This window comes from Streptomyces sp. NPDC048275, from assembly GCF_040652275.1.
Lineage (GTDB): Bacteria > Actinomycetota > Actinomycetes > Streptomycetales > Streptomycetaceae > Streptomyces.
The window spans coordinates 1-55142 of record NZ_JBEZLR010000039.1 but is presented as its reverse complement, the minus strand read 5'-3'; the positions used below and the strand labels follow the sequence as shown (position 1 = coordinate 55142).

55 protein-coding genes, 3 tRNA genes and 5 pseudogenes (1 of these 63 running past the window's edge) are annotated in these 55142 nt (G+C 67.8%); 31 read left to right on the top strand and 32 right to left on the bottom strand.

Annotated elements, in window-relative coordinates:
• The 6 genes from ehuB to AB0D57_RS23265 all read left to right on the top strand — a co-directional run.
• Nucleotides 1–643 carry the 3' portion of an ectoine/hydroxyectoine ABC transporter substrate-binding protein EhuB gene (ehuB, locus tag AB0D57_RS23290; protein ID WP_362076043.1) on the top strand. The gene continues 305 nt to the left of window position 1, outside the view, so 643 of the gene's 948 nt are visible here — the last part of the coding sequence; the start codon falls outside the window, past its left edge; its stop codon occupies nt 641–643.
• Nucleotides 640–1368 (top strand): ectoine/hydroxyectoine ABC transporter permease subunit EhuC, encoded by a 729-nt coding sequence (gene ehuC / locus AB0D57_RS23285; RefSeq protein WP_362076040.1) that lies wholly within the window; start codon nt 640–642, stop codon nt 1366–1368. Before ehuB ends, ehuC begins: the two co-directional genes overlap by 4 nt.
• Nucleotides 1365–2015: an ectoine/hydroxyectoine ABC transporter permease subunit EhuD gene (gene ehuD / locus AB0D57_RS23280; protein WP_362076037.1), complete on the top strand. Its 651-nt coding sequence runs from the start codon at nt 1365–1367 to the stop codon at nt 2013–2015. The genes ehuC and ehuD overlap by 4 nt, the downstream gene beginning before the upstream one ends.
• Before the next feature lie 10 nt (nt 2016–2025).
• Nucleotides 2026–2802 carry an ectoine/hydroxyectoine ABC transporter ATP-binding protein EhuA gene (gene ehuA / locus AB0D57_RS23275; RefSeq protein ID WP_362076034.1) on the top strand — a complete coding sequence of 259 codons (777 nt, stop codon included), beginning with the start codon at nt 2026–2028 and terminating at the stop codon, nt 2800–2802.
• Nucleotides 2803–3040: 238 nt separating this feature from the next.
• Nucleotides 3041–3799 (top strand): IclR family transcriptional regulator C-terminal domain-containing protein, encoded by a 759-nt coding sequence (locus AB0D57_RS23270; RefSeq protein ID WP_362076031.1) that lies wholly within the window; start codon nt 3041–3043, stop codon nt 3797–3799.
• 115 nt (nt 3800–3914) lie between these two features.
• Nucleotides 3915–3988, top strand: a tRNA-Lys gene (locus tag AB0D57_RS23265).
• A 53-nt stretch (nt 3989–4041) separates the two neighbouring features.
• Here AB0D57_RS23265 and AB0D57_RS23260 read toward each other — a convergent pair.
• The 5 genes and pseudogenes from AB0D57_RS23260 to AB0D57_RS23240 all read right to left on the bottom strand — a co-directional run.
• Nucleotides 4042–4308 (bottom strand): annotated as a pseudogene (locus AB0D57_RS23260) (M18 family aminopeptidase); the annotation flags it as partial.
• A 113-nt stretch (nt 4309–4421) separates the two neighbouring features.
• On the bottom strand, nt 4422–6080 hold the full coding sequence (locus AB0D57_RS23255) for an AMP-binding protein (RefSeq protein ID WP_362076028.1): 1659 nt from the start codon (nt 6078–6080) through the stop codon (nt 4422–4424).
• 114 nt (nt 6081–6194) lie between these two features.
• The gene (locus AB0D57_RS23250; RefSeq protein ID WP_362076025.1) at nt 6195–6809 is read right to left on the bottom strand and encodes a lytic polysaccharide monooxygenase auxiliary activity family 9 protein; all 615 of its coding nucleotides are present in this window, start codon (nt 6807–6809) and stop codon (nt 6195–6197) included.
• 186 nt (nt 6810–6995) lie between these two features.
• The gene (locus tag AB0D57_RS23245) at nt 6996–8183 is read right to left on the bottom strand and encodes an SPFH domain-containing protein (protein WP_362076022.1); all 1188 of its coding nucleotides are present in this window, start codon (nt 8181–8183) and stop codon (nt 6996–6998) included.
• Nucleotides 8184–8421: 238 nt separating this feature from the next.
• A pseudogene (locus tag AB0D57_RS23240) lies at nt 8422–9024 on the bottom strand (hypothetical protein); the annotation flags it as partial.
• A gap of 197 nt (nt 9025–9221) precedes the next feature.
• Here AB0D57_RS23240 and AB0D57_RS23235 point away from each other — a divergent pair.
• The 3 genes from AB0D57_RS23235 (at nt 9222) to AB0D57_RS23225 (ending at nt 13776) form a co-directional block, all read left to right on the top strand.
• A tRNA-Lys gene (locus tag AB0D57_RS23235) sits at nt 9222–9295 on the top strand.
• Nucleotides 9296–9844: 549 nt separating this feature from the next.
• Entirely contained in the window at nt 9845–11842 is a 1998-nt protein-coding gene (locus AB0D57_RS23230; protein ID WP_362076019.1) for a glycosyltransferase family 2 protein, read from the top strand.
• Entirely contained in the window at nt 11839–13776 is a 1938-nt protein-coding gene (locus tag AB0D57_RS23225) for a kelch motif-containing protein (protein ID WP_362076016.1), read from the top strand. The genes AB0D57_RS23230 and AB0D57_RS23225 overlap by 4 nt, the downstream gene beginning before the upstream one ends.
• A 57-nt stretch (nt 13777–13833) precedes the next feature.
• Here AB0D57_RS23225 and AB0D57_RS23220 read toward each other — a convergent pair whose 3' ends face one another.
• From AB0D57_RS23220 to AB0D57_RS23195, 6 genes are all read right to left on the bottom strand, one after another.
• Nucleotides 13834–14871 carry a glycoside hydrolase family 6 protein gene (locus tag AB0D57_RS23220; RefSeq protein ID WP_362076013.1) on the bottom strand — a complete coding sequence of 346 codons (1038 nt, stop codon included), beginning with the start codon at nt 14869–14871 and terminating at the stop codon, nt 13834–13836.
• Between the two features lie 501 nt (nt 14872–15372).
• Nucleotides 15373–16038 (bottom strand): class F sortase, encoded by a 666-nt coding sequence (locus AB0D57_RS23215; protein WP_362076010.1) that lies wholly within the window; start codon nt 16036–16038, stop codon nt 15373–15375.
• Between the two features lies 1 nt (nt 16039).
• Nucleotides 16040–16627 carry a hypothetical protein gene (locus tag AB0D57_RS23210; protein WP_362076007.1) on the bottom strand — a complete coding sequence of 196 codons (588 nt, stop codon included), beginning with the start codon at nt 16625–16627 and terminating at the stop codon, nt 16040–16042.
• Nucleotides 16628–16777: 150 nt separating this feature from the next.
• The gene (locus AB0D57_RS23205) at nt 16778–17557 is read right to left on the bottom strand and encodes an HAD-IIA family hydrolase (RefSeq protein ID WP_362076004.1); all 780 of its coding nucleotides are present in this window, start codon (nt 17555–17557) and stop codon (nt 16778–16780) included.
• 136 nt (nt 17558–17693) lie between these two features.
• Nucleotides 17694–18581, bottom strand: coding sequence for a hypothetical protein (locus AB0D57_RS23200; protein ID WP_362076001.1), 888 nt, complete (start codon nt 18579–18581; stop codon nt 17694–17696).
• A 179-nt stretch (nt 18582–18760) separates the two neighbouring features.
• Nucleotides 18761–19942 (bottom strand): ROK family transcriptional regulator, encoded by a 1182-nt coding sequence (locus AB0D57_RS23195; RefSeq protein WP_362075998.1) that lies wholly within the window; start codon nt 19940–19942, stop codon nt 18761–18763.
• A 59-nt stretch (nt 19943–20001) separates the two neighbouring features.
• On the opposite strand from AB0D57_RS23195, the gene AB0D57_RS23190 reads away from it, so the two are divergent.
• Entirely contained in the window at nt 20002–21096 is a 1095-nt protein-coding gene (locus AB0D57_RS23190; protein WP_362075995.1) for a Gfo/Idh/MocA family oxidoreductase, read from the top strand.
• A complete protein-coding gene (locus AB0D57_RS23185; protein WP_362075992.1) occupies nt 21093–21557 on the top strand; it encodes a heme-degrading domain-containing protein in 465 nt (154 codons plus the stop codon). The genes AB0D57_RS23190 and AB0D57_RS23185 overlap by 4 nt, the downstream gene beginning before the upstream one ends.
• A gap of 164 nt (nt 21558–21721) precedes the next feature.
• On the opposite strand, the gene AB0D57_RS23180 is transcribed toward AB0D57_RS23185, so the two are convergent.
• Nucleotides 21722–22597 carry a fumarylacetoacetate hydrolase family protein gene (locus AB0D57_RS23180; RefSeq protein WP_362075989.1) on the bottom strand — a complete coding sequence of 292 codons (876 nt, stop codon included), beginning with the start codon at nt 22595–22597 and terminating at the stop codon, nt 21722–21724.
• A gap of 297 nt (nt 22598–22894) precedes the next feature.
• Between AB0D57_RS23180 and AB0D57_RS23175 the strand changes: the two genes are divergently transcribed.
• Complete coding sequence (locus tag AB0D57_RS23175) at nt 22895–23254, top strand: hypothetical protein (RefSeq protein WP_362075986.1); 360 nt, start codon at nt 22895–22897, stop codon at nt 23252–23254.
• A gap of 110 nt (nt 23255–23364) precedes the next feature.
• Here AB0D57_RS23175 and AB0D57_RS23170 read toward each other — a convergent pair whose 3' ends face one another.
• From AB0D57_RS23170 to AB0D57_RS23135, 8 genes and pseudogenes are all read right to left on the bottom strand, one after another.
• Nucleotides 23365–23676: an SCO5918 family protein gene (locus tag AB0D57_RS23170; protein WP_362075983.1), complete on the bottom strand. Its 312-nt coding sequence runs from the start codon at nt 23674–23676 to the stop codon at nt 23365–23367.
• Between the two features lie 49 nt (nt 23677–23725).
• Nucleotides 23726–24130: a CBS domain-containing protein gene (locus AB0D57_RS23165; RefSeq protein ID WP_362075980.1), complete on the bottom strand. Its 405-nt coding sequence runs from the start codon at nt 24128–24130 to the stop codon at nt 23726–23728.
• 46 nt (nt 24131–24176) lie between these two features.
• A complete protein-coding gene (locus AB0D57_RS23160) occupies nt 24177–25691 on the bottom strand; it encodes a DEAD/DEAH box helicase (RefSeq protein WP_362075977.1) in 1515 nt (504 codons plus the stop codon).
• A gap of 322 nt (nt 25692–26013) precedes the next feature.
• Entirely contained in the window at nt 26014–26217 is a 204-nt protein-coding gene (locus AB0D57_RS23155) for a cold-shock protein (RefSeq protein WP_362075974.1), read from the bottom strand.
• A gap of 628 nt (nt 26218–26845) precedes the next feature.
• Nucleotides 26846–27184 carry a MerR family transcriptional regulator gene (locus tag AB0D57_RS23150; protein ID WP_362075971.1) on the bottom strand — a complete coding sequence of 113 codons (339 nt, stop codon included), beginning with the start codon at nt 27182–27184 and terminating at the stop codon, nt 26846–26848.
• Nucleotides 27185–27981: 797 nt separating this feature from the next.
• A pseudogene (locus tag AB0D57_RS23145) lies at nt 27982–28690 on the bottom strand (YidC/Oxa1 family membrane protein insertase).
• Between the two features lie 141 nt (nt 28691–28831).
• A complete protein-coding gene (locus AB0D57_RS23140; protein WP_362075968.1) occupies nt 28832–29149 on the bottom strand; it encodes a DUF6412 domain-containing protein in 318 nt (105 codons plus the stop codon).
• A 26-nt stretch (nt 29150–29175) separates the two neighbouring features.
• Nucleotides 29176–29703: a helix-turn-helix domain-containing protein gene (locus tag AB0D57_RS23135; protein WP_362075965.1), complete on the bottom strand. Its 528-nt coding sequence runs from the start codon at nt 29701–29703 to the stop codon at nt 29176–29178.
• A gap of 121 nt (nt 29704–29824) precedes the next feature.
• Between AB0D57_RS23135 and AB0D57_RS23130 the strand changes: the two genes are divergently transcribed.
• Nucleotides 29825–31231 (top strand): MFS transporter, encoded by a 1407-nt coding sequence (locus tag AB0D57_RS23130; RefSeq protein WP_362075962.1) that lies wholly within the window; start codon nt 29825–29827, stop codon nt 31229–31231.
• Nucleotides 31232–31267: 36 nt separating this feature from the next.
• On the opposite strand, the gene AB0D57_RS23125 is transcribed toward AB0D57_RS23130, so the two are convergent.
• Complete coding sequence (locus tag AB0D57_RS23125) at nt 31268–32080, bottom strand: class E sortase (protein ID WP_362076102.1); 813 nt, start codon at nt 32078–32080, stop codon at nt 31268–31270.
• 256 nt (nt 32081–32336) lie between these two features.
• Between AB0D57_RS23125 and AB0D57_RS23120 the strand changes: the two genes are divergently transcribed.
• From AB0D57_RS23120 to AB0D57_RS23110, 3 genes are all read left to right on the top strand, one after another.
• Nucleotides 32337–33353: an SEC-C domain-containing protein gene (locus AB0D57_RS23120; RefSeq protein WP_362075959.1), complete on the top strand. Its 1017-nt coding sequence runs from the start codon at nt 32337–32339 to the stop codon at nt 33351–33353.
• Nucleotides 33354–33393: 40 nt separating this feature from the next.
• Nucleotides 33394–33813, top strand: a complete 420-nt coding sequence (locus AB0D57_RS23115; RefSeq protein WP_362075956.1) for a DUF3592 domain-containing protein — start codon at nt 33394–33396, stop codon at nt 33811–33813.
• 659 nt (nt 33814–34472) lie between these two features.
• The gene (locus AB0D57_RS23110) at nt 34473–35138 is read left to right on the top strand and encodes a hypothetical protein (protein ID WP_362075953.1); all 666 of its coding nucleotides are present in this window, start codon (nt 34473–34475) and stop codon (nt 35136–35138) included.
• Between the two features lie 333 nt (nt 35139–35471).
• Here AB0D57_RS23110 and AB0D57_RS23105 read toward each other — a convergent pair.
• Nucleotides 35472–35544, bottom strand: a tRNA-Gln gene (locus tag AB0D57_RS23105).
• Nucleotides 35545–35621: 77 nt separating this feature from the next.
• Complete coding sequence (locus tag AB0D57_RS23100) at nt 35622–36995, bottom strand: hypothetical protein (protein WP_362075950.1); 1374 nt, start codon at nt 36993–36995, stop codon at nt 35622–35624.
• Nucleotides 36996–37099: 104 nt separating this feature from the next.
• On the opposite strand from AB0D57_RS23100, the gene AB0D57_RS23095 reads away from it, so the two are divergent.
• The 5 genes and pseudogenes from AB0D57_RS23095 (at nt 37100) to AB0D57_RS23075 (ending at nt 38616) form a co-directional block, all read left to right on the top strand.
• Nucleotides 37100–37504 (top strand): hypothetical protein, encoded by a 405-nt coding sequence (locus tag AB0D57_RS23095; protein ID WP_362075948.1) that lies wholly within the window; start codon nt 37100–37102, stop codon nt 37502–37504.
• Nucleotides 37505–37558: 54 nt separating this feature from the next.
• Nucleotides 37559–37837: pseudogene (locus tag AB0D57_RS23090) on the top strand (very short patch repair endonuclease); the annotation flags it as partial.
• A complete protein-coding gene (locus AB0D57_RS23085) occupies nt 37833–38255 on the top strand; it encodes a DUF3592 domain-containing protein (protein WP_362076099.1) in 423 nt (140 codons plus the stop codon). The pseudogene AB0D57_RS23090 and the gene AB0D57_RS23085, both read left to right, overlap by 5 nt.
• Nucleotides 38252–38401 (top strand): annotated as a pseudogene (locus tag AB0D57_RS23080) (very short patch repair endonuclease); the annotation flags it as partial. The gene AB0D57_RS23085 and the pseudogene AB0D57_RS23080, both read left to right, overlap by 4 nt.
• Before the next feature lie 35 nt (nt 38402–38436).
• Nucleotides 38437–38616, top strand: a complete 180-nt coding sequence (locus AB0D57_RS23075) for a hypothetical protein (protein WP_362076114.1) — start codon at nt 38437–38439, stop codon at nt 38614–38616.
• An 11-nt stretch (nt 38617–38627) separates the two neighbouring features.
• Here AB0D57_RS23075 and AB0D57_RS23070 read toward each other — a convergent pair whose 3' ends face one another.
• The 3 genes from AB0D57_RS23070 to AB0D57_RS23060 all read right to left on the bottom strand — a co-directional run bounded on the left by AB0D57_RS23070 (nt 38628) and on the right by AB0D57_RS23060 (nt 40901).
• Complete coding sequence (locus AB0D57_RS23070) at nt 38628–39599, bottom strand: DUF262 domain-containing protein (RefSeq protein ID WP_362075945.1); 972 nt, start codon at nt 39597–39599, stop codon at nt 38628–38630.
• A 35-nt stretch (nt 39600–39634) separates the two neighbouring features.
• Nucleotides 39635–40243 carry a hypothetical protein gene (locus AB0D57_RS23065; protein WP_362075942.1) on the bottom strand — a complete coding sequence of 203 codons (609 nt, stop codon included), beginning with the start codon at nt 40241–40243 and terminating at the stop codon, nt 39635–39637.
• Nucleotides 40244–40388: 145 nt separating this feature from the next.
• Nucleotides 40389–40901 (bottom strand): YDG/SRA domain-containing protein, encoded by a 513-nt coding sequence (locus AB0D57_RS23060; protein WP_362075939.1) that lies wholly within the window; start codon nt 40899–40901, stop codon nt 40389–40391.
• A gap of 158 nt (nt 40902–41059) precedes the next feature.
• Between AB0D57_RS23060 and AB0D57_RS23055 the strand changes: the two genes are divergently transcribed.
• The gene (locus AB0D57_RS23055; RefSeq protein ID WP_362075936.1) at nt 41060–44221 is read left to right on the top strand and encodes a DUF3427 domain-containing protein; all 3162 of its coding nucleotides are present in this window, start codon (nt 41060–41062) and stop codon (nt 44219–44221) included.
• Between the two features lie 3 nt (nt 44222–44224).
• Here AB0D57_RS23055 and AB0D57_RS23050 read toward each other — a convergent pair whose 3' ends face one another.
• On the bottom strand, nt 44225–44887 hold the full coding sequence (locus AB0D57_RS23050; RefSeq protein WP_362075933.1) for an ATP-binding protein: 663 nt from the start codon (nt 44885–44887) through the stop codon (nt 44225–44227).
• Between the two features lie 213 nt (nt 44888–45100).
• On the opposite strand from AB0D57_RS23050, the gene AB0D57_RS23045 reads away from it, so the two are divergent.
• The 5 genes from AB0D57_RS23045 to AB0D57_RS23025 all read left to right on the top strand — a co-directional run bounded on the left by AB0D57_RS23045 (nt 45101) and on the right by AB0D57_RS23025 (nt 48042).
• Nucleotides 45101–45946 (top strand): helix-turn-helix transcriptional regulator, encoded by an 846-nt coding sequence (locus AB0D57_RS23045; RefSeq protein WP_362075930.1) that lies wholly within the window; start codon nt 45101–45103, stop codon nt 45944–45946.
• Nucleotides 45946–46158 (top strand): DUF397 domain-containing protein, encoded by a 213-nt coding sequence (locus AB0D57_RS23040; RefSeq protein ID WP_362075927.1) that lies wholly within the window; start codon nt 45946–45948, stop codon nt 46156–46158. Before AB0D57_RS23045 ends, AB0D57_RS23040 begins: the two co-directional genes overlap by 1 nt.
• A gap of 317 nt (nt 46159–46475) precedes the next feature.
• Nucleotides 46476–47078 carry a sugar O-acetyltransferase gene (locus tag AB0D57_RS23035; RefSeq protein ID WP_362075924.1) on the top strand — a complete coding sequence of 201 codons (603 nt, stop codon included), beginning with the start codon at nt 46476–46478 and terminating at the stop codon, nt 47076–47078.
• 346 nt (nt 47079–47424) lie between these two features.
• Nucleotides 47425–47769, top strand: coding sequence for a hypothetical protein (locus tag AB0D57_RS23030; protein WP_362075921.1), 345 nt, complete (start codon nt 47425–47427; stop codon nt 47767–47769).
• A gap of 75 nt (nt 47770–47844) precedes the next feature.
• Nucleotides 47845–48042 carry a hypothetical protein gene (locus AB0D57_RS23025; RefSeq protein WP_362075918.1) on the top strand — a complete coding sequence of 66 codons (198 nt, stop codon included), beginning with the start codon at nt 47845–47847 and terminating at the stop codon, nt 48040–48042.
• A gap of 51 nt (nt 48043–48093) precedes the next feature.
• On the opposite strand, the gene AB0D57_RS23020 is transcribed toward AB0D57_RS23025, so the two are convergent.
• Genes AB0D57_RS23020 through AB0D57_RS23005 form a run of 4 tightly spaced genes read right to left on the bottom strand, consistent with a single transcriptional unit; the run spans nt 48094 to nt 50773 of the window.
• Nucleotides 48094–48513, bottom strand: a complete 420-nt coding sequence (locus AB0D57_RS23020; RefSeq protein ID WP_362075915.1) for a lasso peptide biosynthesis B2 protein — start codon at nt 48511–48513, stop codon at nt 48094–48096.
• Nucleotides 48510–48767, bottom strand: a complete 258-nt coding sequence (locus tag AB0D57_RS23015) for a lasso peptide biosynthesis PqqD family chaperone (RefSeq protein WP_362075912.1) — start codon at nt 48765–48767, stop codon at nt 48510–48512. Before AB0D57_RS23015 ends, AB0D57_RS23020 begins: the two co-directional genes overlap by 4 nt.
• A complete protein-coding gene (locus AB0D57_RS23010) occupies nt 48764–50629 on the bottom strand; it encodes an asparagine synthase-related protein (RefSeq protein WP_362075909.1) in 1866 nt (621 codons plus the stop codon). The genes AB0D57_RS23015 and AB0D57_RS23010 overlap by 4 nt, the downstream gene beginning before the upstream one ends.
• A 15-nt stretch (nt 50630–50644) precedes the next feature.
• Nucleotides 50645–50773, bottom strand: coding sequence for a lasso RiPP family leader peptide-containing protein (locus AB0D57_RS23005; protein ID WP_362075906.1), 129 nt, complete (start codon nt 50771–50773; stop codon nt 50645–50647).
• A 269-nt stretch (nt 50774–51042) separates the two neighbouring features.
• Between AB0D57_RS23005 and AB0D57_RS23000 the strand changes: the two genes are divergently transcribed.
• From AB0D57_RS23000 to AB0D57_RS22990, 3 genes are all read left to right on the top strand, one after another.
• Entirely contained in the window at nt 51043–51996 is a 954-nt protein-coding gene (locus AB0D57_RS23000) for a hypothetical protein (RefSeq protein WP_362075903.1), read from the top strand.
• Nucleotides 51926–52222 (top strand): cytochrome P450, encoded by a 297-nt coding sequence (locus AB0D57_RS22995; RefSeq protein ID WP_362075900.1) that lies wholly within the window; start codon nt 51926–51928, stop codon nt 52220–52222. The genes AB0D57_RS23000 and AB0D57_RS22995 overlap by 71 nt, the downstream gene beginning before the upstream one ends.
• Before the next feature lie 209 nt (nt 52223–52431).
• Nucleotides 52432–52995: a hypothetical protein gene (locus AB0D57_RS22990; RefSeq protein WP_362075897.1), complete on the top strand. Its 564-nt coding sequence runs from the start codon at nt 52432–52434 to the stop codon at nt 52993–52995.
• 43 nt (nt 52996–53038) lie between these two features.
• Here the strand turns inward: AB0D57_RS22990 and AB0D57_RS22985 are convergent, their stop codons facing one another.
• The gene (locus AB0D57_RS22985; protein WP_362075894.1) at nt 53039–54622 is read right to left on the bottom strand and encodes an alpha/beta hydrolase; all 1584 of its coding nucleotides are present in this window, start codon (nt 54620–54622) and stop codon (nt 53039–53041) included.
• A 374-nt stretch (nt 54623–54996) separates the two neighbouring features.
• Between AB0D57_RS22985 and AB0D57_RS22980 the strand changes: the two genes are divergently transcribed.
• Nucleotides 54997–55142, top strand: a 146-nt coding sequence (locus AB0D57_RS22980; RefSeq protein ID WP_362076096.1) for an FAD-dependent oxidoreductase, incomplete at its 3' end; no start/stop codon positions are given.

Below are 55142 nucleotides of genomic sequence, written 5' to 3'. Positions count from 1 at the left end.
GTTCAAACGGCTGGGGGTCGATCGCGTCCAGCCGGTCCCGACCGAGTTCGGCTCGCTCATTCCCGGGCTCAACGCGCAGCAGTTCGATGTCGTGTCCGCCGGGATGTACATCAACCCGGAGCGCTGTGAGCAGGTGGTCTTCGCGGATCCGGACTACCAGATGCTTGACGCGTTCATCGTGCGCAAGGGCAATCCGAAGGGCCTGCACGACTACCAGGACGTCGTCGCGAAGAAGGCCAAGTTCGCGACGGGCACGGGTTATGCGGAGATCCAGTACGCGGTCGAGGCCGGGTACAAGGAGAGCGACATCCTGATCGTGCCGGATCAGGTGGCCGGGCTGAACGCCGTCGAGGCCGGACGCGCCGACGTCTTCGCCGGGACCGCGCTGACGACGCGCGAGGTCGTCAGGAAGTCCCGCAAGGCAGAGAGTACGAAGCCCTTCGCGCCCTTGGTCAAGGGCAAGCCGCACGTCGACGGTGGCGGCTTCGCGTTCCGCTCGACGGAGACGAAGCTGCGGGACGCCTTCAACGTGGAACTCAGGAAGATGAAGGCCGACGGAGAGCTGTTCCGCATTCTCGAGCCGTTCGGTTTCACCAAGGCCGAGATGACCGACATGACCGCGAAGGAGCTGTGCCGCGGATGACCTCGGGACTCTGGGACCTCGTACTCAAGGGGATATGGACCACCGTCCAGCTGCTGGTCTTCAGCGCGCTGCTGGCCACGGCCGTGTCCTTCGTCGTCGGTGTCGCGCGCACCCACCGGCTGTGGATCATCCGCTTCCTCGCGGGTTTCTACACCGAGGTGTTCCGCGGCACCTCCGCGCTGATCATGATCTTCTGGGTGTACTTCGTGCTGCCGCTCGCCTTCGGCTGGCAGCTCGTCCCGATGTGGGCGGGCACGCTCGCGCTCGGACTGACCTACGGGGCGTACGGCGCCGAGATCGTGCGCGGCGCCCTGAACGCGGTCGACCCCGCGCAGCGCGAGGGCGGCATCGCGCTCAGCTTCACGCCCTGGCAGCGGATGCGGCTGATCCTGCTGCCGCAGGCGGTACCCGAGATGATCCCCTCGTTCTGCAACCTGCTGATCGAGCTGCTCAAGGGCACGGCTCTGGTCTCCGTCATGGGGATGGGCGATCTGGCGTTCAGCGGCAGTCTGGTGCGGCTCGCGCTGCAGGAGAGCGCGGAGATCTACACGTACGTCCTGCTGATCTACTTCGTGATCGCCTTCCTGCTCACCCGGCTGATGCGGGGGCTGGAGAAGCGGCTGAGGGCCGGGGTCGGCAAGGACCCCGGGACGGAGTCCGCGGCCCGTGAACGCAAGCGCGGGCAAACGACCGGCGTGGGAGCCGCGAGCGGAGGTGCCGCATGACGTGGGACTGGAGCGCGGTCGGAGACTTCATGCCGCACTTCTGGGACGGGCTGCTGGTCACCCTGCAGGCGCTGGCCCTCGGTTCGCTGATCTCGTTCGCCCTCGGACTGGTGTGGGCGTTGCTGATGCGGACGCCGACGCGATGGGTGCGCTGGCCGGTCGGGGCCGTCACCGAGTTCATCAGGAACACCCCGCTCCTGGTGCAGCTGTTCTTCCTCTTCTACGTGCTGCCCGAGTGGAACATCACGTTCTCCGCGCTGACCACCGGTGTCGTCGCGATCGGCCTGCACTACTCGACGTACACGATGCAGGTCTACCGGGCCGGCATCGAGGGCGTGCCCGTCGGCCAGTGGGAGGCGGCCACGGCGCTCAGCCTGCCCCTGCGGCGCACCTGGACCGCGGTGATCCTGCCGCAGGCGATCCGCCGGGTGGTGCCCGCGCTGGGCAACTACGTCATCTCGATGCTCAAGGACACCCCGATGCTGATGGTGATCACCGTGCTGGACATGCTCGGCGAGGCGCGGCTGTTTTCTCAGCAGCATTTCCAGTTCATCGAGCCGCTCACGATCGTCGGCGTGGCCTTCATCCTCATTTCCTGTCCGGCTTCCCTTCTTCTGCGAGCCCTGGAGCGACGTCTTGTCCGCTGACACCTCTGTGATGAAAGAACCCGACGCGCACGCCAATCCCCCGGTGGACGGCGCCGAGCTGATCCGTTTCGACAAGGTCACCAAGCGCTTCGGGGACAACACCGTCCTCGACGGGCTGGACTTCCGCGTCGACTCCGGCAAGCACGTCACGCTGATCGGCCCGTCCGGCTCCGGCAAGACGACGATCCTGCGGCTGCTGATGACGCTGGTCAAGCCGGACGAGGGCACGATCACGGTCGCCGGGGAGCGGCTCTTCCCGGCGGACGAGAAGCAGATCCGCGAGGTCCGCAAGAAGATCGGGATGGTGTTCCAGCAGTTCAACCTGTTCCCGAACATGAGCGTGCTCAGGAACATCACCGAGGCGCCCGTCACCGTCCTGGGCCTGCCCAAGGACGAGGCGGAGGCACGGGCCCGCGAGCTGCTCGACCTGGTGGGCCTCGCGGACAAGTGCGACGAGCGTCCGACCCGGCTGTCCGGCGGCCAGCAGCAGCGGGTCGCGATCGCGCGGGCACTGGCGATGCGGCCGCAGGTGCTGCTCCTCGACGAGGTGACGTCCGCGCTCGACCCCGAACTGGTCGCGGGTGTCCTCGATGTCCTCCGTGACATCGCCCGCACCACGGACATCACCATGCTCTGCGTGACCCATGAGATGAATTTCGCCCGGGACATATCGGATCAAGTACTGATGTTTGATTCCGGCCGGGTCATCGAATCCGGTCCGCCGGAGCAGATCTTCGGCGATCCGGCACACGAACGAACGCGGGAATTCCTCAGCGCGGTCCTGTGACTACAAGGAGTGAACGAGGAGTGAACGAGGCAAGGTGCGAGGTCCGGCTCGTGGGGCATGCCCTCTGATCCGTGACTCTGGCATATGCCAGAGTGCCGCGCTCCTGCTGAGAGCTCCGGAACACACAGACGAACTCGTCAACATCCCCTCCCCGTAAGCCTCTTGGCGGCTATCGTGGAGAGGCCCAGCTGTCCGGGCCGCGCCTTTCGGGCGTGGCCAAGAAGCTCAGGGGGAAACTGTGGCGTTGATGAACGAGCCGACCGCGCCGTACCACTCGGCCCAGGACGCGCTCCGCGTCCTGGAGCTGGTGGCACGGCAATCCACTGGCGTCACCGACGCCGAGCTCGCCCGCCAGACCGGCCTCGGCGCGGAGCGTCTGACCGCGCTGCTGCGGATGCTGCGCCGGGAGGGGTACGTCGAGCAGGTCACCGACGGCGCGTACGTCGCCGGCGCCGCCCTCGCCAGGCTGGGCTCCGCCCGCGGCCGCGACCAGGCGCTGCGCGAGAAGCTCCAGCAGACCATCGACCGGCTGCGGGACTCGGTCGGCGCCGCGATCTACCTCAGCCGGTATGTCGACGGCGAGATCCACATCAGCCAGTACGCCGACGGCCCGGCGACCCCCGCGGTCAACGAGTGGGTCGACTTCCGCTCCGCGGCCCACGCCAGCGCGATCGGCAAGAGCCTTCTCGGCCAGCTCGACCTGAACGCCCGCCGCGACCATCTCTCCCGCCACAGGATGGCCCGACTGACCTCGCGCACCATCACCAACGAGCGGCTGCTGATGTCCCGGCTCGACGCCCAGCCGCCCACGGTGCCGGTGCTCGACCTCCAGGAGTACGCGGTCGGCACGGTCTGCGCGGCCGTCCCCATCACGGCCGGCTCCTCCGTCGGCTGTCTCGCCCTGTCCCTCCCGGTCGAGCACGCGCACCGGCTCCGGCAGGCCGCGGACACGCTGAACCGGGGAGCGACCCCGGTCCTGCTGTCCCTCGCCCTGTAGCGCCGCCCCTCGGCGTTCCAGGGCCGTCCCTCGCTGTTTCGTGGTCGGAAGCACGCCGCCGGACCAGGTAGTATTTCTTTTGTCGCCGACCGCGAGAGCGGGAGGCGAGGGTCATGCGCCGCTAGCTCAGTTGGTTAGAGCAGCTGACTCTTAATCAGCGGGTCCGGGGTTCGAGTCCCTGGCGGCGCACAATCGAGAAGGCCCTCCACATCAGTGGGGGGCCTTTTCGCGTCCCTCCGCACTCACTCGCGGCTGACGAACTCGCTGAGCACCCGGGCCAGCAGACCCGGGTCCCTCGCCCCGCACAGCTCCCGCGCCGAGTGCATGGACAGACCCGGTACACCCACGTCGACCGTGGCGACCCCCAGCCGTGCCGCCGTGATCGGGCCGATCGACGTACCGCACGGCATCGCGTTGTGGGAGACGAACGGCTGCCACGGCACCTCGGCGCGCTCGCAGGCCGCGGCGAAGGCGGCGACTCCGGTGCCGTCGGTGGCGTACCGCTGGTCCCCGGGAAAGTGAAGGGGATTCCTCCGGTCCCCGATACGTCCCCGGACGCCTCCCCGCCCGCCTCCCCCGCTCTACGCCCTCGCCCTACCTGCCTCGCCCTACCTCCCTCTCCCTACCGCGCCAGCAACTCCTCGCGCCCCCGCGCCCGGTACTCGGCCAGCAGCCCCTCCACGTCCGCCGCGCTCAGCCCGCGGTACGCCGACTCCCCCGGCGGCCGCCACCACACCGGGTCCGCGCACCGGAACCCCTCGCGCCTGAGTCCCACCCGATGGATCTTGTTGGTCGCGGTGACCGGCATCCGCTCCACGACCCGGACGTACCGGGGTGCCATCTTGGTCCCCAAGTCGGGTTGCGACCGCAGGAATTCGGCGAAGACGTACGGGGCGAAGGAGGTCCCCTCCTTGAGTCCGATGGCCGCCATCACCTGGTCCCCGGCGACCGCGTCCGGCACCGCGTACACCGCCACGGCGGCGGCGTCCTCGTACCGGGCGAGGATGTTCTCGATCACCGCGGCGGCGAGGTTCTCACTGTCGACGCGCAGCCGGTCGTCGGTGCGGCCGGCGAAGTAGAGAAAGCCGTCGGTGTCGCGGTAGAAGAGGTCGCCGGTCCAGTACCCGCTGTCGCGCCTGCGGGCCGCGTCCGCCGCCGCGTTGCGCCAGTACCCCTCGAAGGGGCTGGGCCCGCGGTTCACCAACTCCCCTATCGCCGCCGCCCCGTTGCGAAGTCGCCCATCGGCGGAGAAGACGGCCGGCGGACACTCGGCACCCGTCTCCGGATCGACCACGACGAGGTCGTCCCCGGGCGCCGCCCGTCCGACCGCTCCCACGGGGGTACCGGGTGTCCAGCGGATGGCGGCGCCGCCCTCCGACGAGCCGTACCCCTCCACCAGCCGCACACCGAACCGCCGCTCGAAGGCGGCCGCGTCGACCGCGCCCGCCTCCGTCCCGAAGCCCGCCCGCAGCGGGTTGTCACGGTCGTCGGGGCGGGCGGGCGTGGCCAGCAGGTACTGCACGGCACGGCCCACATAGGTGAAGTACGTCGCCCCGCACGCCCGTACGTCGGCGAGGAACCCCGACGCCGAGAAGCGCCGTCTGAGCGCGATCCCCGCGCCCGCCGCCAGCGCGGGTGCCCAGTCGGCGATCACCGCGTTGCCGTGGAACATCGGCATGCAGATGTAGTGCGTGTCGTCGGGGCGCACCTCGAACTGGTCGGCCAGCGAACGTCCGGCGGCGGCCAGCCGGCCCTGGGTGCAGATCGCGGCCTTGGGGGCGCCGGTCGAGCCGGACGTGAAGTACAGGAGGAGGTGGTCGTCCGCCGACGCGGAGGAGGCGTCCGGCTTCGCGCCCTCGTACGACGCGAGGAGGTCGGCGTACTCCTCGGTGTCGGTCACCAGGACGCGTACGCCGGGCAGTTCGAGGCCGTCGAGCAGGGGCAGGTGGGCCCGCTCGGTGACCAGGACGCGGCACTCGGTGTGCAGGATGTCGCGGGCCAGCTCGGGGCCGCGCCGGGTCGGGTTGACGCCCGCGACGGCGGCACCGGCGAGGGCTGCCGCGCTCAGCCACAGCGGATATTCCGGGGTGTTGTCGAGCAGTACGCCGAGGTGCGGCGCGGCGCCCGGTGGCAGCAGCTCGGCGAGCAGCGCCGCCCGCTCCGCCGCGCCCGCCGCCACCCGATGGTGGCTCAGCACGCGCCCCTCGAACCACAGCCCCGGCCGGTGATCGCCCCACCGCTCCTGTACGAGCTCCGCGACGGTACTCCTCTTGGACCCCATGGAGGCGCACGATAATTGACGCACCGTCAGATAGGGAGACCCTTCGCCCCACCGGAAACCGCGTGCGTCGTGACCGGATCGGTCACGACGCACGCGGACCCTACCCGCGGGGGGTCAGAACGTGACGTCCGAGCAGGCGTAGAACGCGTTCGTCGTATCCGCGATCGTCCAGACCGCGACGATGACGTGATGTCCGCTCCTTCCGCTCGGCAGGGTGCCGGAGTGGGAGAGCGTCGCGGGCGGCTGCCCGCTGTAGGGGACCGTGAGGAACGGGGTGGTGTCGAGGTCCGATCGGGCCAGGGCGTGGTTCTGGTTCCAGCCGGTCTTGGTGAGGAAGTACCGGAAGTCGGTGGTGGAGTGCCGCGCGGTGAACTGCCAGCGGAAGGTGTAGCTCTGCCCGCCGGTGACCTTGGTCGTCGGCCAGGCCCCGCCCGAGGGAGTGGTCGGCTTGTCCAGCGCGCCGAAGTTGGTGTGGTTGCCGGAACAGATCTGGCCGTCCGCGGGACCGGCCGCCGGGAAGCCCTTGGGCGCCTCGACGCTCTGGGGCTCCCACTGGATGTCACCGCAGCCGGTGACCGTGCCGTTGGCGCAGAGCTTCTGCCTGCTGATGGGGAGGTCGGTGTAGCCGTGACCGCTGGCACCGCCCGCGGAGAGCGCGAAGGCTCCCGCGGTGGTGAGACCCAGCACGGCCGCGTACCACTTCGCTTTCCTGGTCGTCCGTATGCGCATGCTGACGCTCCTGGAGGACGTGGGGGAGGCTCTCGTGAGCCGTGAGCCGTGAGCCGCGCGCGCGAATTCCAGGTCTAGACCAAGTCCCAGATTATGGGCAGTTGTTGAGCATGTCCAGACCAATCACGAACCTGTCCGGGACGCTCTCGAGCCCGTCCGTCGCCCTCACGCACATGTCCACCCCGCTCACGACGAGTCCTCCCTGCGCCCGGTGCAGAACGCCACCGTCAGGTCCTTCACCAACGCCTTGCGTTCGTAGTCGTCCAGTTCGACCAGCCCGCGCATGGTCAGCCGGGTCACCGTGTCCTCGACCGAGTCGACGACGGAGGTGAGCACGGAGTCGCGGCACTGGGCGTCCAGGGCCGCGATCCGGCGGCGCTGCATCACGGCCGTGATCTCGGGGGCGTACTCGATCCGGGTCGGCTGCACCGAGAACACCTCAAGGCCGACCGGCGCCGTGTCCGCGGCGACCAGCCGGGTCAGCGCCTCGCCGACCGCGTCCGTGTTGCGCAGCGTCGCCGTGTCCTTGATGACGGCGGGCGGCGCCTCGGCCGGAAGCCGCGAGAGCACCCGTGACAGCGCCGCCTCCACGCACTCGCGCAGATACGTCAGATGGTCCTCGACGCCGAGCGTGGCGCGCGCGGTGTCCCGCACCCGCCACACGACGAGCACGACCACCCGCAGCGCGACCCCGTTCGCGTCGACGACCGACATCGGCTCACTGCGCCAGTGCCGCAGCCGTACGTCGACCCGGCGGCGCCGCACCAGCGGGTTGACCCACAGCAGCCCGGTACGCCGGACCGTGCCGCAGTACCCCCCGAACAGGCCGAGCACCCAGGCCCGTCCGGTCCGGCCGCGGGCGAGACCGCCGAAGCCGAGCAGGCCGAGCGCGCCCGCCCCGGCGTACCCGGCCCACTGCGCGGGCCCGAGCCCGGCGCCCGGCGACCAGGGCAGCGCGAGCGCCCGCACCGCGGCCGGCGGCAGCACACCGGCCCACCATGACGTGAGTACACATCCAGCCAGACCGCAGGCCCCGGCCAGCACACCCGCCACTCCGGACGACACCCGTGCGGGGCGCTCCACGAGTTCGGGGTCGACCTCCGGCACCGGGCGCGGTGCGCTGCCCGGCGCGGGCCGCCGGATCCGGGGCTGTTCTCCGGTCCCGCGCCGGCGCCCCACGACCGCGGGCCCGAGCGGCGCGGACACCGGCTCGGGGTCGTCCCGGAAAAGAAGGTGGACAGGGATCTCGGTGGTCGACTCGTTCTGGATGAGCCGGGCGGACCGGGGGCCGCCGCCCTCGGACGGCCCCTTGGACCCGGGGGGCCGGGAGGGCGCCCCTTCGGAGTCCGGGGTGTGGGGAGTAGTCGTCGTCATACGTGTCTCCATGCCTCCATGCCTCCGCGCGTGGAAGTGTGATCCCGACCGTGTTGCGATCCCGAGGCGCTGTGACCTCGATGTGCCGCGATCCCCAGCTGCCGTGACGTCGACGTGCGGCGATCCCGAGCTGCCGTGACCTCGACCGGCTCGTGGTCCCGGTCCTGTCGTGGCCCCGGCTCTACCGCGGTCCCGACCCTGTCTCGGTTCCGGCCCTGTCGCGGTTCCGCCCGCGTCAGGAGAAGAGCCGGCGCCACGTTTCCGTCCCCGGGTAACCGTCCGCCGCGCCGCCCCACCGGCCCTGCGCCCGCTGGAACGCCTGGGTGGCCCGCCTGCGGGCGTGCCGGCGGGTCTGTTCATAGGCGATGTCATACGTGTGGGTGTAATCCGTCCAGCCGCCGAAGAGGACGACGTGCGAGCATTTCTCGGGATCCGCCGGATTCCGGAAGAGAAGAATGTCGCCGGGCTGCGGCCGATCGTGGGAAATGCGTACGCCGAACGTGCCGAGGCCGCCCGTCCACTCGTTCCCCGGCAGGTTCCAGGCCATCGAGACACAGCCCGAGCAGTCCTGCCGGTATCCGTCCGGCCAGTACGTGTACATGCCGTACGACACCCGCGCGGCGACCCACTTCTTGGCCCGGTTGATGATCTCCGCCCGTGTGGTCATGGGCACCTTGACCCCGCCTCCCGGCTTGTCGCCCGGGCCGGAAGACAAGGAAGAAGAGGGAGAAGAAGGAGAAGAGGAAGAAGAGAAACAGGGCAGGGCGCACCGCCAGTGCACGCATCCGGGGCAATCGCAGCCGCTCGCGGAATCGAATTCCTCGAATACCGGAGCAGCCATGCGATTCCCCTCACACTCCAGATGGAAATCTCCGCACTTCTGCACACGCGCCAGTTTCGCAACTGTTCTCCGGTGCCGCACGTTGACGGTCCGAATGATGTACCCGGCCCGGTCGCGCCGCATGTGGAGAGGGCCGGACCCCGGGTCCGCGGTGCGGGAGCACCCTTCCCGGTCGGGTAGAGTTCTCGGGTCAGCGCGCGCCGCTAGCTCAGTTGGTTAGAGCAGCTGACTCTTAATCAGCGGGTCCGGGGTTCGAGTCCCTGGCGGCGCACCGACCGAAGGGCCCCTCACCACGGTGAGGGGCCCTTCGCCGTGCGGGGAGGGGAGGCGCGCAGGGGAGGCGTGCGCCCGGGGGCGTACGGAGAGACGTACGCCCGAGGACGTACGAGCGAGAGCGTACGAACCGTACGCACGAGGCACACGGGCGGGACACGAGAGGCGCGGCATATGCATGCGGCGTATGGGACAGTGACCCCATCCTCGTACACGCGTCCCAATTAGCGCGTATGACCGGTTAACACCGCGTTTCGCATCTTGCGATCATGATGAACCCCGTAGAACCCTGGGCTTCAAGGGACTGTCGATACCTGACAGTTGGGGGCTCGGACCGGTTGCGCGCAGGGGGGTTGGGGGCCCCGTTCGCGAACAGATGCCGAGGGGGGCATCATGCAACCGGAAGGCCGTCGTTCCATGTCCATAGAGTGTGGATGACGTGGAGACGCCGGCCAGCCAGCGATGCGTCCGGAACGGTCGAGGGGGACCCAACGGGCGCCAAGAACCGACGAACACGCACTCCATCGTGCGTGCGGGGGGATGACTCATGACGTCGACGCCGACGGGCGCCCGGCAGAACTTCGACCCGTCAGAAACGACACAGCTCCGGATGCCGGGACACCGGACCGGAGGATTCCGCAGGATCAAGAACACCCTGCCGAGATATGACTACGAGCATTACAGTCGGCTCGCTGGACCCCTCACACAGCCCGATCCGACCAAGCCCTACAAGGTGCAGTACCGCACGCTGCTGTCCCAGGAGCCGCACCGCATACGGGCCGCCCTGATGCTGGGAGCGGCGCCGCTGCTCTCGCTGATCCTGCTCGGCTGGCTGCTCCAGCCCGACCACTGGACCGAACGCGACTACCCCGCCTACGACTTCCTGCCGACGCTCGACATCGTGATGCTGGTCTCGATCGGCCTGATCGAGTTCTTCCGCTGCATGAACGTGCTGTCGAACGCGCACGCGACCCTGGTCGCCCGCGACCCCATCCCCGTGGTGCCCGAGACCGGCACCAGAGTCGCCTTCCTCACCTCCTTCGTGCCCGGCAAGGAGCCCCTCGCCATGGTGACGAAGACCCTGGAGGCGGCCGTCAAGCTGCGCCACCGGGGTCTTCTGCACATCTGGCTCCTCGACGAGGGCGACGACCCCGAGGTGAAGGCGGTCTGCGAGCGCCTGGGCGTGCACCACTTCTCCCGCAAGGGCGTCGCGAAGTGGAACCAGGCCAAGGGCCCGCACCGCGCCAAGACCAAGCACGGCAACTACAACGCCTGGCTCGAGGCCCACGGCGACGCGTACGACTTCTTCGCCTCGGTCGACACCGACCACGTACCGCTGCCCAACTACCTGGAGCGGATGCTCGGCTTCTTCCGCGACCCGGACGTCGGCTTCGTCATCGGCCCGCAGGTGTACGGCAACTACGACAACCCCATCACCAAGGCCGCCGAGTCCCAGCAGTTCCTCTTCCACGCGCTGATCCAGCGCGCCGGCAACGCCTACGGCGCGCCGATGTTCGTGGGCACCTCCAACGCCGTACGGATCAAGGCACTGAAGCAGATCGGCGGTCTGTACGACTCGATCACCGAGGACATGGCGACCGGCTTCGAGATCCACCGCCACCGCAACCCCGCCACCGGCAAGAAGTGGCGCTCGGTCTACACGCCCGACGTGCTCGCGGTCGGCGAGGGCCCGAACGCCTGGACGGACTTCTTCACCCAGCAGCTGCGCTGGTCGCGAGGGACGTACGAGACGATCCTCAAGCAGTACTGGAAGGGCTGGTACTCGCTGCCGCCGAGCAAGCTCTTCAACTACACCATGATGATCATCTTCTACCCGATGTCGGCCCTCAACTGGATCCTCGCGGCACTGAGTTGCGCACTGTTCCTGGGCCTGGGCGCCTCGGGCGTGGACATCGACCCGACAGTCTGGCTGATGCTGTACGGCAACGCGTCCGCGCTGCAGATCGGCCTGTACGTCTGGAACCGCCGGCACAATGTCTCGCCGCACGAGCCCGAGGGCTCCGGCGGCGTCGCGGGCATGATGATGTCGGCGCTCTCGGCGCCGATCTACGCCCGCTCGCTGATGGACGCCGTGCTGCGCCGCAAGAGCAAGTTCGTGGTGACCCCCAAGGGTGATTCGGCCAGCCCGGACACGCTGTTCGGGACCTTCCGGATCCACTTGTTCTTCATTCTGGTCTTCGCCGGCTCGATCGTCGCCGGATTCCTGCTCGGGCACTCCCACCCCGCGATGATCATCTGGGCCTGCTTCGCCCTGCTGATCACCGCGTCGCCGATCTTCGCCTGGCGCTGGACCCTGCGCCAGGCGAAGAAGAAGCCCCCGGTGTCGGCCGCGTCCGAGGAGTCCGCGGTCCTGCCCGCGGGGCCCTCCGTGGCCCAGCCGTCCGGGGCCCCTTCGTCCGTGCCCCAGCAGGAGCAGCATGCACCGCATGCTCCACACGCACCGCAGCACAAGCCCAGTTGGGCTTCGGCTCAGAGCGGCAATGACCAGACCATGCAGATCGCCCTTGGGGGACGTAAGAAATGAAAGACGGTGCCCGTCGCCGCCGTGCTCGTCGTCTTGCGATAGGCGGGGCGGTGGTGCTCGCTCTCGCCGGCATGAACGGGCCGTGGGTGTACCGCGTCAGCAAGGAGCAATATCACCAGTACACGATCAACAAGCCCGAGTACAAAGCCGCCAACGGGCACTGGGACATCATCGAGTTCCCCGAGGAGTACCGGCAGAACACCATCCACGCCGCCCTGCTGCACACCGGCAAGGTGCTGCTGATCGCGGGCTCGGGCAACAACCAGGAAAACTTCGACGCGAAGCAGTTCGACACCCGGATCTGGGACCCGGTCAAGAAGACCATCAAGAAGGTGCCGACACCGAGCGACCTGTTCTGCACGGGCCACACGCAACTCGCCAACGGCAATCTGCTGATCGCCGGCGGCACCAAGCGGTACGAGACGCTGAAGGGTGACGTCACCAAGGCCGGCGGCCTGATGATCGTCCACAACGAGAACCCCGACAAGCCGATCACCCTGCCCGCGGGCACCAAGTTCACCGGCAAGGGGAACGGAAAGACGTTCGTCTCCAAGGACCCGGTGCTCGTCCCGCGCGCGAAGAAGGTCTTCGACAAGGCGACCGGCAAGTTCCTGCGCAACGACCCGGGCCTCGGCCGTATCTACGTCGAGGCGCAGAAGAGCGGCCAGAAGTACGAGACGGGTACGCAGGACAACTACCGGATCCAGGGCCTGACCGGCTCCGACGCCCGCAACACGTACGGCATCGCGCAGAAGCTCGCCCTGGACAAGAAGGACTTCCAGGGGATCAAGGACGCCTACGAGTTCGATCCGGTCGCCGAGAAGTACATCAAGGTCGACCCGATGAACGAGGCCCGCTGGTACCCGACGCTGACCACCCTGTCCGACGGCAAGATCCTCAGCCTCTCCGGTCTGGACGAGATCGGCCAGCTGGTCCCGGGCAAGAACGAGGTCTTCGACCCCAAGACCAAGAAGTGGACCTACACCAAGGGCGTCCGGCAGTTCCCGACCTACCCGGCGATCTCCCTGATGCAGAACGGCAAGCTGTTCTACTCCGGCGCGAACGCCGGCTACGGACCGGACGACGTGGGCCGCGACCCCGGCGTCTGGGACCTGGAGAGCAACAAGTTCACCAAGCTGCCCGGGCTGAGCGACGCGAACATGATGGAGACCGCGGGCACGGTGCTGCTGCCTCCCGCGCAGGACGAGAAGTACATGGTGATCGGCGGCGGCGGGGTCGGCGAGTCCAAGCTGTCGAGCAAGAAGACCCGGCTCATCGACCTCAAGGACGAGAACCCGAAGTTCGTGGACGGGCCCGAGCTGGAGAAGGGCACCCGCTATCCGCAGTCCTCGATCCTGCCCGACGACACCGTCCTGGTCTCCGGCGGCTCCGAGGACTACCGCGGCCGCAGCGACTCCAACATCCTCCAGGCGCGGATCTACAACCCCACGTCGAACACCCTCGACAAGGTCGCCGACCCGCTGGTGGGCCGCAACTACCACTCGGGCTCGATCCTGCTGCCCGACGGCCGCGTGATGTTCTTCGGCTCCAACTCGCTGTACGCGGACAAGGCCAACACCAAGCCCGCCACCTTCGAGCAGCGCATCGAGATCTACACGCCGCCGTACCTCTTCCGCGACGCGCAGCCCTCGCTCTCCGGCGGCCCGAAGACGATCGCGCGGGGCGCCTCGGCCACGTTCACCTCGCAGCACGCGACATCCATCAAGACGGCCCGGCTGATCCGCCCGAGCGCGTCCACCCACGTCACCGACGTCGACCAGAAGTCCATCGCCCTGGACTTCAAGAAGACGAAGAAGGGCATCACGGTGACGGTCCCGAAGAACCGAAACCTGGTCGAGTCCGGCTGGTACATGCTCTTCGTCACGGACGACCAGGGCACACCGAGCAAGGCACAGTGGGTCAAGGTGCCTTGATTCTTTGAGAGTTGTACGTGAATGGGGGCGCCCTCCTCGTGGAGGGCGCCCCCGAGCTCAGTCGCTGGCCTTCGCGAGCTTCAACGCGTAATCGGCCCACCACTGACCGGCCTTGGGCCCTCCCTTGCACTCCCCGTCCGACTCCCCCGGCCGCTTGACCCACAGATACGCGTCGACCAGCGGATCGGCGGTCTTGGTCGTCGGATTCTCACCCAGCGCCCGCCCCGGCGGATTGCACCAGTTCTCGTCGGCCTCACCGGCCGTGTACGGACCGTTGCCGTTGCGGCTGGTGTCGATGACGAAGTGCTTGCCGCCGACCTTCGCGGACAACTGCTTGCCGTACGCGATGGAGTCCTGGGTCGAGTAGAAGTTGGAGACGTTGACCGAGAAGCCGTCGGCCTCGTCGATGCCGGCCTGCGTCAGCGGGTCGAAGATCTGGTCGGGGTGCCCCCAGCCCGCGTTCCCCGCGTCCACGTACACCTTGGTGTTCTTCAAGGACTTGAGCTTGGTGACGGCGCCCTTGAGCAGGAAGTAGCGCTCCTCCTGGAACTCGGCCGGGGTGCACTGGTTGACCAGGTGCAGGATCGCGTCCGGCTCGAGGATCACCGTGGCGGGCCGGTCCTCGATACCGCGGGCGACCCCGTCGATCCACTCCCGGTAGGCGTCGCCGTCCGCAGCGCCGCCCTGCGAGAACTGGCCGCAGTCGCGGTGCGGAATGTTGTAGAGGACCAGGATCGCGTCCCGGTCGGCCTTCTCCGCGGCCTCGGTGAAACCACGCGCCTCCGCCTCCGGATTCTCCGGCCCGATCCACTCGCCGGTCGGCTGCTCGGCTATCTTGCGGATCTGCTCGGCCTCGGCCTCCTTGCCCGCCTTCACGTACGTGGCGACCTGCTCCGCCGCGTTCCCGGTCGGATTGACCCAGAACGGGTCCGAATTCTTGGGCTGTTGGGTGATCCCGGCCCCTGAATTGTCGCTACCGCCGTTCCCGTCGCTCTTGTCGCCGCCGCCTCCCGAGGAGAAACACCCCGCGAGCAGCAGTGCCGCCCCCGCCACTGCCACGGACGCCCGAGCTCCGGCCCCCCTACTGCCGTACATGCAACTCCCCCTCGGGTGCACTGTCCTAAGGGTCAATCGTGACATAGGTGTCGCCTCGCCACGAGATCGCCCGAGTGTTGTCGGAGAGCTGTTACAGCGCGGTACCGCACGGAGGTCGCGACGGGAGCCGTCGAGGACTTCGCGGGCTCGGTGGACCTTCGGTGAAGCCTCCCCACACATCGTCCACCTGCACCCATCACGCAGAGCCATGCGCTGTCGACTTGGCGTCAAACAGCCTCTAGGCCAAAACGCTCATCCGTTCTAGAGTTGCCTCAAACGACCCCGGCCCTCGGCCAGTTGTCGTCATCTGTCAGATCTGTCAGCCATCCATGACCTTTCGGATCGGTCCCAGAACCTCCCGCGCCGGACGCCGGGTTACTCCCGCAGCCCGTGCGCCCGCGGTCGAGGACCAGCCCGGTCGACGACTCCCGGGGGGAGCGGGTCGTCGACCGGGCCAGGTTGTGCGAGCGGGTGGCGGAAGCAAGTGGGGGCAGCCGCCCGTCACAGCCCGTCGCCGGTGAGGTACGCCGAGACGACCACGTTGGCGGTATAGGTGCGACTCGCCCGGTCGAAGGTGCCGCCGCAGGTGACGAGCCTCAGCTCCGCCCGCCCCGACTCCCTTGGCCCGTAGGCCTGTTGGGCGTCGAAGTGGTCGCGCGAGAAGACCTGGACGTCGTCCACGGTGAACTCGGCGACCGTCCCGTCGTCGCGGATCACCCGGACCGTCTCGCCCGGCTGCACCGCGCTGAGCTTGTAGAAGACCGCGGGCCGGGTCTCGGTGTCGACGTGCCCCACGAACAGCGCGGTTCCGACCGCTCCCGGCCGCACCCCGGCGGCGTACCAGCCGACCACGCCAGGCTGGTCGAACGGCGGCGGATCGATCGCCCCCTGCGGATCGAGTCCGCGGCCCACGACCGGCGCCTGCACCTTCATCGACGGAATGTCGATGCGCTGCGGTGTGGCATTCCCCAACGGCTTCAGCGCGGGCGGCAGTCGCACCTCCGGCGGCCGTCCGACCGCCGCGATGTCCCCCGTCGTCGGCGCCGATATCCCCTGCCGTATGTCGGACATCTCATGGCCCCACAGCCACAGCCCTACCAGCAGCATCGCCCAGGCGACACCCATCAGCAGGCGCCCGGCACCGGATGAACGCTCTCGTTCGGCCATGTCACTCGGCGTTGCCACGGGCCCGGCGGGCACCGTGCAGCGCCACGGCCACCGCGGCGGCGCTCGCGAGGACGAGGCCGATCACCGCCTGTCCGGTGCCGGGGCCGGTCTCCCGGGTGTCGACGGAGGCGAAGTGGGCGGTGCCGCCGCCCCCCGCGTGCACAGGGGCGACGGGCGAGGCGGGCGCCATGGGGGCGGCAGGGGCCTTCGGGATCGCGCCGGCCTGTCGAGCCACCGCGAGCGCGCCCTTGACCTTGTCGTCGTAGCCGTCGCAGCTGACCTTGACGTCGTACGTGCCGGGCGTGAGCGAGGAGCGTACGCGCGTCTCGCCGACGAGCGCGCCGTCCCCGCCCGTCAGCCGGGCGTCCGCGACGAACGCCCCGGAGACCGCGGTGCCGATCCGCCCCGCACAGCCCAACACCCGCAACTGGATGTCGCTGCCGGGGGCCGGGGACACGGGCGTCACGGAGACGCCCGCCGAATCGGCCGGGACCGCCGAGTCGCCGTAGGGATCGGCCGCGTACGCGGTGGGAGTCAGCGCGGCCGCGACCACCGCCCCGGCACAGAGAGTGAGTCGCCATGAACCCATCGTGAAACCTCCAGATACCTGGAGACTCCTCCTTGGGACCGTTCGGCGCATCCCGAGGCGCCCACGACTGCTCCGTCCGTGTGTTTCGGGAACGTTCTTCGGAGTGTCTTCGGGCGTCTTGGGGGCGTCTTCGGGGCGTCTTGGGAACGGTCAGACGCGGTCGACCAGGTCCGCGATCGAGTCCACGATCTTGGAGGGCCGGAAGGGGTACTGCTCGATCTCCTTGCGCGTGGTCAGACCGGTCAGCACCAGATACGTCTCCATCCCCGCCTCCAGTCCGGCCAGGACGTCCGTGTCCATGCGGTCGCCGATCATCGCGCTGGTCTCGGAGTGCGCGCCGATGGCATTGAGGCCCGTCCGCATCATCAGCGGATTCGGCTTGCCCGCGAAGTACGGCTTCTTGCCGGTCGCCTTGGTGATCAGCGCGGCGACGGCGCCGGTGGCGGGCAGCGGACCCTCGGTGGAGGGACCGGTCTCGTCGGGGTTGGTGGCGATGAAACGGGCACCGCCCTTGATCAGCCGGACCGCCTTCGTCATGGCCTCGAAGGAGTACGTGCGGGTCTCACCGAGGACGACGTAGTCCGGTTCGTGGTCGGTGAGGACGTACCCGATGTCGTGCAGCGCGGTGGTCAGGCCCGCCTCGCCGATGACGTACGCCGTGCCGCCGGGGCGCTGGTCCTCCAGGAACTTGGCGGTGGCCAGGGCAGAGGTCCAGATGTTCTCGACCGGCACGTCCAGGCCCATACGCCGGAGCCTGGCGTGCAGGTCACGGGCGGTGTAGATGGAGTTGTTGGTGAGCACCAGGAAGGGCTTCCCGGAATCCCGCAGCTTCTTTATGAAGGCGTCGGCGCCGGGGATCGGCACGCCCTCGTGGATGAGCACACCGTCCATGTCGGTGAGCCACGATGCGATGGGCTTGCGGTCTGCCATGTACCCGATCTCCTGCCTTGCGCCGTGCTGCGGGAGCCCAGCCTAACGATCGTCGGCGATCAGCTTCCGGTCGCGGTTCCACACGGGATGGGAGCGCGGGCGCAAGGTCTCATCGGCTTCGGCTACTTCGGCGAATTCAGCGCCGTCCTGCCCTGAACCAGCGGGACGCCGCGACGAGGACGACGCCGAGGGCGAACAGGACGGCGCTCGCCGCGGCGGCCAACCCGTGCGGCGCGCCCGAGCCGGTGCTGGCCAGCTGGTCGGCGGACGGCGTCCGCTGTGGCGCGGCATCCGGTTGGGCGTCCGGTTCGGCGGCCGGTTCGGCTTGGCTGTCGCCGCGGACTCCGCCACCGTCGGTGGCTGTGCTGGTACCGCCGTCGTCATCGCTGTCGTCATCGCCGCCGTCATCGCCGTCGCGGTCGCTCGCCTCGCCTTGTTTTTCATCGATCCGGAAGCGATATTCGTTCGACTCTCCCACCCAGTCCCCGTCGTTGTTGTGCCGCTGCACCACCGCCGCGTTGGCGACGACGTTGTTCGGCACGGCGGCGTCGGAGGTCACGGAGAGCCTGACCTTCACGGTGAGCGTCCGGCCCGGGCCGACCGTGAACCCCGGGAAACCGTCGTCGAAGGCCCCCACGCTCTCGTCCTCGTCGCTCTTCTCGAAGGCAACCGGGTGCGCGCGCTCCCCGTCGTAGAACTCCAGCCGCGTCTGCTCCGGCCGCAAGGACCGCAGGTCGTCCACGAGCACGACGATCGGGTGGATGTTGCCGCAGGTGTTCGCCGTGGTGTTGGTCAGGTCGATGTACCAGGTCCGGGACTCGCCGCCGACTTCGTAGGCGGAGGGGCCGCCGTGGATCCGGGTCGTGATGGGGAAGGCGCGGGTGTCCGGGGCGGCGCAGGTGGGGCGGAGGTTCTCCGCGGCGCCCACGGGGGTGAGCGCCTGGGCGGGGGCCGACGCGGGCGCGAGACCCAGGGCGGGGGCGGCGGCGGTCAGGGCGAAGGGAACGGACTTTCGCAGTCGCATGAGGGGGCCTTTGCCGATCGAGGTCGGTGGGGATCGAGAGCGTCAGGCAGTACCGGGCAACGGCCCCTCCCACCCTGCCATGCCCCCCACACCGACCCCGGCCCATCACGCCCGCAAGGCGACATTCTTAGGCCAATCGGGCGGTATTCATTAGTCCGTCCGGCCTTTCCGAAGAAACCTCACCCCTCCCCCCGCCCGAACAACGGCGCCAACAGCAATTGCGCGGCTCCCTCCGCAACCCCACGCGCCCCACCGGGAGCGACCCGCACAGGAACCACCGCGTCCACCCCCTCCCGCCGGGCCCGCTCGTCGAGAACCGCCCCGACACCCCGTACGAACGCCTCCTGGTGGACAGCGACGGTGCGTCCGCCGAGCAGCACCAGGTCGATGTCCAACAACCCCACCAGATTCGCGGCGCCCGCCCCCAGCACCCGCGCCGCCTCGTCCACCGCACCGGCCGCCACCGCACCGAGGCACAGCGCCTCGATGCACCCCCGGTTGCCGCAGCCGCACAGGGGCCCGTCCAGCTGGATGACCTGATGCCCGAATTCCCCCGCGCCGGTGCGGGCCCCCCGATGCACCGCCCCACCGATCACGAGCCCGGCCCCGAGCCCCGTACCGAGATGCAGATAGGCGAAGGAGACGAAGCCCCCGACACCGCCCACCGCAAGCCCCAACGCCGCCGCGTTCGTGTCCTTGTCCACGACCACCGGCACCCCGAGCCGCTCCGCCAGCGCGTCCCGCAGCGCGAACCCGTCCCATTCCGGGAACCCGGTGACCCGGTGCAGTACGCCCCGCACATGATCGAGGGGCCCGGGCAGGGCGACCCCGACGCCCAGCACGGACACTCCCGCTCCCGCGCGCAGGGCCTCGACCTCCTCGGCCGCCCCCTCGACGACGGCCTGCGCCCCGGCCCCGAGATCGAGCGGAGCCCTCCGCTCGGCGACCACCGCACCCGTGAGATCGCAGAGCACGACCGTCAGCTCGTCCCGGTCGAGGTGCAGCCCCACCGCGTGCCCGGCCTCGGGGACGAGCCGCAGCACGGTACGCGGTTTGCCGCCGGTCGAGGCGCGGCGGCCCGCCTCCGCCGCCAGACCGTCCGCCCGCAGCCGAGCGGTGATCTTGCTGACGGCCTGCGGGGTCAGCCCGGTGCGCTCGGCGAGTTCGAGGCGGCTGATGCCGACGGGCCCGGCCGTACGCAGCAGGTCGAGCACGAGCGCGGCGTTGTGCGTGCGCAACCCGAGCAGATTCACGCCCGCCTCCGCCCCCGGACCACGCACCCCCGCCAAGCTCACTCCCGCCCCCTCTCCTGCGCCCGCAACCGCACCCGCGCCCGCATCGGTCCTGTTCACGTACGCCATTGTCCCCCGCGCTTGCACTTTGGCAACAGCGTTGCGAAAGTGGAGCCATGACAGGAAGCATGACTGGTACAGGTTCCGCCCCCGGCTCCCCCCTGCGCGTAGGCCTCATCGGCTACGGCCTCGCGGGCTCCGTCTTCCACGCCCCGCTGATCGCCGCCACCGAGGGTCTGACCCTGGACACGATCGTCACCTCGAACCCGGAGCGGCAGCAGCAGGCCCGCGCCGAGCTGGGCGACGGCGTCCGGTTCGCGGCCACGCCCGACGACCTCTGGGCGCGCGCCGACGAGCTGGACCTGATCGTCATCGCGTCCCCGAACAAGACCCACGTCCCGCTCGCCACCACCGCCCTCAAGGCGGGCCTCCCGGTCGTGGTCGACAAGCCCATCGCCGGCACCGCGGCCGAGGCCCGCGAGCTCGCCGCCCTCGCGGACGAGCGCGGACTCCTCCTCTCCGTCTTCCAGAACCGCCGCTGGGACAACGACTTCCTGACCCTCCGCAAGCTGCTGGCGCAGGGCGAGCTCGGCGACGTATGGCGCTTCGAGTCCCGTTTCGAGCGCTGGCGCCCGCAGCCCAAGGGCGGCTGGCGCGAGTCCGGCGACCCGGCAGAGATCGGAGGTCTCCTCTACGACCTCGGCAGCCACGTCGTCGACCAGGCCCTCGTCCTCTTCGGCCCCGCGACCTCGGTGTACGCCGAGTCGGACATCCGCCGCCCCGGCGCCCGGACCGACGACGACACCTTCTTCGCGATCACGCACGAGAGCGGCGTCCGCTCCCACCTCTACGTCTCCGCGACCACCGCCCAACTCGGCCCGCGCTTCCGCGTACTGGGCTCGCAGGCCGGTTACGTGAAGTACGGCCTCGACCCCCAGGAGGCCGACCTGCGCGAAGGCAAGCGGCCGGACACCGAGGCCGAGTGGGGAGTCGAACCCGAGTCCCTCTGGGGCCGCGTCGGCTCCGGCGAGTCCCCGCTCACGGGCGGCGGCCGCCCCGAGCCCACACTCCCCGGCGCGTACCACACGTACTACGCGGCCATCGCCGCCGCCCTCCGCGACGGCGCCCCGAACCCGGTCACCGCGCACGAGGCCGCGGCCGCCCTCGACGTCCTCGAGGCGGCCCTCCGCTCCGCCCGCGAAGGTGTGGTGGTGTCGCTGTGAACGCGCCGGAGATCGCCGAACTGGAGGAGCAGGAGCGCCGGTTGGTGCTCGCGCACTTCACGCACGACGACGCGTGGACCCTCGGCACGCTCCTCGTCGAGCTGGCCCGGGCGCAGGGCGCCCCCGTCGCCATCGACATCCGCCGCGGCGGGCAGCAGCTCTTCCACGCGGCGCTGCCGGGCTCGACCCCCGACAACGACGCCTGGATCGACCGCAAGCGCCGCGTCGTCGAGCGCTACGGCTGCTCCTCACTCCTCGTCGGCTCCCGCTTCCGCGCCAAGGGCACGACATTCGAGGAGTCCGCCCGCCTCGACCCCGACGTGTACGCGGCCCACGGCGGCGCGTTCCCCGTCGCGGTCGAGGGAGCGGGCGTCATCGGCACGGTCGTCGTCTCCGGCCTGCCCCAGGTCGAGGACCACGCGATGGTGGTAGCGGCACTGACTCAATTCCAGGCGAGCTGAAGGAAAACACCCGCGCCCCGAAACTGACGCAAGGAACCGCGCCCCACAGGGGCGCGGGGCCGTGACATTTGCGGCTCCGCCGCGGGGCGCGACCAGCCACGACGGTGCCGCAGCCGACAACCCGCCGCAGCACCCCAAGCCCTCCAGCCAACCCAGCAGAGCGCTTACGCCTGCTTGAACTCCTGCCGCTGCCGCCCCAACCCCCCGATCTCCAACTCGACCACATCCCCGGCCCGCAGAAACGGCTTCGGATCGGGCTGCCCGAGCGCAACCCCCGCCGGCGTCCCGGTGTTGATGACGTCGCCGGGGTAAAGCGTCATGAACTGGCTTACGTAACGCACCACTTCCGCCACCGGGAAGATCTGCTCCGCGGTCGTGCCGTCCTGCTTGAGCTCACCGTTGACCCAAAGCCTCAGCGACAGGTTCTGCGGGTCCGGCACCTCGTCCGCCGTCACCAGCCACGGCCCCAGCGGGTTGAACGTCTCGCAGTTCTTGCCCTTGTCCCAGGTTCCGCCGCGCTCGATCTGGAACTCGCGTTCGGAGACGTCGTGCGCCACCGCGTACCCGGCGACGTGCGCGAGCGCCTCCTCATGGGACTCCAGGTAGCGGGCCGTACGGCCGATGACGACCGCCAACTCCACCTCCCAGTCGGTCTTGACCGACCCGCGCGGCACGAGCACCGTGTCGTGCGGGCCGACCACCGTGTCCGCCGCCTTGAAGAAGATCACCGGCTCGGCGGGCGGCTCGGCCCCGGTCTCGCGCGCGTGGTCGTGGTAGTTCAGGCCGATGCACACGATCTTGCCGATCCGGGCCAGCGGCGGCCCGATCCGCAGCCCGTCCGCGTCCAGCACCGGCAGTCCACCGGAATCGCCGGACCCACCGGACTCGGCAGCCGCGCGGATCCGGCCGAGCGCCGCGCCATCGGCGAGCAGCGCCCCGTCGATGTCCGGGACGATGCCCGACAGATCCCGGAGGTTTCCCTCGGCGTCGAGCAGCGCGGGCCGCTCCGCCCCCGCCGTACCGACTCGCAGCAGCTTCATGGTCACAATCTCCCTCGATCGAGCACGGGCAGCCGCCGACGGGTGCAGCCATCGGAGGACTGGTTGATCCTCCAATCTCGACGTCCAGTCCGCAATACCCCGTTCACGGACTGGACCGCCCGCCACCACCACCGCTGTCCCTTCTTCCTTGACGCTGCATGTGTGTGCGGTGGCTGGCCGGGCGATGAAGGAACGCAGTGGTCCGCGCCGTCCTCGTCTGCGCAGTTCGATCTTGCATTTCGCATGGAGCACCACTGCTCAAGCCGACCGGACGGACGGTGATTAGACTGGTCACTCATGTCGAAGCCTGACGAACTGCTTGTTGACGTCGCCACCCTGGTGGAGTCCGAACACAGCAATCAGATGTCTCTGACCGTGGTCGCCGGTGGTGCTGTCATCACGGGTCGGCTGGCTCCCGAAGCAGTCTGGAGGCAGCGGGTGTCGGAAGTCCTGGCGGACTCGCCCCGCCTGAGCGACTTCTCCGCCGTCTTCACCGCTACGACGCGCGAGGTGGGGCCGCCCACGCATCTGCATTTCCATGTGGCGCGGATTCTGCAGGGCACGGTGGGGATCCCGGAGACGGGCGGGATGTACCGCGTGGCGATCAATGATGTCAGTGCTTGGACCATGGGCGACTTCAGCTACTCCGATGACTGACCCCGCCGCTGCGCGCTGAGAATCCCGTCGGTACGCGGTCAGGGTCCGACCGGCGCGTCCCGGTCGGACCCTCACTGCTGTTTTGGTGGCGGCTCGTGCTTGCCCGTCGGTCAGACGGCAGCAGGGGCGCCGAGCATCGCGGAAGCCTGCTGCAACGGACTGAGGACACGCGTGGGTGCGGCGGCGTGGGGAAGGCCGGGGCAGGTGAAGCCGAGCCGGCGCATGGCCCGGAGGACTTCGCCGGCGCTGAAATCGCGGCGGTCCTGGCGTGTGATGACCTCCCCGACCTGCTTGACGGGGTAGGTGCGGCGGCCGATGATCACGGACTCGCCGCTGCCCTGCTCGGGCTTGACGCCCTTCATGGATTCCAGGACGCCGCTCTTGGTGAGGTCGAACGGGAAGCGGGCGATGACACAGCGCATGATGCCTCACAGGGAGAAGAAGGGAATGGTTCTGCCGCGGTGAGGCGGTTCAGTGGGCCAGGGCGAGGACGCCCGGAGCACCGCCCTGCTCGTCGACGACAGGCAGGGCATCGAGCCGGCGGCCGCGCATCGCGTGCTTGGCTTCGGCCATCGTGGTCACGGGCGGGGTGAACGGCCCGCGGTCGTCGAGAATGTCGCGCAGTTGGACGCGGTCCGTGTACGCGGAGCTGTCACGGACAGCAGCGAGCTGGGCCTGGGTGACCAAACCGGTGCACTGGCCGTCGTTGTCGCAGACGAGCAGGTGCTCGGTGCGGGCACTGGCCATGACGGACAGGGCCACCTCGATGGTCATGTCGTCGCAGACCTGAGGTCCGACCGTGTCCATGGCGTCGGCCACCGTCCTGTGCGCGGGGGCGGCGCTCGCCGTGCGGGGTTGCATCTGAACCAGTGTCAAAACGTGCCTCCTGCAGAGACGGGTCAGGTTCCTGATCATGAAGGTTCTAGGCCGCCGCGTCGAAGGAGGACTGGCGCGCGGTCACGCGCCGGGCAGCCGAAGCGGGGCTGCGTCGGCCGCGTGGGGCCGCGCTGCGCTTGCGCCGCTCGGTTACCGGCGTGGTGATCGTCACGGGGATGCCGGAGGGGGTCCGGGCGCCGGTGATCCGGCTGAGTGCCTCTTCGCCGGAGCGGACCTGGGTGGTCTGGGGGACGATGCCGGCGGCTGCCATGAGGCGGGTCATGTCGCGGCGCTGGTTGGGGGTGACCAGGGTGACGACGCTGCCGGACTCGCCGGCCCGCGCGGTACGGCCGCCGCGGTGGAGGTAGTCCTTGTGGTCGGTCGGCGGGTCGACGTTGACGACGAGGTCGAGGTTGTCGACGTGGATGCCGCGCGCCGCGACGTTCGTCGCGACGAGCACGGTGACGTGCCCGGTTTTGAACTGGGACAGGGTCCGGGTGCGCTGCGGCTGCGACTTCCCGCCGTGCAGGGCGGCCGCCCGCACGCCGCTGTTCAGCAGGTCCTGCGTCAGCCGGTCGACGGCGTGCTTGGTGTCCAGGAACATGATCACCCGGCCTTCGCGCGCCGCGATCTCGGTCGTCGTCCGGTGCTTGTCGGCGCCGTGGACGTGCAGGACGTGGTGCTCCATCGTGGTGACCGCGCCTGCGGACGGGTCGACGGAGTGGACGACCGGGTCGGTGAGGTAGCGGCGGACCAGGAGGTCGACGTTGCGGTCGAGGGTGGCGGAGAACAGCATCCGCTGGCCCTCGGGGCGTACCTGGTCCAGGAGCGCGGTGACCTGGGGCATGAAGCCCATATCGGCCATCTGGTCGGCCTCGTCCAGGACGGTGATCGCGACCTGGTTCAGCCGGCAGTCACCCCGGTCGATGAGGTCCTTGAGGCGGCCCGGCGTCGCGACGACGACTTCGGCACCACGGCGCAGTGCACTGACCTGCCTGCCGATCGGCATTCCGCCGACGACGGTGGCCAGGCGCAGCCTCACCGAGCGGGCGTAGGGGGTAAGAGCGTCGGTCACCTGCTGTGCCAGTTCACGTGTCGGCACGAGGATCAGGGCCAGCGGCCGGCAGGGCTCGGCGCGCTGTCCGGCGGTGCGGGCCAGCAGGGCCAGGCCGAAGGCGAGGGTCTTGCCGGAGCCGGTGCGTCCGCGACCGAGAACGTCACGGCCCGCGAGGGTGTTGGGCAGGGTCGCGCCTTGGATCGGAAACGGGATCTTCATGCCTTGCGCGGTGAGCGAGGCCAGCAGCCGCTCGGGCATGTCGAGGTCGGCGAACGCATCGACGGCGGCCAGCGCTGGAGTGATCGTCTTCGGCAGGGCGAACTCGCCCTGGACCGCCGCGGGCCGCCGCCCCTGGCTGCCCGGGCGGCTCGGCCCTCCGGAACGGCTCGGGGCGGGCGAGCCGAAGCGGCTGCCCCGGTGCGAACCGGCGCCGGAGCCGAAAGCGGGACCGCCCGTACGGCTGCGGGTGCGGGAGGAGCGGTTGTTCGTACGTGAGGGGTTCATTCAGAACCTTCCTTGATACGGCACGTATCAAGGAATTCTCGCAGCGGAAGAGCAGCGCGGGGAATTACAAGAACGGGCCGAACGGAATGCGAAAGCAGATCTAACCTGCGGTGAATCCGGTGCGGTAGTGCAGGCGATGAAATGGGTGACGTCATGCGGACGTGAAATCCAGGACGTCGACGGGTGCAGATTTAAAGAGGCCCGCATTCCTGGAGAGGGATCCAGGGCGCGTTGTCCCACAGGGGAAGCCTCGGGGAATGCCCGCAGCTGGGGCCCGCACCCCGAGGGATGCGGGCTCCAGCTACGAAGTGCGCGTCAGTGCTCAGACGGGAACGATGTTCTCGGCCGTCGGGCCCTTCTGGCCCTGCGCGATGTCGAAGGTGACCTTCTGACCTTCGAGCAGCTCGCTGAAGCCCTGGGCGGCGATGTTCGAGAAGTGGGCGAACACGTCAGCGCCGCCACCGTCCTGCTCGATGAAGCCGAAACCCTTGGCTGCGTTGAACCACTTCACAGTGCCAGACGCCATGTCATATCTCCTTTGGGGCTGTACGCCGGGACCCGCAATCCACGGATACCGGGTCGCCGCGATGATGCCCCGCCCGGAGGATGACCGGAAATATAAAACGCTTCCCGCGGCTGAAAATACCGACGAAGGCGTTGAAGTTTTGGGAACCACGACTGCAACTGAGATCGACAGTAGCATGCGGTAGCAGCCTGTGTACGGTTAATAATTCCGCTCTGCTCGTTGCAGTAAACACACTGCCCGCGCGGCACATTAAACTCTCGTCTCGCGGTCATAGATATTGATCCACCCGGAACGCAGCCTTCCAGGAAGAGCGGTCGGCCGCCACCGTCCTGGGCGATGAAGCCAAAGCCCCTCCCGCGTTGGACCACTTCACAGTTCCCGTATCCATGCCTCATGCCTTCCAGTCGATGAACGCCTCCCACGCCATGCGGCAGACGGAGGCGGTGCGCCCTGGTTCCTCCGCCACAGCAGAACGCCCACGACGAAGGCGTGGGCGAAGGGAACTTTCTGACCATGGCAGTTGACGCAGACGCCACGCGTCCGCACAGCCTGTCCCCACAGAAAACGACCTACGCGACGCGCCACACTCCCGACAGGTGTGTGCGCTGCCCGGCGGGCACGCACCACCTCAGCCCGCGGTCGTTGGGTTCTCTGTTTCGGCGGCGTGGCGGTATTCGGCGTTGATGCGCTGCGCTTCTTCGAGCTGGTCTTCGAGGATGATGATGCGGCAGGCGGCCTCGATGGGGGTGCCCTGGTCGACGAGTTCCCGGGCGCGGGCGGCGATGCGCAACTGGTAGCGGGAGTAGCGGCGGTGGCCGCCCTCGGAGCGGAGCGGGGTGATGAGGCGGGCTTCACCGATGGCGCGGAGGAAGCCCTGGGTGGCGCCGAGCATTTCGGCGGCCCGGCCCATCGTGTAGGCGGGGTAGTCGTCGTCATCCAGACGGCCGAACGAGTCGCCTGCTGTCATTTGCACCTCTCTGTGGAACGCATGGAGGGGCCCTGGTGCCAATGGCACCAGGGCCCCGAAGGAACTGCTACACCATCTGCCGACCCTGATACTGCGCCGGCCTTCTGTTTCCGCAGACCCGACCAAGATGCTGTCGGGGGTGCGGGGATCGCGGTTGCTTGACCGGAGACCACCTCACTATCGATGTCCTGCGGTACCCGGGCTCAAGGTTTCCGCCCGGGCGATCCTGATGGCGCCTGGCTCCTCCGTTCTTCCCTCTGGGATCGATCACTTACCAAGCGGGGTACTGCGTACTGCTGGTGATGCGAACTGCTCAGTGGCCTGTGACAGCGCCACTCTTCGGCAGCCAGCCCCGTCGCCCGTCCTGCGTCTGCTCTGGCTTGGAACCCCACTGCCGAACTTCCCGGTGCGCGCGTCCGCAGCCGACGCCTTCACCGAGGTGCTGCTCACTGACTTCACTGCTGGGTACTGCGAACTGCACTTACCGAACTGCTACTGCGTGAACTGCGGTACTGCTCACGGCGGCCCCTGATCACTGCGGGCCACCCGGTCCGGTCGTCAGTCCCGTCGCCGTCCTGCAACAACCCTGGCTCCGGAACTCCACCACCGCACCGTCCTGCGAACCACAACTGCGGTACTGCTGCCCGGCAGTTCATCTCTGCCGGGCCTTGCTCGATCTCGGCTACGAGAGAAACCATAACTACGACACCATCCAATGTCTACTCTCGCCGACATAGATTTCCGTGAGCCAGGCAGAGAGACAGTCGACCTCGACCACTGAACGGGTACTCACTCACTCACGAATACAGAACCGCCCGCTCCACGGCGCTCCACGCCGAACTGGTCACCACATACAACGCGGCGGCCAGCGGCACCACCGCGACGGTGACGAGCGTGAAGAACGACAGGAACGGCATGAACTTGCTGACCGCCCCCAGCCCAGGCACCTGCTCATCCCCGGCCACCGGAGCGGCGGCAGCCATCATCCGCTTGCCGCTCCGGTAGTTGAAGGTCGCGACCGCGGCGACGAGGGCGAACAGCCCGAGATACACGAGCCCCTGCGCCCCGAACACTCCCCCGCTCCCCAGCGCGTCCACCCACCGGTCACCGAGCGGCGCGGCGAACAGCTTGTGCCCGAGCAGGGCGTTGGCCTCGCCGCCGATCGTCGCGCTGGAGAACAGCTGGTAGAGGAGGATGAACGCGGGCGCCTGGAGCAGACTGGGCAGACAGCCGGACAGCGGCGACACCCGTTCCTGCGCGTGCAACTCCAGCACCGCCTTCTGCAGCTTCTCGGGATTCTTCCGGTGCTTCTTGCGCAACTCCGCGATCCGCGGCTGGAGTTCGGCCCGGGCCCGCTGCCCTCGCGCCGCCGCCCGCGACAGGGGGGTGCACGAGCAGTCGTACGAGCGCGGTGAACAGGACGATCGCGGTGGCTGCCGCGGAGGCATGGAACAACGGCTGGAGCAGATCGGCGAGTTGCTCGACCAGACCTGCGAATACGGACATGAACGCGGACATGGATGTGGATAGGGATGTGGACATGGGTGAGCCCTCCGGGGGTCTCGTCGTGCCGGGTCGAGGAGATGTCGGCATGACGACCCGCGCGAGGTCACCAGGGAGGTGAAGGGGGTGGAGAAGGGGGGTGACCTACGCGGTGATCGCCGGGAGGAAACACCCCGGCGCCCGGGGGCGGCTACGCCCCGCCGCGTCGGGATCGCGTTGGGGCAGGAAGGCCGTACGGTGCTCGCGGTCGCGTATGGCTGTCCGTATGCGCGTACGCGGGACAGTCGGCGCGCAGCGCGCGGCGATGAGGGCGCAGGCGGCGAGCGCGGAGCCGGCCGCGGCGGTCGCGGCGAACGTCACGGCGACCGCGGCGGAGAGGCTGCCGGTGTCGAGCACGGCGACAGCGAGAAGGAGCACGAGCAGCACGGCGGCGGGGCGCGTGTGCGCCCAGACACGGATCATCGACCGCTTCTCCCCCTCCCCCTCCGCTACACCGGACCCGTTTCGATCGGCTGGAGCAGCCGCTTCGGCCTGAGCAGCGCCCGGCTGACCGGATCCGCCGGGTCCGGATCGAGTCCGGGGCCCGGTGACATCTCAACGTCCGGGACGGGCACGAGAGTTCCACAGGCCGGGCATTCGCCGTACGGGCCCAGTTCCGTGCCGCAGGTCGCGTGCCGGAAGTAACGCAGCTGGGCCTCGTCGAAGTGCTGGCGGCCCCACAGGCCCAGTGAGCGCACGGTGGGCCAGAGCGCGATGCCGCGGTCGGTGATGACGTACTCGTCGCGGGGCGGCGACTCCTGGTAGCGGCGCTTCTCGAGGATGCCCTCGGCGGTGAGCGTCTGGAGGCGGGCCGCGAGGACGGCGCGCGGGATGCCGAGGTGGACGAGGAAGTCGTTGTAGCGCCGTACGCCGTAGAGCGCGTCGCGCACGACGAGGAGCGTCCAGCGCTCGCCGACGATCTCGAGCGCGCGGGCGATCGAGCACTCCTGCGTCGCGTAGTCCTTACCGAGAGCCATGACCCCACTGTAGCCACTTTCCGACTTATTGGTTCAGTGAACGAACCTAGGATGCTACGGTCGTCCCATACAGCCGGTTCAATGAATGAACCTACCCCCCCCAGAATCTGAAGGGCAGGTCATGGCACAGCTCGATCGCACCGCCGTCACGTCCGCCGACACGGCACGCGACGCGCCCGCCGCGCACGGCACCCCTCGCGCGGCCCTCACCCTCGCCCTCACCAGCGCCGCCACCGCCGTGGCCCTGATGACGTACACCACACCGCTGATCACGCTCCCCGAAACCGCCGCCGCGCTGCACACCCCCCTCTCCGCCCAGGCCTGGCTGCTCAACGGCACCCCGCTGGGCCTCGCAGCGCTGCTCCTGGTCGCGGGCAGCCTCGCCGACGACTACGGCCGCCGCCGGATCTTCCTCTCCGGCACCGTCGCACTCGGCATCACCACCGCCCTCGGCGCGCTCGCGACCTCGACCTGGCTGTTCACCCTGGCCCGCGTCGCCCAGGGCGCGGCGAGCGCGGCGATCCTCGCGAGCAGCCTGGGCCTGCTCGTCCACGCCTTCCCGACCCCACGTGGCAGGCTGCACGCGACCGGCGTCTGGGGTGCGTTCGTCAGCGGCGGCATCGCGGCGGGCCCGATGCTCGCGGGAGCGCTCACCTCGTCGCTGGACTGGCGGGCGGTGTACGCGGTCCTGGGCGCGGCCGCGCTGGCCGTCGCCGGGTTCGGCACCCGTGCGCTCACCGAGTCCAAGGCGCCCCGGGGCGGCCGGCCCGACCTGGCCGGGGCCGTCACCTTCGGCCTGGCACTCGTCGCCCTGGTGGCCGCTCTCACCCTGGGCCGCGACGGCTGGCTGCGCCCGTCGGTGGGCCTCCTGCTGGCGGCGTTCCTCGTGCTGACGTCGGTGTTCGTCCTGGTCGAGCGCCGTAGCCGTACGCCCATGATCGACCTCGGTCTGCTCCGGCACCGGCGCTTCCTCGCCTCCTCCGCGGGCGGTCTGTTCACGGGCTTCGCGGTGATCGGCCTCTTCAGCTTCCTGCCGACGCTGCTCCAGCAGGCGCTGGGCCTGTCCGCGCTGGACACGGCGTGGCTGACCCTGCTCTGGGCCGGGCTGGCCTTCGTGGTCGCCCTGCAGGTGCGGCGCCTCGCGGGCCGGGTCTCGCCGCGCCACCAACTCGTCCTCGGCTTCGCGCTGCACGCGGTCGGCGTTCTGACCATGCTCGGCGCGGTCGGCGCCGGTTCGTGGACCCGGCTGCTGCCCGGCTTCATCGTCTCCGGCGTGGGCAGCGGGCTGCTCAACGCCGCCCTCCCGCTCCTCGCGGTCGAGTCCGTCCCCGCGGCGCGCGCCGCGATGGGGTCGGGCGCGCAGCAGACGTTCCGGTACATCGGGTCGTGCGCCGGCGTCGCCGTGACCATCGCGCTGGTGACGTCCTCCGGTGGGCTCGCGCACGGCGCGGACATCGCGATCGCCGTGTCGGCGGGGATGGCGCTGGTGGCGGGGGTGAGTGTGCTGACGCTGAGGGAGCGCGGGTGACGCCACGGGCTACGGGGCACGGGGCTACGGGGCTCCTCAGCGAGGCCGCACGGACGTGAGCTTCCCCCAGACCACCAGCCGATACCTGGACGTGTACTCGGGCGTGCAGGTGGTGAGGGTGATGTAGTACCCGGGATCGCTGTACCCGTAGGCGGGCCGGACGGTACTGCGGGGCACCTCACGGATGACGCTGCCGTCGCCGGCGGAGGTCTGCGGCAGGGTCTTGTCGACGACGTACGTGTAGCGGGCGGCCTCGGTCTCGACGGCGATCTCGTCACCGCGCCGGAGCCGGTTGATGTACCGGAACGGCTCGCCGTGCGTGTTCCGGTGCCCGGCGAGCGCGAAGTTCCCGGCCCGGCCGGGCTGTTGGGTGTGCGGGTAGTGCCCGACGTACCCCTTGTTCAGCACATCCCGCTTGCCGACCCCCTCGGCGACGGGAACGCGGAGGCCGAGCCGGGGGAGGGAGAGGATGGCGTACGCCTGGGACCAACGGGCCGGATTCCGGCTCTGCTCGACCGAGGCGGACCCCCCGGACCCGGTGACCGAAGACGCACCGCTGGACGTACTCGGCGAGCCGGACGGGCGCCCCGCATCAGCACCCTCCTCCTCCCCCTCCTCGACGCCCTCCGCCCCCTCCTCATCCCCTCTCCCCCACTCCCGCTCCAGCGCCTGAACCTCCCTCTTGGCCCCCTCCCGGGCCTCCCGGTTGGTCCACCACAGCTGATGCACGACAAGAAGCAGCAGCACCACCCCGAAGGTGACAAGAACCTCACCCCCACCCCACAGCACACGCCGGTACGCGGCCCGCCGCCGCCGAGTGCCGTGATGCACGATCCCCGGAGCCCGCATACGCACGCCTCGCCTCCTCGACCGGGCCCGCACGATAAGGGCTGGGCCCTCAACTCACCAGACTCGAACACGGAGCACGAACGCCCCGTCCCCGACAAGACCGGCTGACCTCACCCGACGCCACCGCCCACCCGACCGCTCCCGCCAGGCGCCGGCCGATCGGAATCCGGGCCTCCCCTCGCTCTGCCACTCTCAGGTCACCCGCTGGCCTGCAGCTATCTCTCCCCCGTATGCCATCGGCAGTACGGTGTCCCCCATGCGCCCCGACACGTCTGCCGAGCACGTCGACCACAACGCCGAAGCAGCGCGCCTGGAGCGGACTGCCGGCCTCTATCCCGAGGACGCCGAACACCTGCTCGTGCAGGCCGCGGCCCACCTCGAACTGTCCGGCGACCGCCCCAGCGCCACCGCGCTGTACGACCGCCTCCTGTCGTCCTCCGCTCCCCTGGAGCACCCCCACCTGGTCCGCGCCCTCAAGGCGGCGAACCTGTGGGAGTACGGCCACGAGGCCGAGGCGCGAGCGATCATCGACGGCGTGCGCGCCGCGTCACCCCGGGACCCCGCCCCCTGGGTGATCGTGGCCGAGGCCCTGGAGTCCCACGACGAGCTGGAAGCGGCGCAGGAGACGTTCACCGAGGCCGCCCAGCTGCTCCTCACGGACGTGCCGGAGCCCCCGTACGCCACCTATCCCGTCCTCTTCGGCCGCCACCGCGTCCGCCGCATGCTCGGCCAGTCCCACGACAACTGGGACACCCTGGCCGACACCCTCCACACGTCCCCGGTCTCCCTGGACGAACTCCACGACCCCAAGCGGGTCTGGTCCCTGGGCTCCGACAACCCGGCGGAACTCCAGGCGGAGATCTCCCGACTCCGCGCGGAACTGGGCACGTACCGCGAGGCGCTGTCCCGCCCGTTCCCGGTGGCGGTCCTGCACTGGCCGACGGGTGAGCTGGCGGAGCTGGTGGCCGCGTATCCCTCGTTGGCAGGGGACTACCCCTCCCATGAGCTGCACCTCGCGACGATAGAGGAGTCGCTGCGCGAACTGGCGGCTTCCGGCACCCCGAATCTGGGCATCGTGACGGGGACGGTCCCGTCGTACGAGGCCTTCGCGGCATCCGAAGGGGCTTCGCCGGGGGACTCCGACTTGCTGCCCCAGTACGCGACGACGCTGGCGGCACGGGGACGAGCGGAGGCTTGGCCGCCGCAGAGGGGGAGCGGGTGCTGGTGTGCGTCGGGGCGGGGTTATGGGGAGTGTCACGGTGCGGAGGCGTAACAGCACCTGACTTCAGGAGCGCCGACGGGGGGAGGCGGACATGTCCCAGCCATGGCTGACGTTCGCCTTCCTCTTCGCCGCAGGGTGGCTGGCCTACGGCCTCCGCGTCACCCGCCGTGGCCTCCGTGAGTACAAGGGCGTACGGCTGCTCGGTGTACGGGGCTCCCGCACGCAGGGCGAGGTCGTCCGCGGACCGCGCCACGAGGGCCCGACCTTTCACCCTCCCCAGATCCGCTACGAGGCGGGTCCGAGGAACCAGACCTATCGCCGGGCTCCACTCAACGCGGATCTGCACGCTCTACGAGTGGGCTACGAGGTGGTGGCACGGTACGACCCCCAGGACCCCCGCCGGGTGGTCGTGGTGCGCACGCAGCAGACGTTCAACCCCGGGACGTACGTGGTGAACGGGGTGCTGCTCTGTTTGTTCGGGGTGGGGTTGGCGGTGGGGGCGCTGATGTGAGCCCTGGAATCGCGGTCCGGCGCCTCCTGCACAGCACGGGGCTTCGGTACCGAGTGAACGTGCCGGTACCCGGACGTCGCCCGTTGGTTCGGTATGGGTGCAGGTGGTGGCGCGGCTATGGGTGATGGCCGCGCAGAGCCGAGGGCCGGTGATCTCTCCTCCCTTACGCAGTACGAGTGAATGAGCCGATTGTTCAGTTCGGGGCAGGTGGCGAGCCTTCTACGGTCTCTGCATGGATCCGAGGGCTGCAGGAAAGGCCCTGCGAGCGGGGGACCGGTGGAAAGGCGCACCTGATGTCGGGGTTGGGGAAGTCGCCGGACGTGCTCAGGGTCCGGGCGGGCCGCTGCCATCGGACCGGGGCGTGGGCTTGGGGCGCGGTGGGCGTGGCCTGTCTCGTGGGAACAGCGCTGACTTTCAGCGGGCCGTGGGTGGCCGGGAGCGTGGCGGCGCGGATGGTGGCTTTTGCGCCGTCCACCGGTTGCTGGGCGTTGGCGGCCTCCCTGGTGCTCCGTGCGTGGGGGGCGAGCGGACGGGTGCGGACGCGTCTGCTGCTGTTGGGGGGTTCGGCGGTAGCCGGGGGTGTGTACCGGGGGGCCGTCAGCGTGCTGTCGGCTCACCCTCCGGGTTCGGGACGAGACGAGCGATCGCTGCTCGGTTCGGTGGTGGTCACCGGGGTGACGCTGGCGGTTGGCCTGGGGATGGCCGGTCTGGTGGTCGCGGCCGATGTCGGCAAAGGCCGGCATGTGTTGCTGCAGCGCGTGCTTGACGGGGTCGTCACAGCCGGGGCCGTGTTCATGACGGGATGGGTACTGCTGCGGGGGGCCAGTGACGGCTGGCGGCTGGGAACGGGGATGGTCGGTGTCCTCTGGACCGCGGAGGTCATGTTCCTCAGTTTTCTGTTCGCCCTGCGCCGTCTCGTACGGAGCGACCAGAGAGTCACCTTGTGGGTCGGGATCGTCGGGCTGTCCCTCATGCTGATCGGCGACACCCTGCGGCTGTGGACGGTCGGCCCGCACAGCCCCGAGGCGATGTCCTGTCAGCTGGTCGACACCTGCAATACCGCGGGCCTGCTCGTGGTCGCTGTCGGCCCTTGGTTGCCCGGCGCGGCAAGCGTCCTGGGCACTGCTCAGCCGACGTTGCGATGGAGGATAGAGGGTGCAGCGGCATTCATTCCCCTGACGGTCTGCACGGTCACGGCGCTGGGATATGTGTTGGCTCCTCCTGCCCGTGACCCAGTGCCGCTGTTGGTCGGTGGGACGGCGCTGCTGAGCCTCTGGGCACGCCAGACGTTCCTGCCGAGCGAGAACACCAGAAACGACGACTGAGTTCTCGTGCGGCTGCCCTCCCTGCTGCGGCCGCTTTCGCTCGTGTCCCACATGAGCCATATTGCATTCGATGCAACATACGACATCGGCGATGAAGGGCCTGCTGCCAGCTTCAACGGCACTCTATGCGGGGGCCGTTGGGGAGAGGAGCAGACTTGATCAGGCGAGTGTTGCCGTCAACTCGCGTCGGCGCACTCTTCAACGAAGGCACAAAGCCGGCGAATGAGGCTCAGGTAGGTGGCGGGGTCCGTGGTGTCCTGCATGTGAGATGCACCCTGGAGCCACTGTTGCCACAGGGCGCCGGGGATGTGTTCTGGGAAGTATGCGGAGAGGCGACGAGGGCAGGATTCGAACCTGCGTCCACCCGGGATCAGAGCCGGGCGCTCCTCCGCAGAGCTTCCTCGTCGCCACCGTGATCATTGCTTGGGCCGCTGTGTGGGTCAACTGATTTGCAGGGCGGACACACGCGGGGATTGCCGCCGGTCACGTCCACTCCTGAGCGGCAGCACGCTTTCCCTTGCCGGAGAAGACTCCTGCCGAACGGAGAGCGCTGGCCATGAGCGGGTCGGCGACGGCGACTCCGTGTACCAGCTCGGGTGTCCGCCGGAAGGCGACGGCCTCAACCGCTGCCCTGGGAGCAGTCCAGGCGCCAGCTATCGGGTCCAACCGATGCCGGGCGCAAGCTGCTTCGACGAGCGAGCGTGGGCATTCCTTCTCACCCCGGAGTACTTCCCAGGGCAGAGGAAGGTCTGCCCAGACGTAGGTGTCCGGGTGCAGCCCGCCGCCGCTCATGCGGTGCCAGTACGCCACGTCGGCCGCCATCAGGCGGGGCACCTTGCCAGGGCAAATCCGGTCCAGGATCTCGTCCTGCCCCAGCTCGGTCAGCAGCGCGAACCAGTGGGCCCGGGCCGTGTTCCATGCCTGTGCGGCCTGGTTCCACGTCGACGAGTCGTTGCCACGGCGCACGATCATCGTGTCGCGTTCCAGCGGATGCCGGTTCCAGGCGTCCTCCAGTAGGCCGGCGACCTGGCGCAGGAATCCGTTCCACCGAACCAGCAGCTGGGTGAGGTCCTGGTCGGACACATGGGCCAGCACTTCAGGCGTGGGGTGCACATGCGCGACCGCGTACCAGCAGGCCCGCTCGGGGAGATTCCTCAGGCGCTGGAACAGGGCCTCGGCGACCTCGTCGTAGACCTGACGCTGCCGACCGTTGGTGAAGACGCTGCGCATGTAGCCGCGGGCCGTGATGTAGGCGATGAAGGCTGCCGTGTCCGGGTCTGTGGCGAACAGCTCGTACGGCAGGACGTGGGCGAGGGCACCTTTGCCCGTGATGGCCACTTCGCGTCGGCGCTGCTCGTGGATGAGCCGGGCCAGTTTGGCTTCCATCCGGCGCAGTAGTCGGAAACGCTTGTTGTACTGGCGTTTGGAAATCTCCCCGAGGCCCGTCGCCGTGCGCTCGGTCCGGTTGAGGCGGTCCATGCCGAAGTCGTTCTGCCCGTACGAGCGGCCGATCTCCTCACCCGCTCGCCGGATCAGCACCTCGATCTGGGCTGGATCATCTCCGGCGTTGTCCGGAAGGTCCGGCACGCTCATGAACAGGTCTGCCGCTCGGGCAAGCTGGCGCTGTGCGCCAACCGGACGGGCGAACTCCTCCCGCATGGAGGTATAGCCGTGCCAGAGGTTGCGCAGCGAGTGCTCAGCAGCCTTGGCGAGCGCCGCCTCGGTCGCTGTATCGAGGTCAGTGCCCTGGGCGGCGTACAGATCCTGGATGAGCCGGGCCACATCTTCCGGACGCTTGCGCAGTGTGAGCGAGGCGTGCAGTTCACGGAGGAGTTGTTCGGATGTGGGCGACGGCATGAGTCTCACCTTGTCATCACCACGACCGGGTCTCCACTGCTTATCTCCTGCTGGATGCCGGACGAGAACCGGGCACGATCGACGCCTGGTTCGTGATCGCTCCGATGCAGACGTCCGCCCGCCGAAACGAGGCGCGCATCCTGGGGCACGGCCCCTTCTCCCTCGCCCACCGTAAGCGGCGTCGCGGGCCTGTGTTCGGCGCGATCCGTGACCCCAAGCACGTCGCGGCGGCGCAGCGCCTGGCGGGGGCCCCGAACCTGACCGGAAACACGGCCGTCGAGCAGAACGTCCGTCCGCGTCGGGGTGCGCTGGTGCTCTGTCCCGTGGTGGAATCGGAACCCCGGATCCTGTCCGACGGATCGGTCGATCCGCGTGACCTCGTCATGGCCTTCGCCTTCGTCGCCCCGCCGTCGACGGCTCAGGGCGACCGTCACTTGGTGCGGTTCCGTGCGATCGACTCGACCAGGGCGGAAGCGGCGATAATCGACCGTGACGACGTGCGTTCGTGAGGCTCGACGACAGTGAACATTGTGACGCCTTCCTCTCCCGGCGTCTCGGCCCGCATGAGCAGGCAGGCGAGCAAAAACACGACTGTGGAACTGGCCGTGCGACGGCTGCTGCACGCGGCCGGGATGCGTTATCGCGTGGAGTACCCCGTGCCGGGCATGCCTCGACGGCGAATCGACGTGGCGTTCCCCCCGGGCCAAGGTCGCGGTCCTCATCGACGGCTGCTTCTGGCACGGCTGCCCTCAGCACGCCACTCAGCCGAAGGCCAACGCGGACTGGTGGCGCACCAAGCTGGATCGGAACATGCCCGCGACCGGGAGACGACGGAGCATCTGCTCCCAGCCATGGCTGACGTTCGCCTTCCTCTTCGCCGCAGGGTGGCTGGCCTACGGCCTCCGCGTCACCCGCCGTGGCCTCCGTGAGTACAAGGGCGTACGGCTGCTCGGTGTACGGGGCTCCCGCACGCAGGGCGAGGTCGTCCGCGGACCGCGCCACGAGGGCCCGACCTTTCACCCTCCCCAGATCCGCTACCAGGCGGGTCCGAGGAACCAGACCTATCGCCGGGCTCCACTCAACGCGGATCTGCACGCTCTACGGGTGGGCTACGAGGTGGTGGCACGGTACGACCCGGAGGACCCACGCCGGGTGGTCGTGGTGCGCACGCAGCAGACGTTCAACCCCGGGACGTACGTGGTGAACGGGGTGCTGCTCTGTTTGTTCGGGGTGGGGTTGGCGGTGGGGGCGCTGATGTGAGCCCTGGAATCGCGGTCCGGCGCCTCCTACACAGCACGGGGCTTCGGTAGCGAGCGAACGTGCCGGTACCCGGTATGCCTCGTCGCACGATCGACATCGTTTTCGGCAAGGCGAAGATCGCGATCTTCTTGGACGGTTGCTTCTGGCCCGAACCAGCCGTCGCGCGCTGTCCCGCACGTCGATGCCGACGCCCCACTCGGCGTACGACAAGCGGCGCCAGCCGCCGATGGACACGTACCGGCACCATCGACCAGTCCCCGGCGGCGCCGGTCACCTCCGACCCGACGAGGCGCGCGTCCTGGAGGAGTGGGCGAACGAACTCCAGATCAGCGACGACGGCACGCATCGCGACATCGGGTGACCAGTGGCCATTCACGAACCCGCGAAGAACGGCGAGATGATGTTTCGTATCACCTCACCACGACGAACGCGACGGGCCCTTTCATTAGTTCCAGAGATTACATCATCGCGATACTGGATAGCCTTGGGGTATTTCTCCGGAGACCCTCCGGCAGTGACGGCCTCCACGTCGGTAAAAAATTCCCTCAAGGCCGCGGCAAGACCATCCGAGTCAAGGAGATTCTTTGCCCCAAGTTGATAGATTTCAACAGCCAGGGTGAAGAGATCGTTCTTTTGCCATGCTCTACTTTTACTGTCCAGATTCAGGCCAGACAAGAGCACCAAACAATCGTTTAGCTTAGCCTCGACTTCTCCCCCTTCAGAGAATTCATCATTGTAACGTTCGAGGTATTCCTCGTGGCTATCGCTTCGGCTAAAGTAACCTGACATTACAGTAATGATCACATCGAGACACCATCGCACATCACCCATCCGTCGAATATCGACTGCAGTAAATACGCGATGATCCTCGAAGACCTTCCAGCTACTCATACCTTCGGCAGCCTTCTTCAATGCACCATCGAATCGAGCGTTATTCACCTCCATTGCGTTGAGGCTATAGTTTGTCGAATTCATGCGTCGAAACACCTCGCGAACCTGCTCCATGCTTAGTGAGCCAAGGTCCCTCACCACCACGTCGTAATTGAGGAAAGCGGCCTTCTCCGCTGGTTCTAGGTCCACATACGGCCTAATGTCCCCCGGCTTGAACTGATCTGATCCGGTGAAATATTGATACAGAGTCGTCACGCGTTGCTGACCGTCTACAAGTAGAGTCGTCCCTGCTCCTGTATTGAGGTCGACAGACCCGTCACAGAAGAAAATTTCCGGAAAAGGCATTCCATCAAGCACAGTCTCAATGAACAACTGCTTGTGGCGGTTCGTCCATACGAGCCGCCGCTGGAATTCAGGCTGCGCGACGAGAATTTCGTTAGTGAGCATCGTCATGAGCTCACGAACCTTCTTGTTTGTCGCCGTAGTTTTCACAGAGCCCCAATCTTCCTACATTCGGTGACCGCATTTGACTGGTAGCCCTCAAGGGCGTCCATGTCGTACCAGACTGCGAACGTGACTTTATAGGGGCCTGCCACCCGATCCAACTGAAGCTGTCGACCTACCTCCCACAGTCGAGTCACAGTAGGGATTAGGGGTGAGGCCTTGTGGATGTTCTTAGGACTTATGCGACCAGCCAAGTGCTCTTTTTTGAATTCGTCCATCTTACTTGCAGACCAAGGCTCTTTCGACGCAACAAATTCCCTCACTTCACGCCATATCTGACTATACAGTTCGGGAGACACTACAGCTACATCAATGTCAGAGTGGTCATTAAAATGTCCGTAGCGGCGCGCGGGCTTAATGCTGAAACCAAGCTTGGCCGACCCGACGGTATACACGTCGCGGTTGGGATGTATGCCAAGTTCAGCGCCAACCCGCTCCCTGAGCTCAGCATGCTGCTCTTGACTGATTACGACACAAGGACCATGAGTAATGAACTCGCGCACCACCGACAAAGGCTTTGCATGGCGGATCAAACCCGTTTTGAAGGCCTCCATCGATAGCTCGATGGCCTTCTCTTGTTCGTCTTCGAGCACAGTCTCTTCTATCGCCCTATGGTCGCGGAGTAATACAGATAGAGGAAAATCACAAAAAGATTACACAAGCCCGTTGCCCACGCACGACCCCTAATTCAAGCCCAGTGGTTCTTCCAACGTGTCTGCGCGATGGGCTCTACGAGGTCTACCCCTGAAATGAGTCGGGCAGGCACTTCAGGTCGAACTGGCAAATCTTGATTTGCGAGCCGTCTGACGCCACCGACCTCGATGGCGCTGTACGGATTGCCGTGATTTCGTACAGGCCGTCGTACTTGTAGTCATTTGAGAGCGAGTACCGCGGATCCCCTTTATAGCCACGGATGACGCGAATGGGATATTTACGTTCGTAGCTAAGCTTGAGAGCTGCATTGTCCTCGTACGTCCATGACTGGCTACGCAGAAGCTTCCCGTCCCCGCTCTTATCCCTGCCGGGCGAGGCACCCGTGTATCTCACCCACGTTCCATGGTCCTCGTCATCCTCGTACCCGCCGTGCAGCACGATGGCGTCCCCTACCTTGCTGCCGTCCTCGTCTATGAGCCAAGAGATGCCGCTCTGGTTGGTTCGGTGCAGCTTGGCTCGCAGCACGTCTATCCGCCGATGGAAGACCGCCCCTGGAGCGATGCCCTCGATATGACCGATGACTCGTTTGATTTCCACGCGTCCATACTGGTGCGAAGTCGATCACTCATGTCAAACCCGTATTCAGAATTGACCGATAATGGCGCATGGAGCTTCCTGGGTCGGCCCCTCCGTACCCGGTGTCAGCAGCCTCTGTTACACATGACCCAGCTGTCTGAGCGATCAAGGGAGCCAGCGTGACCGAGCCAACGGACCTGTCACAACCTGTCGCAGGCCTGTACGAGCAGCTCATCACGCTGCGCTTTGAGCGGCAGCTCAAAGAACTTGACGACCAAGGCTGGCGCCCGATCAGCGACGCGGTAGGTGACGAATCCGTTCCTCACGTGCTGGCACGCCACGTCGCCGGAACCGTGAAGCGCGTGCTGCAAGACCTGCCAACCGAGGAGCGGGTACACGCCGCGAATCACATCCTCGAGTCCATCAGCACCCTCGACGGAGCGCGGGAGTGGGTGGACCTCGTGGCCGCAGGGCCTCGCCAACTCCTTGCGTTGACAAAGCAAGAGGCACCCGGAGTCTTCGCGATCCGTCCAGCCACCCCGCTGTCGGATACGGCTCTGAACACCAACTCCCCAGAAGATCCCAGCCTCGGCTTTGAACTCCGCGCCGAGCTCGCCACAGCCGACCGCGTCGACTTGCTCTGCGCCTTCGTCAAGTGGCATGGGCTACGCATCATCGAGCAGTCACTCAGAGCCGCTCATGAACGACGCGTCCCCATACGCGTCATCACGACGACCTACATCGGCGCAACCGAGCGACGAGCGCTAGACCGACTGGTACGAGAGTTCAACGCCGACGTCAAGGTCAACTACGAGACACGGACGACTCGTCTCCACGCCAAGGCATGGCTCTTCCGCCGCAACAGTGGGTACGACACGGCCTACGTCGGTAGCTCCAACCTCTCCAAGGCCGCGTTGCTCGACGGCTTGGAGTGGAACGTCCGGCTGTCATCCATCGCCACGCCTGACGTGCTGCGGAAATTCGATGCGACCTTCGACGCGTACTGGAACGACCCGTCATTCGAGACGTACGACCCCGACACTGACGGAAATCGGCTCCAGGAGGCCCTGGCCATTGCGGGCGGGACGTCGTCCGTCGCAGCCGCGGACCGCAGGATCACCCTGTCTGGCCTTGAGGTACGTCCGTACCCGCACCAGCGCGACATGCTCGAGCGGCTGGAAGTGGAACGAGAGGTGCATGACCGGCACAGGAATCTCCTGGTTGCCGCGACGGGGACCGGAAAGACAGTAATGGCAGCGCTCGACTATAAGAACCTGCGCAAGAAACACGGACGCGATCTGCGACTGCTCTTCGTCGCGCACCGCAAGGAAATTCTGCAACAGTCGATGCGGACCTACCAAGACGTCCTGGTAGACGCAAACTTCGGCGAGTCGCTCCACAGCGGAGAGATCCCGGACCGCTGGACCCACGTCTTTGCCAGCGTACAGTCGCTTAATGCTCGGGCGCTGGATCAGCTCGACGCCGGCCACTTCGATGTGATCGTGATCGACGAGTTCCACCACGGCACATCGCCAACCTACCGAAAGATAGTTGACCACTTCCGGCCCGTGGAGCTGCTGGGGTTGACCGCAACACCCGAGCGCATGGATGGCAGGAGCATCCAGGACGAGTTCTTCGGCGGGCGCATCGCCGCCGAGATGCGCCTCTGGGAGGCCCTGGAGAACGAACTCCTCAGCCCCTTCCACTATTTCGGTATCAGCGACAACACCGACTTGAGCACGGTGGAGTGGAAGCGTGGCGCCTACGACGGAGCCGCCCTGAGTAACGTACTGACCGGCAATGATGCGCGGGCGCGTCTCATCGTGAAAGCAGTGGAAGAAAAGATCGTCGAGCCTGGCATCATGCGGGCGCTGGGCTTCTGCGTCTCGGTCGCGCATGCTCACTTCATGGCCGAGTACTTCCGCTCAGCCGGGCTGAACGCCCTAGCGCTCTCCGGTGAGACCCCGACCGAACAGCGCAGGCAAGCCCTCGTTGATCTCAAATCCGGCGCCTTGCAAGTGATCTTCTCTGTGGACCTCTTCAACGAGGGACTCGACATCCCCGACGTAGACACCCTGCTCCTCTTGCGTCCTACGTCCAGTGCAACCGTGTTCCTCCAACAGCTCGGCCGCGGCCTACGGCGGAGCGAGAGCAAAGCGGTGCTCACCGTACTCGACTTCATCGGACAGCACCGGAAAGAGTTCCGCTTCGAGAATCAGTTCCGCGCCTTGACGAACCTCACTCGCAAGCGACTCCTGGACAACATCGAGCATGACTTCCCACAACTTCCCTCTGGTTGCCAGATCATCCTTGAGGAGAAGGCCAAGAAGACTGTCATCGACAACATCAAGGATCAGATCGGCGTCAACGTCACCGCACTGGCCCGCGAAGTCGCCACCTACGCCGAGACTCGCCTGAGCACCTATCTCTATGAGAGCGGCCGCGAACTCAAGGAGCTGTATCGCGGCAATGGCAACTCATGGACAGGGCTGCTCCGACGTGCCGGGCTACTCGCGGGCGAGCCTCCAGAGGGCGAAGCCGCTCTCCTCAAGCGCGTTCCTGCCTTCCTTCACGTTGACGACCCACTGCGGGTCGAGGCGTACGCCCGCATGTTGGAGGATGACGCTCCTTCGTACAGCCAGCTCGACGAGCAGGGACAGTCCTACGCCCGGATGTTCTTCTTTCAGCTCTGGCCCACCGGAGGAATCACCCGCAAAGGCTTCAAGGATTACGACGCTGGATTCGCAACACTCCGAGATCAGCACGCCGTACGCAGTGAGCTGCGCCAGGTGCTTGAGTACAACCTCGCCCATACCGACCACATCCCGATCCCTCTGCTGGGCTTCGGCGAGCAAAGTGGCGTCCCACTGACCGTGCACGCCTCCTACAGCAGGGAAGAGATCCTCCCCGCCCTCGGGCAGTCGTACATCGGCGGCTTCATGCCGGGCGACTTCCGCGAAGGCGTGAAGTGGTGCGAGTCAGCGAAGACCGACGCCTTGCTGATCACCCTGGACAAGGATGAGAAGGACTTCTCTCCCCAGACCCGCTACCACGACTACGCATTGAGCGAGACCCTCTTCCATTGGGAGTCACAGAACCAGACCTCGGACACGTCCGCCACAGGACGGCGCTACCAACACCATGCAGCCGAGGGCAGCCACGTGCTGCTGTTCGTCCGCCGCTACAAGAGCACCGACATCGGTAGCGCCCAACCGTGGATGCTGCTCGGCCCGGCTGAATACGTCGAGCACAAGGGAAGCAAGCCGATGGCGATTACGTGGAAGTTGACGCACGAAATCCCGGCGGATGTGTGGACGTACTCAGCCATTGCTGCCGGTTGAACCTCACCCCTTATTGCCTGTCCGCTCCACTTCCGCCTCAAAATGCGTCTGGGCGCGATCGAGGGCTTCATCGGCATCAAGACCATGCACGCGAAGCCAGTGGAGGAGGTCAGCGATGACGTTGATCGCCGACTCTTGCGCTACAGCCACGCTCAGCGCGCTTGGGCTCAAATCGCCGGACAGCTTCGCTGCGCCGTAGAGACCTAGCATCGCCCCTGCTCTCGCCACAGGCGCGCCGCCACTGTGGCCATTGGGCGAGTTCAGGCCGGTGGCCAGCTCGCACCAGGTGACCTTTCGATCGGGATGGAGTTGGACACCCCAGCGGTCGGCGGTGGCATCGACGAGAGCCATGCCTCGCCCGCCTTCGGAGTCGGCTCCCGCCTGAATGAGGGTCGGCAGGGCACGAGTATCGGGGTCCTGGACCTCGATACGCAGGTGGGTGCCGTTCATGGAAACGGCGAGCGTGGTCGGGGTACCGGCACCCACGTGCGTGATGACGTTGGAAACCAGCTCGGTGACACACAGTTGCGCCGCCTCACTGATCTCGTGCAGGCCCCAGAGCCCCAGGTGGAGCCGCATCATGCGACGCAGAGCTGACACCTCCCTCGGTTCCGCTACGAAGGGGATGTCCCACGGCTTCCTCTGCACACAACCCGCACAGCCCATGCCTCAAGTCCTCTCCTCGTAGGTCGACTTGCTCTCTGCAATCGACTCCATACTGAGAGTTGCACTGGAACTCTCAAAATGGAACTCTCATCTCTCGAATGAGAAGAGCGATCAGGAGCACGATCACGATTCGCGCGCCCCGGCGCACGCTGGCTTGCTGTCACGCTCGGGCAAGCAGCACGATCTGAGAGATCAACACGAAAGGTGTGGGACATGGCAGTTGGACCCACCACGCGCAGGCGCCAACTTGGCGCCGATTTGCGCCGCCTCCGTGAACACAAGGGCTTGACCCTGGAAGAGGCGGGTGCACGCGTTGGCATCTCAAAGGCGACGCTCAGCCGCTACGAGACCAAGGAAGGATCAGTCAAGTGGCCCGCCATTGACGCACTATGCCGCGAGTACGAAGCGTCCGACGAAGAACGTCTCGCGCTCGTCGAACTCGCCAAGGGCGCCAAAATCCAAGGCTGGTGGAGGTCGCTCGCCGACCCCATCCCCGAGTCCATGAACCTGATGCTCACGCTCGAGGACGAAGTGGTGCGCGAAGACCACTACGCCTGCATGTACATCCCTGGCCTCCTTCAGACCCGCGCCTACGCCGAGGCCGTACACCGCGCCTCGGAGATGCAGTGTTCCGAGAGGGAGGTGCAACACATGGTCGACATCCGCATGAAGCGACAAGAACTCCTTCAGCGGGATGAACCGCCACACATCTGGTGCGTGATCGACGAGGCGGCACTTCGTCGCAGTGTCGGCGGACGCAAGGTCATGCAGGAGCAGCTTCAGCATCTTCTGGCCGTCTCGGAACTACCCCACGTCACTACGCAAGTGCTCCCGTTCTCAACAGGGGCTCATGCTGCGGCAGTTGGCAGCTTCGCCGTCTTGCGCGGTCCTTCTCCCGAGTTGGACGTGGTGTACGTAGACATCCTCGGCGGCGGGCTCTTCATGGAGAAGCCACTGGAGTTGGGGCGCTATAGGTTGGCGTTCGAATACCTCAGCGCTCAGGCACTCGACCTCGAGACCTCTGCCACGCTCATCCACCGCATAAGCAAGGAGTCCTGATGCCCATACCGCCTGCGCCTCACTGGTTCAAGTCCTCCTACAGCGGCGGCAGTGGCACAGAATGTGTCGAGTGCGCACAAACGAGCACGGGCACCCTCGTGCGCGATTCCAAGGCCACAAACGACCCAATCCTCACAATCGGGCGCGTCGCTTGGCAGAGCTTTGTGCTCCAACTGGGCCGACAAGCTTGGGAAGACGAACCATCAACGTGAGGTTCGAGTCGCACATCACCCAACGGCGAGCGCCTTGGAAGACCCCAGGAACCCCTGACCCGGATGCTGCCAACACCGCCCAGGTGCCCCGGCATGGGTGTGGCGGCGGTGCGATGTCGGAGACGGAGCCATGCAGGGTGGCCGCCAAGTCGGCACCGTGGCGTGGGTCGTCGAAGGCGATGCACTTATGGACGACAACCTGAGGTCGGAAAGGGCTCATGGTGTCTTCGCGGTGCACGTAGGCTCTGGACGCGCGCGGCCGATGGGGAGCGCGTCGCGCCTGTGCTTGAGGGGTTCGATGGACGGAGTGTTCTGCTGTGTCGCAAGCTCATGAGCAAGAAGTCCTGGCCCGGATCGGTAAGGGGCTTGTCTATACCGAGTCGGAAGCAGCCTTCCAAGCTCCTCAACGCCGCACAGAGCAGATCTTCGAGTACAACCACACCCCACCGAGCGAAACGGAAAGGCGTCGATCGCTGCTCGTTGCGATCTTCGGATCAGTCGGAGAACGCACGGTGCTGCTGCCGCCGTTTCACGCCGGGTTCGGAAGCAACGTCTACATCGGTGACGACTTCTTCGGAAACGTGAACCTCACGTTCGTCGACGACGTGGACATCCGTATAGGCAACGGTGTCTTGATCGCGCCCAGCGTGACACTGACCACGACGGGACACCCGGTGCATCCCTCGCGGCGCGTGGACTACGGGCGGTTCTCGGAACCGATCGTGATCGAGGACAAGGTTTGGATCGGCAGCAACGTGGTCGTCCTCCCAGGCGTCCGTATCGGATACGGATCGGTCATCGGCGCCGGCAGCGTCGTCAGCCGCAGCATTCCCCCCATGACCGTCGCGGTCGGAACTCCTTGCCGTGTGCTGCGCCCCATCACGGACGAAGATCTCACCACACGTACTGCCGGGCGTTAGCCTCGCGCTCTCGCGAGATGGTGACTCGGGAGACGGAAGGGTCGCGTCTCAGGTGAGGACTTCCTCCTCGGGCCAGGCCGGTCAGCGGGCAGCGACTCGGGCGTCTTTGCCGACATCTGCCGCACGCTGGGGTCGGCGGGGCGCAGCGTGTTCGGCGGCCGGTGCTTCTTTGGGCTGGACAGTCGGAGCCCGTCGACAGCGCGGTCGGGAGGGGATCGGTGAGGAACAGATGATCATGCTGCGCACTGTGGGCGAAGGCTCCCGGCCGGGGTCAGCAGAACTGATCTTGTGTGTCCGGGCGGCGATACGCTGAGCCGCCGCAGCTCGGGGAGGGGAAGCAGCAGCAATGAGGAACGACCGGTACTGGACACCCGGCCGTAAGACGATCGCCACCGCAGCTGTCGCACTCGCCGCGTCGGCGGTGGGCTTCTCCGTCGCCGCCCAGGACGACGCCCCCTCCGTGGACGTCCATGTCGCCCGCCAGGCGGAGCGGGCCGAACTGATCCGCATGTGGGATGACTTGCTGGCGAAGGACGGCGAGGAACTGCCCGACACCTCCACCATGAGCACCGAGGAGATCAGGGTGGCGTGGGGGCGGGAGTATGCCGAGCATGCCGACGCCTCGAACGACGACATGGGTGTCGACCTGTGCTCCGGCTGGACAGTCCTTTACGACCTGCGCTGCTGGTAGACGCCCGGTAGCACCACCGAGGCATACATGCGTGCACATGTGTGGCATGTGCACGCATGAGACTGAAAGAGAGAGATGAACCTCAAGCGCATAGCCGTCACCGCGGCATGTACCTCCGCCCTCCTGGGCGGCCTGCTGGCCTCCGCCGCCGTCGCGCAGGGGCAGAGCAAGGCGAACCCCGGTGTCGCCGTCGACACCGACACCCCTTCGGCGCAGGAAGTGGCGGAGTTCTGGACCCCGGAGCGGACCCGGGAAGCTACCGACGGGCGATGATGTTACTGGCCTCGGCTGGCGGGAACCGCGTGCCCGTGGTGCGGATGACCCTTACCGGGTACGTGGGGGGACAGTGAGGGTGGGGGTGTAGTAGCCGGGTGGTGTGTTCTCACCGACAGGCGCGCCGTCGGCCTCCACCCAGGCATGGGCGCGGAATGGTGCGGTGCGCACTCCGGTGCACCAGGTGGGCCAGGTGCCGCCCAGACGGCACAGCAGGGCGGTGGCGAGAGAGCGTTGCAGACAGCCCTGCCCCGCGCAGCGGGTGCTGACGGCGACGACGGCGTCGCGGGCGGCCTGCGCCTGGGTGACGGTCGCCGGCACGGCGCCCAAGCGGGCCAGGCGCAGGGCGGCGCGGATCCGGCGGGGTGGCAGAGCGGTCAGGACACGGGCGACGGCGACGGCGACGTGGGTGGCCAAGCGTCGGCGTACGGGCAGCTGGCCCTGTGTTTCGAGGGCGGCCGGGGTGCTCATTCGGTGGCCAGCTTCTTCTTCCGCAGGGTCTCCAGCAGTACGGCCACATCGGCCTGGGCCCGATCGGCGTCGATGCCGTAGCTCTCGCGCAGCACCTCGGCGGCGCGCTCCCGGCTCGCTCCGGACATCAAGGTGTGCAGGACGAGCGCGCCGGTGGGGTTGAGCTGGAAGTAGCGTCCGCGTCGCTGGTCGAACAGCACGGTGCCGTGCTCGGTGGCGGTTTCGGTCACGTCGGGTTTCAGGGAGAAAGTCACGGTGCTCCTTCGGCGGCGGGAACGGACCGAGGTCGAGATCGCGCGGATGCGGAGAGCGAGCGCAGCCACACCTCGCAGGCGAGGGTGGGTTCCAGCATCATCAGTGGCTTGGTGGTGGGGTGGGTGGCGCGCAGCGCCGTGCGTACGGCCGCGTCGTCGACGAGACCTCGTCGGCCCAGTTCGGAGCCGTCGAACAGGTCCAGCAGCGTTGTGCGGTGGCGACGCAGGCCGTCGAAGGTGTCCTCGTCGTAAGCGCCCTTGGTGGACCGGCTCAGCAGGTCCGCCGGCACCAGACCCTGCATTGCCTCGGCCAGCAGCGGCTTGAAGCGATCAGGCGTGCCGCGCTCATGCGGCCGTACCGCGAGCGCTGCCTCGATCACCTGGTCGTCGAGGTACGGCGCCTCCAGGTACGCCCCCCGTATCGCCATGATCCGCGCGGCGTAGCGCACCATGGCGCCGCACTGGCGCACGGACTGCAAAGTGGCGTGACCACCGCGTTCGTTGGCCAGCGGCTCGGGACACTGCTCCGCCGCCTCGGTCAGCATCCTCCGCGCCGTCTCCATTGCCTGCCAACTCGCCCAGCGCGGCATCCGCGGCGGAGTCGTCCAGCTCAGCCGCGGCTCGAACGGTGAGGGCAGGGGCGCGCGCAACTGCTTCGCACCGTGGGCCAGGTCCTCGGGGAAGGTGCGGGTGTCGGCCAGGCCACGCCAGGTGGCGGCGGTCGGCCAGCGTCGCAGCGCCCGCCATCCGCGCACATGACGGATCGCGGTCCATGGCCGGGAGCGGGCCAGGGTGTGTACGTATGCCGGCATGGGATGGAACAGTTCGTCTCCGCCGTGCCCGCACAGATGCATGCGGGAGCCGTGCGCGGTGATCCGGGCACACACATCCTGGAACCGGGCACCGGCCCGTACCCAGTACGGCGGCTCCGCGGCCAAGGCGATCGCCGACCCGGTATCCAGGCCGGCGAACATGGTGGGCGAGCGGTCGTACTCCAGCAGCAGATGCTCCGCCTCCGGCAGCCGCTGCGTGATCCGCTGTGCCCACAGCGCGTCGTCACCGCCAGGGTCAAGCTGCGGTGTGCGCACGGTCAGTAGGCGCGCCCGGGTGTCCGTGCCCGCGGCAAGATGGGTCACGGTACCGGAATCCATCCCGCCGGAGAGGTCGGTACTGACCGTCCCGTCGGCGGCGGCGACCCGGGCGCGCACCGCCCCCGCCAGCGCCTCCCGCACCGTGACGGCGCCTTGCCGCAACGACAGAACCGGCTCGGGGGCGGACCACCAACGCGCCGTACGTGTGTCCCCATCGGGCTCCAGATACAGGCAGTGGTCCGGGGACAACTGCTCAATACCGCGCCACGCCGGCCGCTCACTCAGCGGATACGGGGCCGCAAAAGCGAGCATGCGCAGGGCGAGGATGTCCTCATCGATGTCCGCACCGGTCAGCTCGGCGAGCCAGTCGGGCCGGTCGGACGCAACCGTGACACCGGCGAACCGGGTATGGAACACGGCCCGTAGCCCCGATGCGGTGCCACGAACCCCGGTGCAGCCCGCGACCGAGACCGCCATATGAGCACTCCCTGCCAGGCCGCGGAAGCGCGTGGCCAGGTCGGGCGCCTTGCCCAGCCGAGCGGCCAGCTCTTTGAGCTCACCGGTGGTGGCCGGGCAGAATCCGGCCACCACCACCCGTGTCTGCCCGGCCTCGACCACCCTTAGGGCGTCGGCCTGCCAGCGGCCCACCACCCATGGACGCCCTGAGGCATGAGCAATCACCCGCACTCCCGGAAGGGCACACACGGCGCGAGCAGCAGCGCGGGCGCAGTCACCGTCGGGCAGGACCAGGAACATCGACTCGGCAGACACGGGTCTTTCCACTTGTCAGAAGCTGAGGAGGTTGTAGCTCTCGGGATTTTGGCCGCCAGCGCCGAGCGTGAGGTCGTCGAAGTCGCCGACCTCCACCAGCTCCGGGGCCACGTAGTCCGTCACTGCCGCCTCATGCTCTTCCATTTTGTGCTCCTATCACTCAAATCTGACGCATCGGATGAAGACGTCGAGTCAGTTATGCACCCTGCGAGCATGATTAAACACACACAGTGACAGGCGCCTGGTGGTACACCGCGAACGAGCGTGCACCAGCGCGCCGCCCCGGAACGCTGTGTGCACTACCGCCGCACCCCTGCCGACCGCTAGGGATGAGGTGCAGGAATCACCGAATCCGGCACCTACCGGCCGCTAGGTCGGTGGGTGCCGCACGCACCTAAGCTGGAGAGACCCTGATGCCGCTCGGCACCGCCCCTCGCGACACCCAAACCCGTATCACCCAGGCCATCGCACGAACTCGCGCCGTCGCTCGCAGCCTCCCTGACACAGCACAAGACCCGGCCGAAGACCTGACGGCCATCACATTGCTCCACCACCTCAAAGCCATCCCGATCGTCCTGACCTGCGACGATCTGCTGATTCGTCTCGGCAGCCCCAGCCGCGCCGTGAACGTACTGCGCCCCGCTCTCCACCACCTGGAGGCCCTCGTCTACCGCGCCGACCTCGCCTTCGAACACCATCAACGCGGCGGCCCCCCTCCCGCCAGCACATGGCGTGCCGGCATCACCGCGGTCATGGCCGCCTACGGTCTCGCCGACGACCCGGACCTGACCGCCGAACTCGACACCCTCGACGCGTACTCCCTGCAGGAGACACGCATCATTCAGGGCACCGAGCCAGTGGACACCGACGCCCTGCACGCCACCTGCTACAGCCGCTCCTCCCACATCCGACTGCTGCTCCGCTTCGGCCTCCACCTTGCCGACCTCCCCGTGAACGAGGAATTCCTGCACCTGGCCCGGCATGTCTTCGCCCGGGACGAGGTGGTTGCCGACTGCGTAAGCTTCGAGGACGACGTGGCCGACGACTCGTTCAACACCCTCCGACTCCAGGTCCGCCTGCACGGCGTGGACGGTGCTGCTGAAGCACAAGAGGCCCTGTACGCACGCATCCTGCGCGATCTGGACGCCGACCTGGCCCAGGCCCGGCGCACCGCACTGCTGGCCTTCGCCAATGCCTTTCTCCCCCGCCCCCTCGCGGGCAAGGCCAACCGGTACAGGCCGACACCGCGCATCCCTGCCGTGCGCCGTCTCCAGCCACTCCCCCTGCTCCGCCTCCATGTGCGGCATCAGGCCCGCACCAGCAAGCGCCTCAAGCCCGTCCCTGTCCCGACCCCTGGCAACACATAGAGCCACGCCAGGTGAGGCCCGCGAGGCGAACAGCCATCTCGCCTTCGGCCACGGCATCCACTACTGCCTGGGCGCACCACTGGCCCGGGTCGAGGCTCGTATCGTGTTCAGCACTCTGCTCGAGCGATACCCGCGACTGCGACTGGCGGTGCCCGCGGAGGAACTGACGCGTATACCCGGATGGCTCATGAACGGCGTGTCCACGCTGCCTGTACATCTGCACTGAAGCGGTGACTGTTCGTCCTCTGGCGAGCCGGCGCGAGCGACACACAGATGACGACGTGATGTCGTCGTCGGCACCGTCCAGGTAGGCGGCCAGCCGCTGGTGGTCGGCTTAAGCCCGTCCCCCGTCCCCCGGACTCCGAAAACGGCGGACGTGCTCGTCAGCATGCGACCATGGCTGTGAGCCGTCAATACCGAAAGATTTGACCTCTGATGCACGACCCATCCCTCCCCTTCCCCGGTCCCGAGCCCGTCCCCTCCCCCAGACCTCCCTCCGGCCCCGCTCAGGACGCCGTCTACGGAGAGATCCGCATCCGCCTGGACGCCGAGGACGGCACGCTAACGGTCGAAGGGGAGGAGATTCCACGGGCCGAACTGCGCCGCCTTGCGGGGGCGAAGGTCAACGAACACGTCCCCATCGGGACACGGGACGCCGACCGGCTGGTGCTGACCGTGGCCGGTGAGGACGCCCGCATCACGCCAGCCAGGGGACGGATCTCGCGCCGCTCCTACCGCGTGGACGTGGCGTACGGCGGTGCCGCCTACCGCCTGGTGCCATGTTCCCCGGCCGACAGCAAGCTGCGGAAGGACAGGCGCCGGATCGGGGTACTGACCTCGCGTGGCGACGGCTCGGCGGAAGCCGAGTGGAAGCGCGGCGGGAAGGTGCTGCCACAGGACGCGGCGATCGGCTACGCCCTTGCGGCCGCCTTCGGCACGGGAGCGCAATCCACCCTGGACTGGCTCCTGGACGCCGTCGACGCACTCCTGTCCCACTAATGCCGGGGCGGCATGCCGCCCCGGCAGGGCGGGTGGGGTTCTGTCAGGTGCAGATCTTGCCGGCGGGTGGGAGCTGGCCTTGTGCCAGATAGCGGTCCACGGCGGTGTCGACGCAGGTGCTGCCGCGTTGGTAAGCGGCGTGCCCGTCGGCGTCGTAGGTGAGCAGGCGGCTGGAGGAGAGCTGGCGGGCGAGCGCCTTGGCCCAGGGGTATGGGGTGGCAGGATCGCGAGTGGTGCCGACGATCAGGATGGGAGCGGCACCTGGCGCGGTGAGGGTATGCGCGGGCTGGGTCGGCGGGACGGGCCAGTGGGTGCACTGCATGAGTTGGGTCGCATAGTCCTTGCCGAACTGGGGCGAGGCGCGCAGGAACTGCGGCAGCGCCGCCTGGACCTGCGCGGAGGTGAACCGCGGAGCGAAGGGGGAGCTCAAGCAGCTGATGGCGACGAATGCGTCGGTGGCATTGCTGGAGGTGTCGTCTGCGGCGCCGAGGAGTTGCTGCAGCGCGATGGTGTCACCGGTCAGCACTCCCCGGAGCGCGGCGCGCAGCAGCTCCCAACCGGGCGCCATCAGCGCCGTCGTGACCGCGTTGAAGAGGTCGTCCCCTGCGATGGAGATGTCCTTGCCCTGCCGGAGGGGGGTGCGGTCCAGGGAGTGCCGAAGCGTGTCCAGTCTGCGGCTGATCTCCTTGACGGAGTGGCCCAGCGGGCAATCGGTGCGGGCGGCGCAGTCGGTGGCGAAGGACTCCCAGGCCGCCTGGAAGCCGGCCGCGGTCTGCAGGAAGTTTCGGTACCCGTCGATGGTGGGGTCGACGGCACCGTCAAGCACCATCCGGCCCACCCGGGACGGGAAGAGATCGGCGTAGGTCGCGCCCAGGTAGGTGCCGTAGGAGAAGCCGACGTAGTGCAACCGGTCATCGCCCAGAAGCGCACGAAGCACGTCCATGTCCCGGGCCGCATCCAGGGTGCCGACATGAGGAAGCAGCCGCCCGGCGTGCCGGGCGCACGCGTTGGTGAACTGCCCGTATACCGCGTCATAGGCGGCGATCTCCGCCGAGTCGGCCGACACGTGGCGGCCGACCCCCGCGGGGGTCGTGGGCGTGTTGATCTCGCAGTCCACCGGGGTGCTGTACTGCACGCCGCGTGGGTCCATCGCGACCAGGTCGTAGTCGGCTCGCACGGACGGGGAGAAGAGGTCGGCTTGGCCGCCCACCAAGTAGTCGATCGCGGACGCTCCGGGGCCGCCGGGATTGAACAACAGCGAGCCGATCCGTGCGCCGTTGCCGGTGGCCTTCTTCCGGATGGCCCGCAGGAGAAGGTCGCCTGCATCCGGATGGGCGTAGTCCAACGGCGCCTTCAGGGTGGTGCACTGGAACGAAGGGGAGCCAGGGCAGGGCTCCCACAGGAGCTTCTGCTGGTAGTAGCGCCGCAGTTCTGGCGGGGTGGCCGCGTCTGTGGCGGTGCCGTCCATCCTGGCCAGCCGCGTCTCGGCGGGGCCTGCTCCGGGCCAGGCGGCGGGGGCGGTCAGCAGCAGCCCGCAGGCACCCAGCAGTGCCACCCGGCTGCGCAGCCTCCGCCTGGGTATTCGGTCAACGTCGGGTGTGCGGTCAGTGTCTCGTACAGCGGTCATCGCCATGCCTTCCTCGTGCGCCCACGCGTCCGGGCCCGCCGGATGAGGCTTCACGACGGGCCCGAGGTCACCCGGTGCCCGGACGGTTACGGGCAGTTCCCGACCGCCGAGCCCCGGTGGGGCCTGTCGCGGGGGCTCGCCATCCACTGCGCTGCGCCCCGCGATCAGACCATCACAGACTGTGCTCAATGGGTGGCCCGAGTAGGCCGAATGGGTGAACCGCGTCGAGTGCGTGCGTCACAGGTCTGATCAGGGGAGGTGTCGGTTCCGCCGCGTCCGACGTCCGATGTGCGCCAGGTCTCATCCGCGGGGCTGTTACGCCGGAGGGGCGTCCGGTGTCTTTATGCCGAGTCCATAAGACCTAGGGAGACATGATGAACGGGAACGTCGAGGTAGTCGTGATCGGCGGCGGATACGGGGGCGTGACGGCGGCCAACAAGCTGGCCCGTCGCGACGGCGTGTCGGTGACCGTGATCAATCCGCGTCCCGAGTTCGTCGAGCGGATCCGCCTGCACCAGCT

Excerpts from the sequence above, each read along its gene's own strand:
- ehuC (WP_362076040.1), top strand. The coding sequence starts at position 640 with ATGACCTCGGGACTCTGGGACCTCGTACTCAAGGGGATATGGACCACC.
- ehuD (WP_362076037.1), top strand. The coding sequence starts at position 1,365 with ATGACGTGGGACTGGAGCGCGGTCGGAGACTTCATGCCGCACTTCTGG.
- ehuA (WP_362076034.1), top strand. The coding sequence starts at position 2,026 with ATGAAAGAACCCGACGCGCACGCCAATCCCCCGGTGGACGGCGCCGAG.
- AB0D57_RS23255 (WP_362076028.1), bottom strand. The coding sequence starts at position 6,080 with ATGGGGTCCAAGAGGAGTACCGTCGCGGAGCTCGTACAGGAGCGGTGG.
- AB0D57_RS23250 (WP_362076025.1), bottom strand. The coding sequence starts at position 6,809 with ATGCGCATACGGACGACCAGGAAAGCGAAGTGGTACGCGGCCGTGCTG.
- AB0D57_RS23245 (WP_362076022.1), bottom strand. The coding sequence starts at position 8,183 with ATGACGACGACTACTCCCCACACCCCGGACTCCGAAGGGGCGCCCTCC.
- AB0D57_RS23230 (WP_362076019.1), top strand. The coding sequence starts at position 9,845 with ATGACGTCGACGCCGACGGGCGCCCGGCAGAACTTCGACCCGTCAGAA.
- AB0D57_RS23225 (WP_362076016.1), top strand. The coding sequence starts at position 11,839 with ATGAAAGACGGTGCCCGTCGCCGCCGTGCTCGTCGTCTTGCGATAGGC.
- AB0D57_RS23220 (WP_362076013.1), bottom strand. The coding sequence starts at position 14,871 with ATGTACGGCAGTAGGGGGGCCGGAGCTCGGGCGTCCGTGGCAGTGGCG.
- AB0D57_RS23215 (WP_362076010.1), bottom strand. The coding sequence starts at position 16,038 with ATGGCCGAACGAGAGCGTTCATCCGGTGCCGGGCGCCTGCTGATGGGT.
- AB0D57_RS23210 (WP_362076007.1), bottom strand. The coding sequence starts at position 16,627 with ATGGGTTCATGGCGACTCACTCTCTGTGCCGGGGCGGTGGTCGCGGCC.
- AB0D57_RS23205 (WP_362076004.1), bottom strand. The coding sequence starts at position 17,557 with ATGGCAGACCGCAAGCCCATCGCATCGTGGCTCACCGACATGGACGGT.
- AB0D57_RS23200 (WP_362076001.1), bottom strand. The coding sequence starts at position 18,581 with ATGCGACTGCGAAAGTCCGTTCCCTTCGCCCTGACCGCCGCCGCCCCC.
- AB0D57_RS23195 (WP_362075998.1), bottom strand. The coding sequence starts at position 19,942 with ATGGCGTACGTGAACAGGACCGATGCGGGCGCGGGTGCGGTTGCGGGC.
- AB0D57_RS23190 (WP_362075995.1), top strand. The coding sequence starts at position 20,002 with ATGACTGGTACAGGTTCCGCCCCCGGCTCCCCCCTGCGCGTAGGCCTC.
- AB0D57_RS23180 (WP_362075989.1), bottom strand. The coding sequence starts at position 22,597 with ATGAAGCTGCTGCGAGTCGGTACGGCGGGGGCGGAGCGGCCCGCGCTG.
- AB0D57_RS23175 (WP_362075986.1), top strand. The coding sequence starts at position 22,895 with ATGTCGAAGCCTGACGAACTGCTTGTTGACGTCGCCACCCTGGTGGAG.
- AB0D57_RS23170 (WP_362075983.1), bottom strand. The coding sequence starts at position 23,676 with ATGCGCTGTGTCATCGCCCGCTTCCCGTTCGACCTCACCAAGAGCGGC.
- AB0D57_RS23160 (WP_362075977.1), bottom strand. The coding sequence starts at position 25,691 with ATGAACCCCTCACGTACGAACAACCGCTCCTCCCGCACCCGCAGCCGT.
- AB0D57_RS23155 (WP_362075974.1), bottom strand. The coding sequence starts at position 26,217 with ATGGCGTCTGGCACTGTGAAGTGGTTCAACGCAGCCAAGGGTTTCGGC.
- AB0D57_RS23150 (WP_362075971.1), bottom strand. The coding sequence starts at position 27,184 with ATGACAGCAGGCGACTCGTTCGGCCGTCTGGATGACGACGACTACCCC.
- AB0D57_RS23140 (WP_362075968.1), bottom strand. The coding sequence starts at position 29,149 with ATGATCCGTGTCTGGGCGCACACGCGCCCCGCCGCCGTGCTGCTCGTG.
- AB0D57_RS23135 (WP_362075965.1), bottom strand. The coding sequence starts at position 29,703 with ATGGCTCTCGGTAAGGACTACGCGACGCAGGAGTGCTCGATCGCCCGC.
- AB0D57_RS23130 (WP_362075962.1), top strand. The coding sequence starts at position 29,825 with ATGGCACAGCTCGATCGCACCGCCGTCACGTCCGCCGACACGGCACGC.
- AB0D57_RS23125 (WP_362076102.1), bottom strand. The coding sequence starts at position 32,080 with ATGCGGGCTCCGGGGATCGTGCATCACGGCACTCGGCGGCGGCGGGCC.
- AB0D57_RS23120 (WP_362075959.1), top strand. The coding sequence starts at position 32,337 with ATGCGCCCCGACACGTCTGCCGAGCACGTCGACCACAACGCCGAAGCA.
- AB0D57_RS23115 (WP_362075956.1), top strand. The coding sequence starts at position 33,394 with ATGTCCCAGCCATGGCTGACGTTCGCCTTCCTCTTCGCCGCAGGGTGG.
- AB0D57_RS23100 (WP_362075950.1), bottom strand. The coding sequence starts at position 36,995 with ATGCCGTCGCCCACATCCGAACAACTCCTCCGTGAACTGCACGCCTCG.
- AB0D57_RS23095 (WP_362075948.1), top strand. The coding sequence starts at position 37,100 with ATGCAGACGTCCGCCCGCCGAAACGAGGCGCGCATCCTGGGGCACGGC.
- AB0D57_RS23075 (WP_362076114.1), top strand. The coding sequence starts at position 38,437 with ATGCCGACGCCCCACTCGGCGTACGACAAGCGGCGCCAGCCGCCGATG.
- AB0D57_RS23070 (WP_362075945.1), bottom strand. The coding sequence starts at position 39,599 with ATGACGATGCTCACTAACGAAATTCTCGTCGCGCAGCCTGAATTCCAG.
- AB0D57_RS23050 (WP_362075933.1), bottom strand. The coding sequence starts at position 44,887 with ATGGGCTGTGCGGGTTGTGTGCAGAGGAAGCCGTGGGACATCCCCTTC.
- AB0D57_RS23045 (WP_362075930.1), top strand. The coding sequence starts at position 45,101 with ATGGCAGTTGGACCCACCACGCGCAGGCGCCAACTTGGCGCCGATTTG.
- AB0D57_RS23040 (WP_362075927.1), top strand. The coding sequence starts at position 45,946 with ATGCCCATACCGCCTGCGCCTCACTGGTTCAAGTCCTCCTACAGCGGC.
- AB0D57_RS23030 (WP_362075921.1), top strand. The coding sequence starts at position 47,425 with ATGAGGAACGACCGGTACTGGACACCCGGCCGTAAGACGATCGCCACC.
- AB0D57_RS23025 (WP_362075918.1), top strand. The coding sequence starts at position 47,845 with ATGAACCTCAAGCGCATAGCCGTCACCGCGGCATGTACCTCCGCCCTC.
- AB0D57_RS23020 (WP_362075915.1), bottom strand. The coding sequence starts at position 48,513 with ATGAGCACCCCGGCCGCCCTCGAAACACAGGGCCAGCTGCCCGTACGC.
- AB0D57_RS23005 (WP_362075906.1), bottom strand. The coding sequence starts at position 50,773 with ATGGAAGAGCATGAGGCGGCAGTGACGGACTACGTGGCCCCGGAGCTG.
- AB0D57_RS23000 (WP_362075903.1), top strand. The coding sequence starts at position 51,043 with ATGCCGCTCGGCACCGCCCCTCGCGACACCCAAACCCGTATCACCCAG.
- AB0D57_RS22995 (WP_362075900.1), top strand. The coding sequence starts at position 51,926 with ATGTGCGGCATCAGGCCCGCACCAGCAAGCGCCTCAAGCCCGTCCCTG.
- AB0D57_RS22990 (WP_362075897.1), top strand. The coding sequence starts at position 52,432 with ATGCACGACCCATCCCTCCCCTTCCCCGGTCCCGAGCCCGTCCCCTCC.
- AB0D57_RS22985 (WP_362075894.1), bottom strand. The coding sequence starts at position 54,622 with ATGACCGCTGTACGAGACACTGACCGCACACCCGACGTTGACCGAATA.